This window comes from Sphingomonas sp. CFBP8993 (genome assembly GCF_034044895.1).
Lineage (GTDB): Bacteria > Pseudomonadota > Alphaproteobacteria > Sphingomonadales > Sphingomonadaceae > Sphingomonas.
The window spans coordinates 398,525-446,843 of sequence record NZ_JAXCWU010000005.1 but is presented as its reverse complement, the minus strand read 5'-3'; the positions used below and the strand labels follow the sequence as shown (position 1 = coordinate 446,843).

Here is a 48,319-nt window from a genome sequence, read left to right as displayed (position 1 = left end):
GATGCAGGCAGCAGATAGTCCTGCCGACGGTCTTCCCCCTGAACGAAACGGCCCATGCCCAAGCCTCCCGAAACGTCGGAAAACCATAGCAGATTCCGAAGTTTTTACACAGCCTCGGGCGATTCCAGACCAACCCTGTTACCGCCCCACACCCTCATCCACCGGCCGCATCGCAAAGGTCCGCGACAGGCCGTGGTACAGCTTCTCGCGGCATACCAGCTGGCTCACCCCGTCGGCGATGAAGGCGGCGGCGAACATCGGCAGCATCAGGCCGCGGCTGGCGGTCGTCTCGGACAGGATGATCACGGCGGTCAGCGGCGCGCGGACCACGCCCGCGAAATAGCCGACCATGCCCAGGATCACGATCGCCGAGGCGGGCGATCCCGGAAAGACCGAGCGGAGCAGGTTGCCCAATCCCGCTCCCACCGACAACGACGGCGCGAAGATACCACCGGGCAACCCCGCGACCGCGGTGGCCAGCGTCGCCAGGAACTTGGCCGGGCCGAACCACAAGGGGGCATCGACCCCGACGATCATCGCGCGCGCCGATCCATAGCCGGTGCCCCAAGTCAGCCCGGTGCCGACGCCCAGCCCCGCGACGACGACGCCGCACAGCGCCGCGAACAGGATCGGGTGCGCCTTGCTCCACCGCGTCACCCGGTTGCCCCCGGTCGCCATCATCAGCATCAGCCGGGCAAAGCCGCCGCCCGCCAACCCGCCGACAAGACCCGCGACCGGCGCGGCGATCAGCGCGGTGACGATCGGCATGTGCGCGCCGATCAACCCGAAATAGACATAATCGCCCTGCACCGACTGCGCGACCATGCCCGCGATCGCGATGGCCGCGATGACCAGCAGCGTGACCTTCTGCTCATAGGCCGAGGCGAGTTCCTCGATCGCGAAGAGCAGCCCCGCCAGCGGCGTGTTGAACGCCGCCGCAACGCCCGCCGCACCGCCCGCGATCAGCACCGCGCCGCGCAGCGGCACGCCCAATATGCGGTGGGTCAGCCCCATGATCGCGGCGGCGATCTGGACCGTCGGCCCCTCGCGCCCGACCGAGGCACCGCCCAGCACCGCCGCCAGCGTCAGCCCCGCCTTGGCCACCACGGTACGGATCGACACCAGCCCGCCGGTCGCGCGTTCGGGATCGGCCTGCGCCGCCATCACCTGCGGAATGCCCGATCCGCGCGCGAGCGGTGCGAACCGCCGCGTGATCCAGACCAGAACGGCAAACAGCACCGGCGTCAGGACCAGCGGGGCATAGCGGTAATGCGCGGCGAACCCGCCGAACGCCTCGCCCGCCAGATCGGCGGCCTTGGCAAAGACCGTCGCCGCCAGCCCGATCGCCACCGCACCGATCAGGATCGCCACCCGCGTCCGAAACTTCACCAATCCCGGCCCGGCGGTGCGCAGCAACGCGCGGTAGCGAGCGGGCGTCCATTTGCGGATCATCGGGCGGGACGAATGGCGGGCTGACATGCCCCCTGCCCTACACCCGGACGGCGATGGAAAACCACCCGAGTTCGACGCCAATGGGCCAAGCCGGGGTCGCAACGCGTGTCCCGATCCCCTAGCAGGGCCGCTGGGATCAACGACAGACGGGCCAGACCATGGTGGAACGAACCACGCGCGAACGCAGCACGATACGCCGATGGTGGTCGATGCGGGTGGTCGGCGGGGTCGATTACGAAGCGGTGCTGGCGCAGATCGCGCAGGATTCGGGCTGGTCGGGGCGTTACGCGTTCCTGATCGTCATTTCGGCGGCGATCTCTTTGCTGGGCCTGTTGATGCCCTCGGTGGCGGTGCTGATCGGGGCGATGCTGCTGTCCCCGCTGATGATGCCGATCATCGGCCTCGGCTTCGGCATCGCGACCTTCGACACGCGCGAGATCCGGCGGGCGGCGACCGCGCTGCTGGCGGGGGCGGCGATCGCGGTCCTCTTGTCCAGCGTGTTCGTCACCCTGTCGCCGGTGCAGACGATCACCAGCGAGATTGCGGGGCGCACCCGGCCGACCCTGCTCGACCTGCTCGTTGCACTGCTGTCGGCGGTGGCGGGGGCCTATGCGCTGATCCGGGGGCGCGGCAATACGGTCGTCGGTGTCGCCATCGCCATCGCGCTGATGCCGCCGCTCGCCGTCGTCGGCTTCGGCATCGCGACCGCCAACTGGACCGTCTTCAGTGGTGCGCTGCTGCTGTTCCTGACCAACGCGGTCACGATCGCGCTGACCGCCGCGATCGTCGCGCGCGTCTATGGGTTCGGGCGGCATCTGTCGCACCAGCACACGGGGTGGCAGCTGATCCTGTTCTGCGGGGCACTGGGCGCGCTGTCGGTGCCGCTGGGCGCAGCGTTGCGCCAGATCGCCTTTGAATCGGTCGCCCAGCGCCAGGCGCGCGAGACGATCCGGGCACGCTTTCCGGATACGTCGCGGCTGGGCCAGCTCGACATCGACTATGCCGCCCGGCCGATCCGCATTCGCGCGGTCGTCTTCACCCCGCATCTGGAGCCGCAGGCCGACCGGCTGCTGGCCGCCGACCTGCGCCAGCGGCTGGGCCGCCCGATCGACCTGCATGTCGACCAGCTTCGCGTCTCGCTGGAGGACAATGGGGCGGAAACGGCGCAGATCGCGCGCGCCAGCCAGTCGAGTGGCCCCAGCGACCTCGACCGCCAGCAGCGCGCCGTCGCCGACCTGGCCCTGATCGCCGGAATCGCGCCCGGCGCGGTGGCCGTGGATGCGGGCCAGCGTCGCCTGTCGGCAACGGCGGCGGTGCTCCCCGGCCTGGGGCTGGCGGGTTATCATGCGCTGGAAATGCGCGCCGCCGGGGCCCTGCCGCAATGGAGCGTCCTCCTGGCGCCGCCTGCCGGGGTGCCGCTTCCCGCCATCCGTTTCGTGCAGGGGGTGCTCAACGGCGACGGGCTGGATGCCGCCGCCTGGGGCAGCGACCGGATGCAACGCGCCGTGCGGGTGGCGGGCGGCACTGCCGCACAGCGTCGCGCGGTGGCCGACGCCATCGTCAGCCGGGGCGGTCGGGCGGAAGTCGGAACGGGCGGCGGCGCGATCCGCCTGGAATGGACGCCCTCGCTGCCACCGGCCACCGCGAACTGAGCCCATGACAGGCCCCACGATCGCTTCGACAGCCCTCGCTCCTCGGAACGGGGATGGGTTGCGCAGACCTTGAGCGCGATGACATCCGCTTGATCCACCCCTCCCCTTCAGGGGAGGGGCATTCTTCCTCGGGCCCCGATCATATCATCGCGTTCGACCCCGCACCCAGCCCATCGGCCATCATCACCGTTGGGGCGCCCCCTTCTTCGCGGACACCACGACCCGGCCGATCATGCGTGCGCCCTTTTCATCGCGCTTCAGCTCGATATCGACGCTTTCGACCGTTTCGTTCGCGCGTCCGAAATTGCGGAACAGGTGCGCGGTCAGGATGGTCGCGCCATTGGGGTCGATCCGGTCGGGCGCGAACACATTGGCCTGCACGGTATAGGTGCCGGGCGGCGCGACATGGACCATATATTCCTCCGGCCCATACCCACGCGTCATGTCGTTCGACAGCCGCCCGCCAATCGCGGTGCGGTTGTTGTTGTAGATCGCCCGTTCGCGTGACGGCTCGTCGACCCACAGGTCCATATCCGACGCGTCGCTTGTCCAGTCGATGACGACGCGCACATCGACGTCGAGCAACCCGACGAGGCGCGGGTCCATGTCGACGGTGCCGCCCAGCTTGCGCAGGCGCGGCAGCATGGCATTGGCCTCGTTGAGCGAGATCAGCGCGATACCCTCCCACAGTCCCGACTGCGGCGTGATCGCGACATCGTATAGCAGCGTGATCGCGCGGGTCAGGTCGGCGCGTGCCGTGGCGGGTTGCGCCCTGGCGCGGCGGGCGAGCGTCAGCGCCAGCAGGCGGCGCGGCTGCGGCCGGTCCGGATCCAAAGCCGCCTGCCGCTCGCGCAGTTCGACCGCGCGGTCCCAGGCACCGTACCGCTCGAGCCGGTCGGCGACCATGCCCAGCGTCGTGTCGTCGGCGGTAGGCAGTTCGATCGCGGACAGCACCATCTCCTGCGCCTCCGCCATCTGCCCGCGCTTCGCCAGCCAGGCGGCGGTGTCGAGATAGAAGATGGGCAGCGCGCCATGCCGCGCCTCGGCCTCGCGGAAACGTTCGGCGAAGTCGGCGGGCTTGCCGTCATACAGCTCCAGATAGGGACGGTCGGGTTGCCAGGCATCGATCTGGACCGACGGCGCGGCGGGGCCGGACTCGGCGCCCGCCCTGCTGGCGCTCACCACGATGTTGCCCGCCATAGGGCTGACCCGAGGAGCCGGGGGAGCAGGCGGCGCGGGCGGCGCAGCGGGGGCAGAAACGACCGGCGGCGGCGTCACCGCTGCCAAAGGCACCGGTGGCGGTGGCGGTGGTGGCGGTGGCGGTGGTGGTGGTGGTGGTGGTGGTGGTGGTGGTGGTGGTGGTGGTGGTGGTGGTGGTGGTGGTGGTGGTGGTGGTGGTGGTGGTGCCTCACCCGGTGCCGTCCGGTCGAAGCTGCGCGAGGTGGCGATCCGCTTGGGCACCGCTGCGGGGTCGAATTTCGTCTTCCACCAGGCGACCTGTTTCCGCCATTCGTTCACCAGATTCTCGCGGTGACGCTGCGCGCGTGCGGCGTCGTTGCTGTCCGCCGCCTTGCGGGCCCGCGCATAATCGTCGCGCCATTCGGCGGGCAGCGTGGCGGGCGGATCGATCTTGGCCGCCAGATAGTCGTTCACGCTTTCCAGGACGAGGAAGGACAGGCTGGGGCTGGCGATGCCGTAACGGCGGCTGAGCGCGACAAAGGCGTCACGCTGATCGGTGCCACCCAGTTCGGCCAGCTGATCCTGCGCCAGCAGCGCACCGGGCCCGTCAAAGGCGACCCCTTCCCCCTCGACCGCGCGGCCGATCGACTGCCCGCCGTCCAGCCGCACCGTGACCGGCCCGAAACCGGGTGCACGCGTCAGGATCGACCAGCGCCCGGCGGGGGCGGGCAACGGCACGAAGGGGATGGGGCGTCCATCGCGGTCGACCACCGCCGTCACGCCTGTACCGGGCGCACGCAACTGCGCCAGCGCCGCCGCCGGGTCGCCGTCCAGCAGGATCAGGCGTCCGCCATGCGCGCGCGCCAGATGCCCCGCCCACGCCCGGTCGTCGTCGCCCGCGCTGCTCACCACGTCGATCGGGCAGGCCGCCCCGATCGTGGCCCCACGGTCGATCGTCGCGCGGCCGTCGGTGAACATCAGGCAGCGATCGACCGGGCCGTCGCGGCCGATCGGCGCAAAGCTCGTCGCCCCGCGATAGGACAACGCGGCCAGCCATGCGGCGGCCACGTCGGCGGTGGCGACCGTCTGGCGAAGCGCACCGCTGCTGTTGAAGGCGACCAGTTCGACCGTGCCCGGCCGCCAGTCGGTGATCGCCGCCCTGACCAGCGCGATCTCGCGCGCGGTGTCGGCCTTCAGCCGCGAGCGTGACCGATCCCAATAGATGCGCAGCCGTGCCGGTGCCGCCGCACCGGCGGCTGTCGCCGGAAGGTCGCCGCTGAGCTGGACATCATGCTCGCCATTGCGATGGGTGCTCGCGACCAGATCGGCAACACGCGTGGGTGCGATCGCCAGGGCACCGGGCGGCAACGCGCCCTTGGCCGCGCGTTCGGCCTGAAAGCCATCCCCTTGCGCCGTCATGGCCAGCGGGGCGTCGCCCAGCGTCACGACCGGCGCGCCCGCCAAGCCGGTCGCATGGACACGCACCGACCAACCCTCGGCCGGTGCGTCGAAGCCCAGCGGCAGGCGCCAGCCCTTGGCCCCAACAGGGGCGACGAAGCTGACCCGGATCGTCCGCCCGGACCCCGGCCAGATCGGAAACACCCGCGTCGAAAAGACGTTGTCCGCGCCAACCTCGGCCAGGCCGGGATCGACACGCTGGCGGACCCGCGCTTCATAGACCGCCTTGGCGCGCGGCCGATCGACCAGCACGCCGTCGACCATCCGGCCGCCGATATCCAGCGCATAGCCGGTGACGACCGCCCCTTCGGGCAGGGTCAGGCGGAAATCGCCCTCCAGTTGCTCACGCTCGGGATTGGCGAAGGCGGCGGTGACCGTCGTTTCGACCACGCCACCGCGCTGCTCGACCGACAGGTCCAGCCGCCGCAATTGCAGGGGCCGGGCATGGGCCTCGTCCCGAATGCCGTTGGCCCGCGCGGTCAGCACGGGATTGGCGACCTGCGCCGCAGCCCCCGGTCCGACGATCAGGGCAAAGCCCAGCACCAAGAGTCCCCAACACCGTGCCAGCATATCCGCCCCCTGTACCGGCCGGAGGCTAACCCGCCCCCGGCCCCGGAACAAGCGACTCCGTCCGGAAATGCCGATCGCCGTCAGGCGGGTGTGACGGGCCCCACCGGGCGCGCCTGCTCGCTCTCGGCAAGCGGGCGGACGCGGAACAACAGGCTGCTGCCGATCAGTGCCAGCGCGCCCAGCACCAGGCAGAAGCCGACCACCCCGGCCCAGCCGCCACGCGTCCAGGCCATGCCGCCCGCCGACCCCAGGACGCTCGACCCCATATAATAGAAGAACAGATACCACGCCGCCGCCTGTCCGCGCGCCGCACCGCCGCGTCGACCGACCCAGGCGCTGGCGATCGAATGCGCGCCGAAAAAGCCGATGGTGACGACGGCGATCCCGGCGATCACCAGCCAGAGCGGTGCCGCCGCCGTCATCGCCACTCCCATGATCAGGATCGCGACCGGCATCCAGAATATCCGGCGACGGCCCGCCTTGCCCGCCAGGCGGCCGAACATGCTCGAACTGATCGACCCCAGGATATAGAGGAGGAACACCGCCCCCACCGTCGCCTGCCCCAGGCCGTAAGGCGGTCCGAGCAGGTGGAAACCGGCATAGTTGTAGATGGTGACGAACACCCCCATCAGCAGGAAGCTCTCGGCATAGAGCAGTCGCAGGCCGGGGTCGCGGAACAGCCGCGCCGCGCCGCGCGGCAGGGCCAGCCAGTCGCCGTCGCTCGCCACGAACCGGCGCGATGGCGGGGCCAGCCGCCGGAACGCCTCCGCCATGACAAGCCCCGCCAGCCCGACGGCGGCCAGGGCCCAGCGCCAGTCGGCGACCGCCGCGACCATGCTGGCCACCAGCCGCCCGCCCATGCCGCCCAGCGCGCTGCCCGCGATATACAGCCCCATCGCCGATCCGATCGAGGCGGCGTCCACCTCCTCGGCGACATAGGCCATCGCGACGGCGGGAACCCCGGCCAGCGCCAGCCCGGCCAGGAAGCGCAGGGCGAGCAGCCCGTACCAGCCCGGCATCACCGCCCCCGCCAGTGTCAGGACCCCGGCGGCCATCATCGCCGCAATCATCAGCGGCCGCCGCCCCCACCGGTCGGACAGCGCGCCCGCCACCAGGATGCCGACCGCCAGCGGCCCGGTCGCCAGCGACACCGCCAGCGAGGACGCCTCGGCGCTCAGCCCGTAATGCGCCGCCAGCAACGGCAGCAGCGGCTGCACCGCATAGAGCGTCGAGAAGGTCGCGAACCCGGCGAACAGCATCGCCCAGGTCAAACGGCGATAGCCCGGCGTACCGGCGATCAGCGGCGACGATGGTTCGATCACGGCAGTTCCTTCATGCGCCAGCCGAACGGCTCAGCATTGTTGCGGCTCCATGCCCCCAATCCCATGGCCCAAGACAAGTCGACATTCATTCCGCGCCGTCTTTCCCTCTCCCTTGGATAGGGAAGAGGGAGGGTAAAACGATCATGCATATGGATCCGCCCCAGGCACACCTGCTTGCCTATCCCCGGCTTTGCCGTGATGACAATGCCCGGCCAGCATGGGATGCGGATATGACGGAACCGGGCGCGCAGCCGCTGATGAAGGATATTCTGGGTCCCGCCGCGCTGGTGGTCATCGCGGATGCCGGGGTGGCGGCATCGCCGGACTTCGATCGCGCGGCGTTTGAGGGTGCCGCCGAGCCGGGCCTGGCGGCGCTGTCGGTGATGGAGCGGGTGCGCCACATCGCCGATGCCCTGCATGTCGCGCTGCCCGGCGATTATGCCCGCGCCGTCGCGATACTGTGCGCCATGGCGCCCCGACTGACCCATGCGTTCCAGGCCTTTGCGCTGGCGGAATATGTCGCGCGCCACGGGCTGCACGATGTCGCGCGGTCGATGGGCGCGCTGGCCGAGCTGACCCGGTACGGCTCGGCGGAGTTCGCGATCCGGCCGTTCCTGGCGCGCGAGCCCGACCGCATCCTGGCGCAGATGCTCGAGTGGACCCGGCATCCCGACCCGCATGTCCGGCGGCTGGCCAGCGAAGGCGCACGGCCGCGCCTGCCCTGGGCGACGCAAATCGCGGCGCTGAAGGCCGATCCGACGCTGGCAGCACCGATCCTGGAGGCATTGAAGGCCGACCCCAGCCTGTATGTGCGCAAGTCGGTCGCCAACCATCTGAACGATATCGGCAAGGATCGCCCCGACTGGCTGGTCGCATGGGTTTCGGACTGGTCGATGGCGGACCCGCACACCGCCTGGATCGTGCGCCACGCGCTACGCTCGCTGGTCAAGAAGGGCGATCCCGCCGCGCTGGCGATCCTGGGCGCGCGGACCGATGCGGCGGTGACGGTCAAGGGCTTCGCGATCACCCCGGCCGGCATCCGGCTGGGCGAGGCGATCGCGATCACCGTAGAGATTGGCTCGGACGCCGATACCACCCAGCGCCTGGTCGTCGACTACCGCGTCCATTATGCCCGACCCCATGGGCGGGCGGCGGCGAAGGTCTTCAAATGGAAGACCTTCGACCTGGAGGCCGGGTCAACACAGCGGCTGGCGACGCGACAGGTGATCCGCGATTTCAGCACGCGGCGGCATCACCCCGGCCGCCATGCCGTCGACCTGCTCGTCAACGGCCGGGTGATGGCGAGCGCGGCCTTCGACCTGCTCGCCCCCTGATCCCGTTACCAGTTCAACCCGGCGCGCACGTACAGGTAGCGGCCGTTGAAGCCGTAGGGCGAGAAATAGGGGAAGCCCAGCACCCCGGTCGAGTTGTTGGCGGTCGGCGTGGCGCGCGGATAGACGTCGAACAAGTTGCTGACGCCCAGACCGATCTGCGCGCCCTTCGGGGCCGAGTAGCGGATTTCCAGATCGGTGATCGCGCGGGTGCCGGTCAGCACGTCGGCGGCGGGCGTCGTCCCCGGCTGGTTGACGTTGCCGTAATAGGTGACGCGGGCCAGTGCGCCCAGCCGGTCCAGCGACCAGTCGATCGTGCCCGTCACCTTCTCGCCCGGCGTGCCTTCCTCCAACGTCAGGATGCGGCTGCGCGCAAAGAGCGTCGGCGCGGGGTTCAGCGTCGCGGTCGAGGTCGGCACGCGCGTCACCTCGATCGTGTTGATGTTGCCCGCCAGCGTGAAGTCGAACGTGCCGGCGCCCTCGGTCCGTGCGCGGTAATGGCCGACCACGTCGATGCCCTTGGCGGTGCTCGCCAGCCCGTTGATGAAGAAGCGCGCCGCCGAGACGCTATAGGGGTTGAGCAAAGCCGCGACCTGCTGGCTGGCGGTCGCCTGGATATTCTCCGACAGGCCGATCTGGTCGCGGATATGGATGCGGTAGGCATCAACGGTCAGGTCGAAGCCGCCGGACCGCAGCACCGCGCCGACCGACAGGTTGGTCGACTTTTCGGGCCGCAGCGCCAGGCCGCCCAGCGCGGTGCCGACCGGGCTGACCGAGGGGAAGGTGCCGGTCAGGATCGGCACGCCGTTGGTCACGACCGAGGCGATCTGGGTGAAATATTGCTGTTGCAGCGACGGCGCACGGAATCCGGTCGAGGCGGTGCCGCGCAGCGCGAACCAGTCGGTCAGGTCGTAGCGGGCGGACACCTTGCCGGTCGCGGTCGAGCCGAAGTCGGAATAATCCTCGCCCCGCCCGGCGATGCCGACCAGCAGCTTGTCGGTGACCTGCGCCTCGACATCCAGATAGATGCTGCCGCTGCGCCGTCCGCGCTTGACCGCATTGGCCGGGCTGAACCCGCCAAAGCCCTGCGCGCCGGGGGCCGCCCCCGCCACCGCACCGGTCGCGGGATAGCCATAGGAGGCCTGCTCGCCCGCCGAGATCTTGTAACCCTCGCGCCGCCCCTCGATGCCGAAGGCGACGTTCAACGACTGGAACACGTCGAACTTGCGCGTCACGTCGAGGCCCGCGACATATTGGTCATAGGTGACCTGGCCGTCATAGAAGTTCTTCGGCGTCGCCGCGCCAAACGCATAATTGGCCGAGTTGAGCGTGCGGAAGTCGACCGTGTTGCGCCCATAGCTGAACGACAGGTCGACATTGTAGCCGCCGAAATCGCCGCGCAGACCGATGGCCGAATTGATGTCCTTGGTCTTGGTATTGATGATCGGCAGGAAACCGTTGGGATAACCTGCCAGCGTCGTCGTGGCGCTGGCGTTGCGCGGGAAGGCCGCGCCGCGCGTGTCGCGGTCCTGATAACCGCCGAACGCATAGAGGCTGACATTGTCGGTGATCGACGTGCCCGCGTTCACGAAGCCGGTATACTGCTCGACCTCCGAATCGCCATAGCGGCCGGTGATGCGGTTGGGGGTCACGCGGCGGTCGATGTCGGCACGGTTGGTCGGCTCGCGCTTGGTATACTCGCCCGACACGGTGACGAAGCCGTCACGCCCGAAGCCGAAACCCTGCCACGCGGAGGCGGTGACGACCGGCTCGCCGGTCACGCTGCGGCTGTTGGCCGCGGTATCGACCTGGGTGTTGTAGAAACCATACGTGACCGAGGCCCCGCCGCCCGACCGTGCCTCGCGCAGGCGCAGGTTGACGACGCCCGCGATCGCGTCCGAGCCATATTGCGCCGATGCGCCGTCGCGCAGCACCTCGATCCGGTCGAGCGCGACCGTGGGGATGGTGTTCAGGTCGACCGCCGCCGAGCCGCGACCCACCGTGCCGTTGGTGTTGAGATTGGCCGAGGTGTGGCCGCGAATGCCGTTGATCAGCACCAAAGTCTGGTCGGGCGACAGGCCGCGCAGCGTCGCCGGGCGGATCGCATCGGTCGCGTCATTGGCCGACGGGCGCGGAAAGTCGATCGAGGGGGCGACGGCCGACAGCGCGGCGGCGAGTTCGGTCGTGCCCTGTCGCTGGAGGCTCGCGCCGCTGAGTACATCGACGGGAGAGACGCTGTCCAGCCGGGTGCGCCCCTCGGCGCGGGTGCCGGTCACGATGATCTCGTTACCCTCGTCGCCCGTCGTCGCGGCACCGGCCGCCGGGGCGGTCTGCCCGGCCTGATCGTCGGTGCGCGATGCGTCGGCGTCCGCCTGGCCGGGGGCACCGGCCTGGCTCGACGGCGGCGAGACCGTCTGCGCGGCGGCGGCCTGCGCGCAGAGCGCCAGCAACGAAACCCCCAAAAGGGCGATGGTGCGACCCTGAGTCATTCCCTGAAATCCTTATTTTCTCACCGCCCGGTCACGCGCCCCAATCACGCGAAAGACCAGTGGAGGCAGCGCCTTAACAGCCGTGCCGATGCTATGGGGCCATAGAATTTCTATGCCGCATCTCACCTCTTTTATTCCGATCGGAAATCTCGGGTATTACGGGTGTTTCGTCGGCTCCGTGACCTGGTTCGCGAACCGCACGACATCGTCCAGCACCGGTGCGCGGCCCCGGAACGGCCGGGCGATGGACAGTAGCAATCCGATATGACCCAACTTCGGATAGGAGCGGACCGTGACCGGCACGCCGCCCCCACGCAGTTTCGCGGCCAGCGCATCGCTGTTGCGCGGCTGGACCACGGTGTCCTCGCCCCCGACCAGCAACAGGCTGGGCGGATCGCCTGCCCCCGCCCAGGTCACCGGCTGCGTCTCGGCGGGGCGCGGCCAGTCGCCGAACGCCGCGCGGGCGACATCGACGTCGAACGGCGCGAAATCATAGGGCCCGGCCAGCCCGACAAAGCCCCGCACGCTGCGGGCATCCTCTCCCAGCCAGCGCCGGTCGACCGCCAGCATCGCGGCGATATAGGCCCCGGCCGAATGCCCCATCAGGACGATACGTCCCGGATCGCCGCCGAAATCGCGGACATGCCGCTCGGTCCAGCGAACGGCGGCGGCACCGTCCTCGACAAAGCCGGGATAGCGTATCTCGGGCACCAGCCGATAGTCGGGGATCACCACCACGAAGCCACGCGCCGCCAGGGCCCGCCCGACAAAGGCATAGCCGGTGCGCGTCCCGCTGTTCCAGCTGCCGCCATAGAAGAACAGGATGACGGGACGGTCCGCGCCAGTGCCAACCCCCGGCTTGCGCGGTGCGTAGACGTCGAGCATCCGGCGCGGCCCTGGGCCATAGGGGATGGCCGACGCGACCCGCGCCGCGCCGCCATCCTTGGGCACCAGCGCGTCGAAGGTCTTGAGCGGCGAACATCCGGTCAGCGCCAGCCCGATCGCCATCACCAAGGACCGGCGCCGTGTCTTATTCCTCGTGATGTTCGACACGCGTCGATTCCCCTTAGCCAGGTCGTGAACGGCCGAGGTGGCACCATCACCATGCGACCAGCCGATCCGAGCCATATGGCTCTATTTTTCCTCCACGCCACCCCGGCCTTTGCCGGGGTGGTGGCGGGTTTAGATTGGTCCGCGCAACCAAGGCGGGTTCATTGTGGATATGCCCCCCGACCGCTCCCGACGCGTTCAAGCGCTTTCGAAAGGCGATCTGATGAAAGACACGACAACCCTCGGCATCCGCCGATCCGCCGAGATGGCGGCGGTGTTCATGATCGGTGACGGCCTGCTCGGCCTGCTCCAGCCGACGCGGCACGTCGATCTGTGGCGATCGGACGTCGCGGCGGTCGACGGACTGGTCCGCCCCTTTGCCGGACATCCGCGGCGGCGGCGGGCCTACGGCCTGGTGCAGCTTGCCGCCGGGCTGGTGCTGGCGACCATGTTGAAGCCGGTGCCCGACCGGGGATAGTGCCGCCCTTTTTCTCTTCCCGATTATGCGCTTGACCGATGCGCTGTGTTGGTCAACCATAACGCCCAGGACCTGGCGACGGGCCGGGCGGGGGAGATAGAAGAGTGCATCGACGCGACTTCATGGCCGCCAGCGGCGCGGGCCTGGGTGCCCTGCTGCTGGGTGCCTTTCCGGGCCGGGCGATCGCCGCCGAGGAACTGCTCAGCACGATGGACGTCGGCCTGAAGAAGCGGCTGGCCGATGTCGCGCTGAACACCGCCAAGAGCGCCGGATGCAGCTATTGCGACGTGCGCGTCGGGCGTTACCTGCGCCAGTTCGTGGTGACCCGCGAAAAGAATGTCGAGAATGTCGTCAACACCGAGTCCACCGGGGCGGGCGTCCGCGTCATCGCCGGTGGTGCCTGGGGCTTTGCCGCGACCAACAACCTGACCCCCGACGGCATCGCCGCCGCCACGCGCCAGGCCGCCGCCATCGCCAAGGCCAATGCCCGCATCCAGTCCGAACCGGTCCAGCTCGCCCCCGTCACCGGCGTGGGCGAGGTGTCGTGGCGCACCCCCATCGTCAAGAACGCGATGGCGGTGCCGATCAAGGACAAGGCCGACCTGCTGCTGGGCGTCAACGCCGCCGCGAGCGGGGCGGGCGCGAATTTCGTCAACTCGATCCTGTTCGTCGTCAACGAGCAGAAATACTTCGCCTCGACCGATGGCTCGTACATCGACCAGGACGTGCACCGTATTTGGGCGCCGATGACCGTCACCGTGGTCGACAAGGCCACCGGCAAGTTCCGCACCCGCGAGGGCCTGTCCTCGCCGCGGGGCATGGGCTTCGAGTACCTCGACGGCAATGCCGCCGACAAGCGTACCCTGCCGGGCGGCGCGGTCGTCTATGGCAACAGCTACGACATGCGCGAGGATGCGATCGCCGCCGCCAGGCAGGCGCGCGCCAAGCTGACCGCGCCGTCGGTGAAGCCGGGCAAATACGATCTGGTGCTCGACCCGTCGAACCTGTGGCTGACCATCCACGAGTCGGTCGGCCACCCGCTCGAGCTCGACCGCGTGCTGGGCTATGAGGCCAATTATGCGGGCACCAGCTTCGCCACCCCCGACAAGCTCGCCGCGCATTTCCAATATGGCAGCCCGCAGGTCACGATCGTCGCCGACAAGACGCAACCCGGCAGCCTGGGCGCCGTCGCCTATGACGATGAGGGCGTGAAGACTAAGCAGTGGGACCTGATCCGCGACGGCAAGCTGGTCGATTACCAGGCGATCCGCGACCAGGCGCACATGATGGGCAAGACGGCATCGGACGGCTGCTGCTATGCCGACAGCTGGTCCTCGGTGCAGTTCCAACGCATGGCCAATGTCTCGCTGCAACCCGGCAAGGCCGCGATGACGCCCGAACAGATGATCGCGGGCGTCGAGAACGGCATCTACATCATCGGCGACGGCTCCTTCTCGATCGACCAGCAACGCTACAATGCGCAGTTCGGGGGCGAGCTGTTCTACGAGATCAAGAACGGCAAGATCACCGGCCAGATCGAGGACGTGGCGTACCAGATCCGCACGCCCGAATTCTGGAATGCGTGCGTCGGCGTGTGCGACCGCAGCGATTACCGGCTGGGCGGTTCGTTCTTCGACGGCAAGGGCCAGCCATCGCAGGTGTCTGCGGTCAGCCATGGCTCGTCCACGGCGCGCTTCAACGGCGTCAATGTCATCAACACCGCGCGCGCGCTCGGCTGAGGAATCCATCCATGACCATGTTCACCGAGGAACAGGCCCGCGCGATCTGCGCCAAGGCCGTGTCGATGTCCAAGGCCGATGACTGCACCGCGCAGCTGACGGGATCGGTCACCGGCAATATCCGCTTCGCGCGCAACGGCGTGTCGACCAGCGGCATCGTCGATACCGCCGACCTGGCGGTTGAGGTCGCGTTCGGCAAGCGGTCGGGCGTCGCCACGATCAACCAGTTCGACGACGCCTCGCTGGAGCGCGTGGTGCGCCGGGCCGAGGAACTGGCCCGCCTCGCCCCCGAAAATCCCGAATACATGCCCGCGATTGGCAAGCAGAGCTACCGCGCCAGCGATACGTTCAGCCCGTCGACCGCCGCGATCACCCCCGATTACCGGGCGCAGGTCGCCGCCGCCTCGATCGAGCCGTGCAAGGCGGGCAGGCTGGTCGCGGCAGGCTATCTGGAAGACGGGCAGAGCTTCACCGCCTTCGCCAACAACAAGGGCAATTCGGGATACCAGCGCTCGACCGGGCTGGATTATACCTGCACCGTGCGCACCCAGGACGGGCGCGGCTCGGGCTGGGTCGGGCATAATGTGCAGGACGCCGCCGCGTTCGATGCGGGCACCGACATCCGCACCGCGATGCGCAAGGCCTCGGCCTCGGTCGACGCCAAGGCGATCGAGCCCGGCAAGTACACCGTCATCCTGGAACCGGCGGCGGCGGCGGGCCTGATCTCGTTCATGATGAACTTCTTCGACGCGCGTTCGGCCGATGAAGGGCGCAGCTTCCTGTCCAAGAAGGGCGGCGGCAACAAGATCGGCGAACAGGTGTTCGGGCCACAGGTCGACATCTCGACCGACCCCTGGGCACCCGGCGCGGCGGTGCTGCCATGGGACGGCGATTACCTGCCGCGCCAGAAGAGGCCGATCATCACCGGCGGCAAGGTCCAGAACCTGGAATATTCGCGTTTCTGGGCGCAGAAGCAGGGCAAGCAGCCGGTGGCCGGTCCCGGCAACCTGTTGATGGCGGGGGGCACCAAGTCGACCGCCGAGCTGGTCCGCACCACCGAACGCGGCATCCTGGTCAGCCGCACCTGGTATATCCGCATGGTCGATCCGCAGACCGTGCTGCTGACCGGCCTGACCCGCGACGGCACCTTCTATATCGAGAATGGCGAGATCAAATATCCGATCAAGAACCTGCGCTTCAACGAAAGCCCGGTCATCATGCTCAACAATATCGACGAGCTGGGCAAGCCGGTGCGCGTGGCGGGCGACGAATCCTCGCTGGTGATGGTGTTACCGCCGATGCGGCTGCGCGACTTCACCTTCACCTCGCTGTCCGACGCGGTGTGATGGCGGCGGGCCCGGCATGACCCACGGCCGAGTGACCCGCGCCGAGTTCCTGATGGGCGCGCTGGCGGCAACCCTGCTGCCGACGCGCCTGTCGGCCGCGCCTACTTACGACTTCTGGTTCACCCGGCTGCGCTACGAAAGCGGGGACTGGGACGTCGACCGGCGGATGCCGTCGAACATGATCACCGCGCTGATCGACTATACGAACCTTCGCGTCGATCCGAAGGAGCATGTGATCGCGCTCGCCGATCCGAAGATGCTGACCGCCCCCTTCTGTTATCTGGCGGGGCACAAGCTGGTCGAGTTCAACCCGGCCGAAAGGCGCAACTTCGCCACCTATGTGCGAAACGGCGGCTTCGTGCTGGTCGACGACTGCAACCACGATATCGACGGTCTGTTCGCCAAGTCGTTCGAGCGACAGATGGCGTCGATCTTCGGCCCGCGTGCGCTGGCCAAGCTGCCCAACACCCACCCCATCTATCGCCGTTTCTTCAAGTTCACCGGGCCGCCGCCGACCGGCCTCGAACTCAATGGCTGGGGCGACGACCTGGTGCACGATTATCTGAAGGGCATCGCGATCGACGGACGGCTGGGTGTCCTCTACTCGAACAAGGATTACGGGTGCGAATGGGACTACGACTGGCGCAACAAGCGTTTCCTGGCGGTCGACAATACCCGCTTCGCCGTCAACATCGCGCTCTATGCGCTGAGCGCGTGATCGCATGACCGAAGCGGAGATTCAGGACAAGCTGGCGCGGCTGACCAGTCTTCGCGACGCGATCGGCCAGGCGATCGTCGGCCAGGCCGAGGTGGTCGAGCAGTTGCTGATCGGCCTGATCGCGGGCGGGCACTGCCTGTTGGAGGGTGTGCCGGGCCTGGGCAAGACGCTGCTGGTGCGCAGCCTGGGCCAGGCGCTCGACCTGCCCTTCCGCCGTGTCCAGTTCACCCCCGACCTGATGCCCAGCGACATCCTGGGCACCGAACTGCTCGAAGAGGATCACGGCACCGGCAAGCGCCATTTCCGTTTCCAGCCGGGGCCGATCTTCACCAGCCTGCTGCTGGCCGACGAGCTCAACCGCACGCCGCCCAAGACGCAGGCCGCGCTGCTGGAGGCGATGCAGGAAAAGACGGTCAGCTATGCGGGCGTCACCCACCGCCTGCCCGAGCCGTTCTTCGTGCTGGCGACGCAGAATCCGCTGGAACAGGCGGGCACCTATCCACTGCCCGAGGCGCAGCTGGACCGGTTCCTGCTGCACGTCCGCGTCGGCTATCCGACCGAGGCGGAGGAAGCCGCGATCCTGGCGCAGACCACCGGCTCGGCGAGTGCCATCGTGCCGCGCGTGATGGACGGGGCGGAAATAGTCGCGGTCCAGCGGCTGGTGCGCGAGGTGCATCTGTCCGCCGACCTGCTGGCGTGGATCAACCGGCTGGTCCGCGCGAGCCGGCCGGGCGAAGGCGCCCCCGAGGTGGTGCGGCAATATGTCCGCTGGGGCGCGGGGCCGCGCGCCGGGCAGTCGCTGGTGCTGGCGGCCAAGGCACGCGCGCTGCTGCACGGACGGCTGGCGGCGACGCGCGAGGATGTGCAGGCGCTGGCCGCGCCTGTCATGCGCCACCGGCTGCTGCTGTCCTTCGCCGCCGAGGCGGAAGGGCGGAGCGCCGACGATGTGGTCGCGGGCGTGCTGGCCGCGATGCCGCTCGACGCCTGAACCGGGGTGAGCGCCGACCCGATCCCGCCCGCCGTCCGGCACCGGCTGTCCGGCTTGCGGCTGGTGTCGCGTCGGCTGGCGGGCGGCGACGGCCTCGGCCTGCATGCCAGCCGCAGCCGGGGTGCGGGGTTGGAGTTCGCGCAGTATCGCCCCTATGAGCCGGGCGACGAACCGCGCCAGATCGACTGGAAGCTGTTCGCCCGCGCCGACCGCTTCTTCGTGCGCGAAGCCGAGCGCGAGAGCCCGTTGCGGCTGTGGATCATGATCGACGCCAGCGCCTCGATGGCGCAGGCCGATACCGATGGCGCGACGCGGATCGGCGCGGCGCGGGGGCTGGCAGCGGCTCTGGCCGAGCTGGCGGTGGCGGGCGGCGACCGGTTCGGCTGGATATGGCTGAGCGATGGCGGGCTTCACGTGGCCACCCCCGCCAACGGCATGCGACAGCGCGACCGGTTGCGCCTGGAACTGGCGACGATCCCGATCGGTGGCGGCTTTCCCGGCCCCACGACCCTGACCCCGCTCTGGGAGCGGATCGCCGCGCGCGACATGGTGGTGCTGCTCAGCGACTTTTTCGACGAGGCAGGCGTCGCACTGGCGACACGGCTGGCGGCGGCGGGGCGCGAGGTGCTGGCGATCCAGCTGCTGACCGTGGGCGAGCGCGACTTCCCCTTTGACGGCGGCCATCTGTTCCGCGATCCCGAAACGGGCGAGGAACTGCTCGGCGACGCACCCGCATTGCGCGCCGACTATCTTCAGCGTTTTGCCGAGGCCCGTGCGCGCCTGGCCGCCGAATTTCAGGCCAGCGGCATCCGCCACGCCACCCATGTCCTCGACGAACCGCTCGATACCCCCCTGCGGCGACTGTTCGGGCGGGGCGAGGGCTGATGCCGACCCTACTCGCCCCCGCCGCGCTTGCGGTCCTGGCCGCACTCGCCGTCCCCTTGCTGATTCACCTCGCGCGGCGGACCGAGCAGCGGCGGACCGACTTCGCCGCACTGCGCTGGCTGCGGGCCAAGCCGCGCCCCCGCCAGCGACCCCGGTTCGAGGAATGGCCGCTGCTGATCGTCCGGCTGCTGTTGCTGGCGATGCTGGCGCTATGGCTTGCACGGCCGGTGACCCCGGCGGCACCGGACCTCCACCCGCGCGTCTATGTCGTACCCGGCCTTGCCGCGACGACGGCGACGCCATGGCTGAGTGAGCGGGCCGAGGGGTATTGGCTGGCACCCGGCTTCCCGGCGCTGGATCGCCCGGCCCCGACCGGCACCGTCCCGGTCGCCAGTCTGGTCCGCCAGCTGGACAGCGAATTGCCGCCCGGCGTCGCGGTCCGCATCCTCGTGCCCGCCGTGATCGAGGGCGCAGACGCGCAAAGACCGCGCCTGTCGCGGGAGGTCGACTGGCGGGTGGTGCCCGGCAGGATGACCGCCCCGCGACCGACGCCAGCCGCGCCGCCGGTGCTGGCCATCAGGGCGGACACGGCGCGCCGCGATGTCCGCTATCTCGCCGCCGTCGCCGCCGCCTGGAATACCCAAGGCGCGACCACCGATATCGCACCGCCGACCGCGCCCCTGCCCGGTATAGCCGCGACACTGGCCTGGCTGAGCGGCGGCACCATGCCCGCCGGGCTGGTCGCATGGGTTCGGCGCGGCGGCACCGCCATCATCCCCGCCGACATGGCCGCGCCCCCCGGCCACGACGCAATCGCCGCGCGCGATGCGCTGGGCCGCGCCTTTCTGCGGGTCATGCCGCTGGGCGAGGGCCGGATATTCCGGTTCACGGTGCCTCTGGCCCCCGCCACCCTGCCCGCGCTGGTCGAACCCGATTTCCCCGACCGGCTGCTGGCGACCATTCGCCCCGTCGCGGCCCCCGCCCGCACCGACGCCGCGCAACTGACCCCCGAGACCGGGGCGGTGCCAACATTCCGCGCCGCCCCGCTTCGGGAGTGGCGTGATGTGTTGGCACTGGTCGTCGCCGCGCTGTTCCTGCTCGAACGCTGGCTTGCCACGCGGCGGCGACGGTGGGTTGGTCCATGACCCCGACAATCTGGCTGCGGCCCGTCCGGCGACGAATGGCGGCGATCGTGGTGCTGGCCGCGACGCCCGCGCTGCTGGTCGTCGCGTCGGCGGCATGGCGTCTGATCGGCCCCTTGGCCGCGTTTCTCGCTGCCCTTTTGGGTGCCGCGATCATGGGATGGATCGCGCATCACCGCGCGGCCCGGCTGACCCCGGACTGGCTGGTGCGGTCGTGGAATACGCAGCGGCCCGACCTGGAGGACAGCAGCGAATTGCTGTTCGCCGATCCCGCCGCACTGGCCGCGCTGCCGCGCCTGCAACGCGAGCGGTTGCGTGGGCGGCTGGATGCCACGCCCCCGCCCGACCTGCGACCGCGCTGGCCGGGCCGCACGCTGACGCTCGCCTGGGCACTGGGCCTCGCTACCGCCGTCGCGCTCGTCCTCTGGCCGCATCGGCAGGCGTCCGACACGCTGGCCCCCAGCCGGGACGAGACGCCCGCCGCCCCCGGTGCACCCCGACTGGTCGGCCAACGGCTTCGAGTCATGCCGCCCGCCTATACCCGCCTGCCACCGCGCGATTTGGACCGGCTGGACGCGAAGGTGCCGCAGGGGTCGCGCCTCATATGGACATTGGCCTTTGCCCCCGAACTCGGCACCGCGTCGCTGGTCGTGCTCGGCGGTGGGTCCGTCCCGCTGGCAAAGGCGGCCGAGCACTGGCGCGGGGCGATGCTGCTCGGCACCTCGATCCTCTACCGCATCGCCCCCATGTCCCAGCACCTCCACCGGATCGAGGCGGTCGCCGACCAGCCACCCGCCGTCACCGCTCGCGCGCCGTCCAAGACCCTGACGATCGCCACGGCGGGACAGCGCAACTGGACGTTGCTGTTCGAGGCGAGCGACGATTACGGTGTCGCGCCGCAAGCGGACCTGACCGTGACGGTCGCCGCCGGAGAGGGCGAGAATATCAGCTTTCGCGAGCATCATCTGCGATTGCAGGGCAGCGGCGATCCCCGGCGGAGGCGCTTTGCCGCCACGCTGGACCTGGCCGCGCTGGGCTTTGCCGGGCCGGGCGATCTGGTCGCGCAACTGACCGTGCGCGACGAGCGGATGCCAGGTCCGCAAATCGCGCGCAGCCCCAGCCTGATCCTGCGCCGCCTGCCCCCCTCCGCCACCCAGGGCATCGGGGTGGACGGCGCGTTGCGCGCCACCCTGCCCGCCTATCTGCGCAGCCAGCGCCAGGTCATCATCGACGCCGAGGCACTGCTGCGCCAACGTCGCGGTATGTCGGCCGAACGCTTTCGCGACCGCGCCATCGCGATCGGCGAGGATCAGGCGGCACTCCGCCTGCGCTACGGCCAGTTTCTGGGCGGCGAGCATGAGGTGCACGGCGCCGAACTGCCGACCAGCGATGCCGCCCCCGCCACGCTGGGCAGGGAGGAGGACGTGCTGGGCGAGTTCGGCCATGCCCATGACGAGGGCGAAGCCGCCACGCTGTTCGATCCCCGGACGCGTGCCCGCCTGACCGAGGCGGTCGACCAGATGTGGCAGTCCGAAGGCGCGCTGCGCGGCGGCGATCCGGCACGCGCGCTGCCCTTCGCCAATCGCGCGCTGGTACTCATCAAGCAGGTGCAACAGGCGACCCGCATCTTCCTGGCCAAGGTAGGCGGCAGCGAACTGCCCCCGATCGACGAGGCGCGGCGGATGACCGGCAAGCGCGACGACATCGCCCCGGCCGAGCCGGGGCTGACCGCACGCCCCTTCGATACGGCGGCGGCGGCGGCCTGGGCGGCGATCGACGGGTCGGCGGGCGAGGCGCGGGATTTGGCGCCGCTGACCCGCTGGTTCCGCGCGAACCGGGCGCGGGTGGCCGATCCGCTGGCGTGGGACGATGCCCTCGACCGGCTGCGTCGCGATCCGGCGTGCGGGGCGTGCCGCGACCGGCTGCGCGGACTGGTCTGGCGCGCGCTGCCGACCCCGCCGGTAGGGGCGGCACGGCGCGACGGCGCGGGGGCGAGCGGGACGCGCTATCTGGATGCGCTGGCGGGCGGGGTGCGCCGATGAACCCGTGGGCCCTGCCGCTGATATTGACGGCCGCCGTCGTGCTGGCATGGCTTAGGCTGGGCTGGCGGCAGTGGCGGGCGCCGGGCGCGGCGCGGTCGCGCGGCTGGCGACTGGCTCTGCTGCTGCTGGCGCAGCCGGTGCTTGCCGCCCTGCTCTATCTGACGCTGTCGCCGCAGCAGACGCGCATGGCCGAGCCGGAGACTCTGACCATCCTGACGCGTGGCGGCTCGGTCGCCGGTGGCCGGACGGTGGCGTTGCCCGAGGCGGCGCGGCGGGGCGGGATCGAGCAGGCCCCCGATCTGGCAACCGCGCTGCGCCGCCATCCCGGTATCCGCGCCCTGCGCATCCGGGGCGAAGGACTGACTGAGCGCGACCGTCCGGCGGCACGGGGACTGGCGATCGCGTTCGACCCTGCGCCTTTGCCGCCGGGGCTGATCGCGATGACCCCGTCGGACCGGACCGCACCCGGCGGCCCATTCCGCGTCTCCGGCCAGGTCGAGGGCGGCGGCAGCGTCGCGCTGCTCGATCCGGCGGGGGTGCAGGTCGCCGCGGCTCCCGTCGATGCCGAAGGGCACTTCACGCTGGACGCCGCCGCGCGGATGCCCGGCACGGCGCTGTTGCGCCTGCGAAGCCGCAGTCCGCGCGGGTTGGTCACCTCCGAGCTGGCCGTGCCCGTCCGGACCACCGCCGAGCCGGGGCTGCGCGTGACGTTGCTCGGCGGCGCACCGGGACCCGAGGTGAAGTTCTGGCGGCGCTGGGCGAGTGATGCGGGGTTGAAGCCCGTGGTCCGCGTCGCACTGGGCGCGGGGCTGGCGCTGGGCGATCCGACGCCGCCGCTGACGGTCGGCGGGCTTTCCCGCGTCGACCTGTTGATCCTCGACGAGCGGAGCTGGGCGGCATTGGGCGGCGGCGAGCGGGCGGCGGTGGCGGCGGCGGTTCGGGGCGGCATGGGCCTGTTGCTGCGGGTGACCGGACCGGTTCCGCCGGGCTATGGCGCCGCGATGGGCCTGCCGCTGGCGGGCGGGGCGGCGAGCGCGCCGGTTCGCCTGCTCGACCGCGACGGCAAGTCCCTGCCCATCCTGACCCGACGCGTCGTGCAGGTCGGGGCTCGCGACGCCCAGACCCTTCTCGCCGATGCGACGGGGGCCGTGCTGGCCGGTTGGCGTCCGCTGGGGCGCGGGCGGATCGGCGCATGGCTCGTCACCGATGCCGCGGGCTTGGTCAGCGCCGGGCATGGCGAAGCATATGGCGCGATATGGGCCCGTCTGGTCGGCACGCTGGCACGGGCAGGCACGTCGAACGCACCCCGGTTCGACCCGCTGGCACATCGGGGCGAGCGCACCGCCTTATGCGACCTGTTGGCGGGGGATACGCTGGTGCTGCCGGACGGAAAGGCCCGGCGGCTGTTGCCCGATCCCGCCACGCCGGGATGTGCCGGCTATTGGCCGCGGGTCGGCGGCTGGCACGGCCTGCGCCGGGGTGACACCATCCGGCCCTTCTACGTCCACGCCGCCCTGCCCGCCGCGATGATCGCCGCCGAGCGACGCGACGCGACGCTGGCGCTCGTCCGGGATCGCCCCGACGCCGCAACGGTACGGGACGTGTCGCTGCGTCCCGGCGCGTCCTGGCCGTGGCTGCTCGGTTTCCTGGCGATCGCCGCGCTGCTCTGGTGGTTCGAGCGCGCCCGGATCGGGCGACCGGCCGATCGCCGCCCGGACTAGCCCGCGATCGCCAGGGGCACCGATGGGGCCGCCATCGGTTCGGGGTAGCCATAGAGATAACCCTGGCCCAGCTGACACCCCAGCTGGCGCAGCCGGGTCGCCTGTACCTCGGTTTCGATGCCCTCGGCGACCACCACCTTGCCCAGCCCGGTGCCCAGGCCGACAATGGCGCTGACGATCGGAAACGTCCCGTCCTCGGTCTGGTCGAGCCCGGCGACGAAGGACTGGTCGATCTTGATCCGGTCGACCGGCAACTGGCGCAGATGGACGAGCGAAGCATAGCCGGTGCCGAAATCGTCGAGCGCGATACCCACGCCCGCCTCGTGCAGTTCGCGCAGGTTGACCATGATGGTGTCGGCCGCCCGATCGAGCATCACGCCCTCGGTCACCTCGATGCACAGCCGCCACGGCGCGATGCCGTGCAGCGCCAGGCGGTCGAGCACGGCGTGCGCGGATCGCGGCCCCGACAGCTGCGCCGACGTGAAGTTGACGCTCAGCACGCCCAGCCGTTCGCCCTCGTCGCGCAGCAGCGCCAGCGCCATGTCGAGGACATGGTCCTGGATCAGCAGCCCGATCCGATCCGCCACCAGCAGGTCGGCGAAGCGGCTCGGCGTCATCAGGCCGTGCCGTGGGTGGTTCCAGCGCAGCAGCGCCTCGTGCCCGCACACCGTGTCGTCGGCCAGCGAGACGATGGGTTGCAGGAACAGCGTGAATTCGCCGCGTGCCAGCGCCCCTTCCGCCTCGCCCGCCACCGCAATCTGCATGTCGCGCAGGCTGCGCTGCAAGGGGTCGTAACGGACATAGCGGCCGCGCCCCAGCCGCTTGGCGGTGTAGAGCGCCAGGTCGGCATTCTGGTAGAGCATGTCCAGCGCCTGCGCATCGTCGGGGAAACGCGCCGCGCCGATGCTCAGCGACAGGCTGTGCGCCGGATCGTCGGGGCACCAGCGATCACCCTGGATCGTGCCGATCGCGGTGGCCAGCGCAGCTTCGCGCGACGGCGGACCGGGGCACAGGACCACGAACTCGTCCCCTCCGATGCGCGCCACCCGCAGGTCGGCGAAGGGACGCGCGCTATGGGTCAGCTTCCCGGCGACATGGCGCAGCAATTCGTCACCGCTCGCATGGCCGAGCCGGTCGTTCACGTCCTTCAGATAGTCGACATCAATCAGGAACAGGCTGAACGGCGTACCCACGGTCATCAGCGCCTGCGCCTGCTGCTGAAAGGCCGCGCGGTTGCCCAGTCCGGTCAGGAAGTCGGTCTGCGCGGCGGAGCGAAGCGTCTTGGCCTCCGCCAGGTCGACCTCGCGCCGCTGCCGCGCCAGGTCCAGTTCCTGGCGGATCAGGCGGAACCGGTCGGCGATCGCCAGCGACAGGACCAGCGCCTCGAAGGCCAGCGCCAGGAAGGTCGCCATGTCCACCGCGTCGTTCTGCGGCGCGAAGCCCAGATTGCGGATCAGCCGCGCGACGAACACCGTGATGACCGGGGTCCAGCCGATCATGTAGAACCAGATGACCCGACTGCCCCGCCGCACCGCGATGACGCACGAGATCGCAAGCGACACGGCGGTGCCCGCGATCGTATAGTTGAGCAGCCGGTCGGTCAGCACCGGCGGCAAATCGTCGATGGTCGCCAGGACGCCCATCACCGCCCCCGCCCCGGCCAGCCCGCGCCCGACCCGGATCAGCGGGCGCGGCAGCACCCCGTCCTCGACCACCGCGAAGAAGAACATATTGCCCGCCGTGACCATCAGCCCGACGAGAACCAGGTCGATCCGCACGGCGGCAGGGCCGATCAGCCACGGCACGACGAGCGCCGCCGTGTTCGTCCAGACCAGGCCATAGCAGAGCGATACCGCCACCCAGAATAGATACCAGCGCTGAAAGGCGTGGCGCCTGCCGGTGTGGATGACGAGATTGTACAGGAACGCCGACAACAGCGTGCCGGTGAACAGGCCGATGAGCACCAGCCAGCCGACCTCCACCCCGGTCAGGGCGGCATCGGTCTGCGCCACCACCTTGCGCATCAGCGACAGGTCGTCGATGTTCCGAAAGCCGAGATACAGCGCGCGCACCTCGCGCCCCGGCGGGGCGATGACGAATTTCATCACGCCGCCCGGTGCCCAGTGCCGATGCAGTTGCGACGGATCGCGAACCAGGCGGCTTTCCCCGCGCGGGGTCACGGTCAGCACCGCGATCCGGTCGAACCGGGTCTGGTCGACCACCATCACCCAGTCGGCGGGTAGCGCCTTCAACCCCGACGGATCGAGCCGCAGCCACAGCCAGGGGCTGCCGCGTGTCGGCGCATCCGGTCCACAGCGATAGGGGGCGCGAGCAATGGCTTCGTCCGTGGCCCCATCGGGCAGCGCGGCGCGACAGGCGGTACGGTACAGATCGACCGGGGCGGCCGACGCCGCACGGGGCATGAGCCCCGCCAGGAGGATCAGCAGCGCCACCCCCCAAACCCTGATCTTCGATGCCACGACGTGCGGCCCCCATGCCGAACCTGTTACCCGAGAGGGTCTACTGGCAGACATCTTAAGATTTTGGCCACCCCCGAAACGACTATCGTATCACGATGTCGGGACTTTGCCCATCGCCGCCCGCCGACATGCCGGGGATACCGATTCGGCGCGGATCGCCCCCGCGACGGCCCGCGACCCGGCGCATCAACCGGATCGTCCGCTGCGCATGCCGGATCGTGGTGGCCATGACCGGGATCGGCGTCGTTGCGGTGGCCCGGTTGCGGGGGACGAGGCGGGTTGAGGGGACCTGCACTGACCCCGACCCGCTCTGGCTAAGCCGCCCCGGCTCCTGCTATCGGTGGTCATGGCCTCCATGAATTTCGAGCTGCTCGACATCCGCGCGTTCGTGGCGATCGCCGAGGGCAAGAGCTTCCTGCGTGCAGCCGAGCATCTGAACCTGTCGCAACCCGCGATCAGCCGCCGGGTCCGGAAGCTGGAGGCGACGGTCGGCACGCCTTTGCTGGAGCGGACGACGCGGACGGTGCGCCTGACCCCGGCGGGCAAGGAAATCCTGCCGCTGCTCCGTCGCCTGATCGAGGAACTCGACGAATCGTTGCTCGGCATGATGGCCCTGGGCGAGCGTCAGGCGGGGCGGTTGACCATCGCCAGCATCCCCAGCGCCACCGTCCGCTTCCTGCCGGACGTGCTCGACATATTGGCGCAGGATTATCGCAACGTGCGCGTCCGCGTGCTCGACCTGTCGGCGACCGAATGTGCCGAGGCGGTGCGGACCGGGCAGGCCGAATTCGCGATCACCCTTCCCGTCTCGTCCGACGGCGACATGGTCTATGAGCCGCTGACCGACGATCCTTATGGCCTGGTCTGTCGCCACGACGATCCGCTGGCGAAGCTGGTCGATCCGGCGTGGAGCGACCTGACCGGGCACCGGCTGGTGACGGTGCATCCGGGCAGCGGCAACCGGACCGCGCTCGACGCCGGGCTGGCGCGCGCCGGGATCGAACTGCGCTGGTTCTACGAGGTGACGCGGCTGACCTCGGCGCTGGCGCTGGTCCATGCCGGGCTGGGTCCATCGGTCTTGCCGCGCCTGGCGTGCGAGGGGCCCGATGCGCGCGACCTGGTCTGGCGGCCCTTGCGCGGGGCGGCGGTCACGCGCACGCTGGGCGTGCTGCGCCGGACGTCGGCAAGCCTATCGCCCGCCGCCTCCCGGCTGATGGGGCTGCTCACCGAGGCCTGGGCCGCCAAGTCCGGCTCCGCCCCAGCGCGCGACGAGTAGTGAGGCCGAGACATTGGCGGTGCCGCTGGTCAGCGCACGGATCTCCGACAGGAACCGGTCGACCGCGATCAGCATGGCGGCCGCCCCGACCGGAATGTCGGGCAGCAGCGACAAGGTGAGCAGCAGCGCCGAAAAGCCGCTGCCCGTCACCCCCGCCGCCGCCTTCGAGGTGACGAGCATCACCCCCAGATACACCGCGATGCGTCCGGGGGTCAGCGCGATGCCCAGCGCCTCGCCCAGGAACAGGGTCGCGACGATCAGATAGACCGCCGTCCCCGCCAGATTGAGCGAATAGCCCAGCGGCACGGTCAGCCCGGCCACGCTGCGCGGCACGCCCAGCCCCTCCAGCTTCAGGATCAGGCGCGGCAGCACCACCTCGGTCGAGGAGGTGCCGAGCACGATCAGGATCTCGTCGCGAAACACGCGCAGCAGCGTGCCGCCGCCAAGCCCCGTCGTCATCCACACCAGCACAACCAGCCCGGCGATCAGCAGCCCGCACGCCAGCGCCAGCGTCGCGAACAGCAGGCCCAGCGAGCCGATGAACCCGATGCCGTACGTGCCGACCGTATAGGCGATCGCCCCGAACGCCCCCACCGGCGCGGCGCGGATCAGAAAGCCGAAGATCGCGAACTGCAGCCGGGTCAGTGCCTCGATCCCGCGCACGATCGGCGCACCCGCCTCGCCGATGCGCAGCAGGCCGAACCCGACCAGACCGGCGACGAACAGCACCGGCAGGACATCCCCTGCGGTAAAGGCCGAGAACAGCGTGTCGGGCACGATCCGCACCAGGAAATCGCCCGGCCCGGTGATGTGCCGCCCGGCCAGCTGTCGCTCCACCTCGGCCACCGCCTCGCCATAAGGCGGCAGCGGCAGGCCGCGCCCCGGCTGCATCAGCGCCGCGACGCCCAGCCCGATGGCGAGCGCGGCGATGGTGATGCCGAGAAAGACGATCAGGCTGCGCAGCACCGTCGCGCCGGTGTCGCGCGCGGCTCCGTGCCGGACGATCCCCTCGACGATGGTGCAGAACAGAACCGGCGGCACCATCATCCGCATCGCCTTGACGAAGGCGATGCCCAGCGGCCCCAGTTCGCGGCCGAAGGCCGGGACCAGCGCGCCGATCGCCGTTCCGGCGACGATACCGATCACCATCTGGACATATAGGTGCCGCAAGGCGCGCAAAGGCCATCCCATCCTGATATATGCATCAAACGCATAGAGCGGCCCGATCATTGCATTTGATCGAAATGCCGCCCGTAAGGCTTAGTGCCGCGTGCGGCACGATGGCTCAAGCCTCTGCCCCCTAACAAGAACCCGCGAACAGACGGGGCGGCCGAGAGAGGTATGACGACTGTGCGAACTTCCCCATTCCAAACCCTGATTCCCCGGCGCCGGGCGCTGGGAATCGCGCTGCTGCTCGGGTTGACCGGCCTTGGCGCGCCCGTCGCCGCACGGGACACCAAGCCTGCCAAGGTCCGCGAGTTACATGTCGTGACCTCGGGCGGCTTCACCGCCGCCTTCCACGCGCTGGCGGAGAAATATGAGCGCGACACCGGCGTCCATATCGTCGCCGAACACGGTCCCTCGATGGGCGACACGCCGCAGGCGATCCCCAACCGGCTCGCCCGGCACGAGGATGCCGACGTCGTCATCCTCGCCCGCAGCGGGCTCGACAAGCTGGAGCAGGCGGGGACCGTCACCTTCGGCACCGTCACCGACCTGGGCCTGTCCAAGATCGCCGTCGCGGTGAAGGCGGGCGCGCCCGCTCCCGACATCGCCACGGCGGATGCGGTGCGCAACACCCTGGTCAACGCCAAGTCGGTCGCCTGGTCGGACAGCGCCTCGGGCGTCTATATCCAGTCGGTGATGCTCGACAAGCTGGGCATCGCCGACCAGGTCCGCCCCAAGGGCCGCATGATCCCCGCCACACCGGTCGGCCAGATCGTCGCGCAAGGCCAAGCCGAGATCGGCTTCCAGCAACTGAGCGAGCTGAAGCCGGTCAAGGGCATCCGCATCGTCGGCCTGCTGCCCGACTCGTTGCAGAAGGTCACGCCCTTCTCGGCGGGCGTCGTCGCCTATTCCCCCCATCAGGCCGAGGCGCGCGCGCTGATCGCGTATCTGTCCTCCCCCAAAGCCTATCCGATCATCCGCGACAGCGGATTGGAACCCGCTTCGCAAAAGGCCAAGCCATGACCCAGGCAACCGCATCCTTCGCCGCCGCCCCCCCGGCGGCGGCCCCCATTTCGGCCGAACGCCGCAAGTCCGCCTTCAAGTCGATCTTCATCGTTGCCAGCGGCAACTTCCTGGAGATGTTCGACTTCATGGTGTTCGGCTATTACGCCACCTACATCTCGAAGGCGTTCTTCCCGACCGGCAGCGATTTCGCCTCGCTGATGCTGACCCTGATGACCTTCGGCGCAGGCTTCCTGATGCGGCCGGTCGGCGCGTTGGTGCTGGGCGCGTACATCGACAAGCATGGGCGGCGGCAGGGCCTGCTGCTGACGCTGGGGCTGATGGCGCTGGGCACGCTCGCCATCGCGGTGACGCCCACCTATGCGCAGATTGGACTTGCGGCCCCCGTCATCATCCTGCTCGGCCGCCTGGTCCAGGGTCTGTCGGCGGGCGTCGAGGTCGGCGGCGTGTCGGTCTATCTCAACGAGATCGCGCCCCCCGACAAAAAGGGCTTCTTCTGCTCGTGGCAGTCGGCCAGCCAGCAGGCAGCGGTCGTCTTCGCCGCGCTGATCGGCCTGATCGTGTCGACCAGCCTGTCGCCCGAGACCATGCAGGCCTGGGGCTGGCGCATTCCGTTCATCATCGGTTGCGTGATGATCCCGTTCCTGTTCGTCATCCGCCGCCACATGGAGGAGACCGAGGTGTTCCTGAAGCGCAAGGAGCATCCGCCGCTGTCGCAGATCATGCGCACGATCGGCAGCAACTGGGGCGTGGTGCTCCAGGGCGCGCTGATGGCGGTGATGACGACCGTCTTCTTCTACATGATCACCGCCTATACCCCGACCTTCGGCAACAAGGTGCTGTCGCTGACGCCGGGTGCCGCGCTGTTCGTCACCGCATGTGTCGGCGTCACCAACTTCGTCCTGCTGCCCGTCATGGGTGCGCTGTCCGACCGGATCGGGCGTCGCCCGCTGCTGATCACCGCGACGCTGCTGGGCGCGGTCCTCGCCTATCCGTTGATGAGCTGGCTGGTCGCCGCGCCCAGCTTCGGGCGGCTGCTGACGGTCGAACTGGCGCTCGCCGCGATCTACGCCACCTATAACGGCGCGTTCATCGTCTACCTGACCGAGTCGATCCCGGCGCATGTCCGCACCGTCGGTTTCAGCCTGGCCTATAGCCTGGCCACCGCGATCTTCGGTGGCTTCACCCCGGCGATCAGCACCGCGCTGATCGGGGCGACGGGCGACAAGGCGATCCCCGGCGCCTGGTGCGCCGCCGCCGCCCTGCTCTCGCTGCTCGCCCTGCTGATCGGGTCGCGCGTGCGCCGCAGCGCCGACTGACCCTTCTCGACCGCCGCATCCCATGACGGGTGCGGCGGTCCCCTTCTTCATAACCGAGGCGGCGGCCACCGAGCCTGTCGCCCGCCCCGAGAGGATGCCGTCATGTATCGTGGAGCCCTGCTCGCGATCGGCCTGTGCGCGCCCCTGCCCGTCGCCGCGCAAACCACCCCCGCACCCGCGCAACGCGCCGACGACGTCGCGCGCCTGACCCGCCTGGTCGAGCAGCAACAGGCGCAGATCGAACGGCTGGAGGCACGGCTGGCGGCGGTCGAGGGGACCAGGCCCCAGGCGATGGCCGCCGCCCCGCTGGGCCAGGCCCTACCCAGCGACGCCCACCCCTCGCCGCCGCCGCAACTCGCAGCACAGGTCCCGCAGACCCCGCGCAAGCCTGCCCCGCTGGGCCAGTCCCTGCCCTCCGAAGCGCATCCCCCCTCGCTCGACGCGCGGCTGGCACGGATCGAGCAAGCGCAGAACGAAGGCGTCCATGTCGACTGGTCGAAGGGCACGCCGGAGTTCACCAGCGCCGACGGCAAATTCTCGTTCCGCCCGCGCGGCCGCATCCTGCTCGACCTGGCGACCACCAGCGGCAGCGCGCTGCCCAACCGCGACATGACCACGACCACCGCCCGCTCGCTGCGACTGGGGTTCGAAGGATCGGTCGGCAAGCACCTGTCCTATGTGCTGGAGGGCGATTTCGCCGACAATGACGTGGCGATCAAATCGGCTTATCTCGCCTGGACGACCGGCTTCCTGGGGCAACAGGCCGAGTTCGCGCTGGGCAACCGCCTGAACGATCGCGGCCTGGACGGATCGAGCGGCACCATCTCGGTCCCCTTCATGGAGCGCAATTTCGTCGGCGCAGGCATCATCCCGGTGCGCGGCTTCTTCGGCCTGGGGGCGGCGGCGCGCGTCTATGGCGATGGCTGGCATGTCGGGGTACAGGTGTCGGGCGACGATATCAGCAATCCCGGCACGGCGGGCGACGGCCTGACCATTGCGGGCCGTGCGCACTGGAACCCGGTGAAGACCGCCGACTGGATCGTCCATCTGGGCGTCTGGGGCTTCCACGAAAACATCGCCACCGATGCGACCCGCCCGACGCGCAGCATCGCGGTCGGCGGTTTCTTCAACGACAATCTGCGCATTCTGCCCGGCACCTTCACCGGCGCGACGTCGGGCGATGGCTATGGCTTCGAGCTGGGCACCTTCCACAAGTCGCTCTGGGCTTACGGCGAATATGGCGCGCGCCGAATCGAGAATCGCGCAGGCGCCGCGACCGAACAGTCCGCCTGGGCGGTCCAGGGCGGCTGGTTCCTGACCGGCGAGACCCCGCCCTATCTGACGCGCGGCGGCGTGTGGAGCCGCCCCAAGGTCCTGCGTCCCTTCACCTCGGGCGGACGCGGCGCGATCGAACTCGCCACCCGGTACGAGGAACTGGATTACAGCGACAATCCCACCGCCGGGCGCGGCAGCGCGCTGACGCTGGGCATCAACTGGTATCTCAACAATTTCGTCAGGCTTCAGCTGAACGCGATCGACTGGACCGTCGCCAATCCCACCCAACTTGGCGGGGCGAGCGATCATGGCCAAACGCTGATCGGCCGGGTTCAGATCGCCTTCTGAGCGTCTCGGCCCATAAACCGCAGCAACCATTTGGGATCATGCGCGTCCGGCTAGGGAATGGCAAAAGGACGACGCATGGCGAACACGGCGGTAGTGACGGGCGGAAGTGCGGGCATCGGCCTGGCCACCGCCGAACGATTGGCCAAGGCGGGCTGGAACGTGGCGATCATCGCGCGGGACGCCGACCGGCTGGAGGATGCGCGCACGCTGCTGCTCCGTCACGGCGGACAGGTGCTGGCGATCAGCGCGGACGTCGCCGACGCGGCGGCGGTGGACGCGGCGGCTGACCGGATCGAGCGTGAGCTGGGGCCGATCGACGCCTGGGTCAACAATGCGATGTCGACCGTGGTCGCCCCCGCCGACCGGATCAGCGCGGAGGAATATGCGCGCGTCACCGCCACCACCTATCTCAGCCAGGTGTACGGCACGCTGGCCGCGCTGCGCCATATGAAGCCGCGGCGGCGCGGGTCGATCGTCCAGGTGTCGTCGGGCCTGGCCATCCGCGCGGTGCCGCTCCAGGCCGCCTATTGCGCCGCCAAGTTCGCGGTGTCGGGCTTTACCGACTCGCTGCGGGCCGAGCTGATCGCCGACAAGGTGCCGGTCGACCTGACCGTCGTGTACCTGCCCGCCGTCAACACGCCGCAGCCCGGCTGGGCGCGCAACCATACCGGCCGCGAGCAGGTCCTGCCCGACCCGCTGTTCGATCCCCGCCTGTGTGCCGAGGCGATCCTGTCGGCGATCGAGAAACCGCAGCGCGAGATATGGGTCGGCCGCTCGACCTTCCAGATGGCGCTGGCACAGGCGCTGGCCCCCGGCTTCGCCGATCGCCAGGCGAGCGGTTTCGCGGAGGATCAGCTGGCCGGGCCGATCGGTGAAAAGCCGGGCAATCTCGACGCGCCGGTGCCGGGTCCTGCCCGTATCGACGGCGACGCGACCGGCCGCGCCATCGACAACCGGCGCGAATTCTTCACCGCGCGCCAGCGCGACCTGTTCAAGGTCGGCGTCGCGGGCGGCATCGCCGGTGTCGGCGCACTCGCCGCCCTGGGCCTGTCGCGCGCCCTCGGCCGACCGACCCGCTGAACGACAGGAGATCATGATGACCGACAGCGCCACCCAGACCCGCCGCCGCGAGATCGCGACCGAACATCTGCTGTTCAAGACGATGGAATATGTCGAGGCGCAGCATCCCGGCCTGCTCGACTTTCTGGAGGGCAGCCTGGATCATCTCGGCGATCCGGCGGACGGTGCGGACAAGGATGACGAAGCCGTGCGCGAAATCGCCCGGCGGATGATCGTGGGCGCACGCCGCGAGAGGCGCTGACGCTTCGTGATGGCGCTGCATTTCGTGGGCTTTCGCGGCGACGAATATGCCCGCGCCGTCCGAGTCTTCGGCCCACCCGACTTCATCCATATCGGGTGGGACCGCTGGGCGCGGATGGACGTGGCGCCTGGCGACATCGCGATATTCGCGAAGGGTACGGCGGAGGACGAGCCCTCCCCCTACAGCTTTCCCGACCTGCACGAAGGGTGACGCCCGTGCCATTGGCTATGCCGCCCGATGGCCTTACGACTCACGCTGATCCCCGGCTGCGCCAGCAGCGCGTCGTGAACTGCGGCGCGGCACCAACCGGTCGAGCGCATCGGCATTGTCGCGCCCCCAGCCATAAAGCATCTCCACCGGCTCGACGAAACGCTGGCCCAGCTCCGTCAGGCGATATTCGACCATCGGTGGGATCGTGCTCTGGACATGGCGGGTCAACAGCCCGCTGACCTCCATGTCGCGGAGCGTTTGCGTCAGCATCTTCTTCGAAATGCCGGGCAGGCTGCGTTGCAGGACGCCCGTACGCGCCGCGCCGCCATGCCGGGCGTGGAGCGTGTGCAGCACCATGCTGGTCCATTTGGTCGCGAACAGTTCCAGCACGCGGCGCGGCGCGCAATCCTCGCGCCATTCCTCGTCGGGTGTTGCCGGTAGCATGGGTCTGTCTCCAGTGGTTACCCGATGGTGCCTGGGGGCCCAAATGGTGCCGTCTGGACGCGGTGTCCAGCCATGCCCAGCTAAGGGGCCGACATAGGAGGCTTTGATGGCGAAGACGGCATTGGTGGTGGGCGCAAGCGGGATCGTGGGCAGCGCGACGGCGGCGCTTCTGGTGGAACAGGGCTGGACGGTGCATGGCCTGGCCCGCCGCCCGACCGGACAGGCGGGCGTACAGCCGGTCGCCGCCGACCTTCAGGACGCGGACGCGACGGCCGCGGCGCTGCGCGGGGTGAACCCGGACGCGGTCTTCGTCACCACCTGGGCACGGCAGGACAGCGAGGCGGAGAATATCCGCGTCAACGCCGCGATGGTGCGCAACCTGCTCGACGGATTGCCTCGACCGACCGGGCCGCGCCACGTCGCGCTGGTCACCGGCCTGAAGCATTATCTGGGGCCGTTCGAGGCCTATGGCAAAGGCACGCTGCCGCAGACGCCGTTCCGCGAGGAGCAGGGGCGGCTAGACGTCGAGAATTTCTATTATGCGCAAGAGGACGAAGTGTTCGCCGCCGCGAAGCGCGACGGCTTCACCTGGAGCGTGCACCGCCCGCATACGGTGATCGGCCTGGCGGTGGGCAATGCGATGAACATGGGCACGACGCTGGCGGTCTATGCCACGCTGTGCCGTGAGACCGAGCGGCCCTTCACCTTTCCCGGCTCGGCCATGCAGTGGTCCGGCCTGACCGACATGACCGATGCGGGCCAGCTCGCCCGCCATCTGCTCTGGGCGGCGGAAACCGAGGCGGCGCATGACGAGGCGTTCAACATCGTCAACGGCGACGTCTTTCGCTGGCAGTGGATGTGGGGCCGGATCGCCGAGTGGTTCGGCGTCGAGGCGGTGCCGTTCGATGGCGTAGTCCGCCCGCTGGAGCAGCAAATGGCAAGCGATGCGCCGCTCTGGCGCGAGATCGCCGCACGCGAGGGGCTGGCCGAGCCCGACCTCGATCGCCTGGCCTCGCCCTGGCACACCGACGCCGATCTGGGCCGCCCGATCGAGGTGGTGACCGACATGTCGAAGAGCCGGAAGCTGGGCTTTACCGGCTATCAACCGACCGACGACGCGTTCTTCGCACTGTTCGAGCGGCTGCGCGCGGATCGCCTGATCCCCTGACGGCCCACATCAGACGCAACCGCCGCCGCGCCGCGCGACCAAGACGTGCCAGCGGGCGCGGCGGCGGACGGTACGCACATGCCACGCCACCCCCGTCAGGCGCAGGAACCGCGCCTGGATGGCGGCGGCATGCTGGACGAAATCGTAATAATCGACCCGGTGATGCGCCAGGATCAGCCGCCCGCCCGGCCGCACGCTGGCGGCGACCTGCGCCGCGACCTGCCGCATCGCGTGCGGCGACAGGTAATACAGCAACTCGGCAATGACGATCGCGTCATAGGTCGGGCGTGGAAAGCCACCCGGCAGGACCAGCGGGATGGCCCGCGCGCGGGGCCAGACGGCGATGGCCTGCGCGGTCAGGCGGGTGCCCTCGATCGTCCCCTCGGTCGCATCCAGCCGCCGCGCGCGCGGGGCGATCGCTCGACTGTTCGACCCGTTGCCGCTGGCCAGCTCCAGCACGCGGCCCAGCGGCCCTGCGCCCAGGCCGTGCAGGATCGCGGCGCGTTTCACCCCCTCGTCATGGCTGGAAAAGGTGCGCCAGGGATCATCATCGCCCGCAAACTTGTCGGCAAAACCGCTCAGGTCGATGGCACGCGTCATCGGCCCTCCACGAAGCGTTCGACCGGATGGGCAAAGACCGCCAGTTCGTGCCGCGCGATCGTGAAGCCCTGCGGGTCGTCTCTGATCGCCCCCAGCTGGGTCCGATGCGTCCCGATCAGCGATCGCTTGGCCGCCGCGCCGCCGGGCAGCGATATGCAGCGGCAGCGATGCCCCGTGGCGCGCTGTGGTGGCCAGACCCGATAGGCGAGCCGCCGCCCCGCGAACCGGAACCGCGCCAGCACTGCGGCGACCGCGCGGTGGTCGGGATGTGCATCGCTCGCCGCCGGACCGACCAGCAGATCGATCCGCCCCAGCCGCCGCAGCCCCCGGTCCAGCCGCTGGTGGCAGCGGTCCTGCTGCGCGGGCAGGGCGCCATCGGGCAGGCGCAGGAACGTCACGTCGCGACGACCGACACGCAGGCGGCGCAGCGCATATCGGCTTTCCCGCTCCCGCGCCGCGATCAGGCGGGGTCGTGGCCAGGCGGCGCTGTCGGGGTGCGAGGCCGCACCGTCGCTGACCACGATCACCGCGACATGGCTCCCCTGTCGGCGCAGCGCGGCGATCAGCGCGGCGGCGCCGATCACCTCGTCATCGGGATGCGGCGCCACGACGACCGCGCGGGTCACTCCCGCAAGGCGCAACCTCATAAGGATGGCACCAGCAGACCCTGCTCGACCGCGCGTCCGACCCGCAAGCGCTGCGCATCGGGGACCGGCTGGCGCAGATAGACCGTCAAGTCGCTCAGCAGGGCCGAGAGCGGATGCGCGGTGAACTGCCCGGCCAGCCCCACCGCCTCTCGGGCGGTCGCCATGGCACGCTCGGCCGCATCGGCAACGCCAAGCCGGGCTGCGGCCACTTGCGCCAGCCGGGCTTCCTCCGGGGCCGTATCCTCGAACCAGAAATGCGCGGCGCGCCGAACGATCGCCGCCGCGCCATCGGCCAGTCCGAACAGTTCGGCCAGCCGTGCCGCCTGGAACGGATCGCCCGCACGGCCCGTCGCGACCAAATGGTCGCGCGTCCGGTCGACGATCCCGGCGATGCCCCCGGCATGGACAGCCACGAAGCGCAGCGCCCCGCCGCTGAAAAAAGGCTCGCGCGCATAAACGCCCGGCGTGCCGATCCGGTCGTCCGCCTCGATCGCGGCGCGCTCCCAGCGCACCTGATGCGTCTCGGATCGCTGCATCCCGGTCACCCGCCACCAGTCGCGGTCGATGGCGGGGACGACGTGATTCAGGTCGAGCAGCAGCAGTTGCACGCCACCGGGGGTGTCCGCGGTGACCAGCGCATGGCTGAGCACCCCCGCCCCCGACGCATAGCTCTTGCCGCCGGTCAGGCTGCCTTCGTCCAGCCGCAAAGGCTCGCCCGGCAGCGCGGCATTCCACACGCCCAGCGTCGCGCCGTGCGCCAGGGCGCGGCCCAGCCGATCGACCTGCGCGGCGGACCCATAGCGCCGGACGATCTGCACCGCATCGACATGCCCCTCCACCAAACGGCCGAGCGGCAGGTCACGACGACCCATCTCGTACAACTGCCGCAGCAACGCGACATAGACCTCGGCCGTCGGCGGATCCCCGACGGGCCGTTCCGCCCAGCCCGCCGCCGCGACGGTATCGCGCAAGGCGTCCGCCATGGCGTTCATGCCGCGATCTCGCACCCTTGGCCCTCCAATTCCGTCAACAATGCCTCGGCCTCCGACAGCGTGACCAACACGCCCGCGCCCGGCGACGAAGGTACGACCCGCATCGCAAACGCCTGGGCATTGGGACAGTCGCGCGCGACGCCCAGGATATGATCCGGGGTCAGGCCCAGCCGATCGCCCAGGGCCGCACGCACATCGACGCGATCAATCGCGGCGAAGCCGGTCCGCGCCGCCGCCTGCCCGCGCCATTGCCACGATGCCTCGCGCGGATCGGCCAGGCGCGGCGGCTCCCCCTGGTCGAGCGCGCGCAACAGCCCGGCCAGCCCGCCCGCAATCCGCCCCTCGCGCCGGGACGAGGTTTCGACCAGCATCGCCCCGTCGCGCCGCACCCGCATCCCGGCACGCCCCGCATCGTCGAGCAACCGGGCATCCTCCCCCGATGACAGCGGCTGGATCCCGCCAAGCGCCCGATAGGCCGAGGCACGGATGGCGATATTGGCGCCGCCGCTGAAGTGATGCGTGTCGCACGCCTCCCAGGGCACGGGATCGACGATCCGGCGATGACGGTGCAGCCGGTCGTAATAGGCCTCGATCCGGCATTGCTGCGGATCGGCGGCGGCATCGCGGCGGACGATCCGCCCGGCCGCGACCTCCGCCCTGGCGAGCGCCGAGATCCCTGCGGCGATCCAGTCGCGCCCCGGCTGGCTGTCGGCATCGGTCGTGAACAATGCCCCTTCGCCGCCTGCGAGCAGATCGAGCCCCATGGCCAGCGCCGCGCGCCGGGCCGCCCCGGCATTGGGCGCGCCCCGATCCCCGCCCCGCGCCACGACCAGCCGAAAGTTCAGGCCCGACGCCAGCCGGTCGAGCAGCGCCACGCTGCCGTCGCGGCAATCGTCGAGATAGAGGCAGAGGCTCAGCCTGTCGCGCTCGACCGAAAGCGCGGCGATTGCCGACAGCAATCCGGGCAGCATCGCCACCTCGTCACGGGCGGGGACGCAGATGACCACGGGTGCCTTGTCGAACAGAACGTCGAACAGAACCGTCCTCCCCGAGCATCATGGTCCGGGCGCGAAAATCCGCCGCAGCCGTCGATCGATACCGATCATCGCACAAAGTGTAGGCGAAGCAGCGCACAAAGACCTTGATCAATATCAACCATTTAGTTGCCGGGCGATTGGCCGATCCGCGCGTTGAAAGGGATAACCCATTCACGACGAAAGACAGCATCATGGCCAATAAGAAAAGCGCGCGCGCGGACGGCAAGATCGAGGGACAGGCCCCCGCCCCCGTCCTTCCCGCCGGGGCCGACCTGCCGACCCATTATGCCGAGGCGCAGGGCCATGGTGGCGAAACCCATCAGACGACGCAGGACGCCGAACGCACGCTGACCACCCAGCAGGGCATCCCCGTCGCCGACAACCAGAACAGCCTGCGCGCCGGCGAGCGCGGACCGACCCTGCTCGAAGACTTCATCCTGCGCGAAAAGATCTTCCACTTCGACCATGAGCGTATTCCCGAGCGCGTGGTCCATGCCCGTGGCTACGGCGCGCACGGCGTCTTCGAGCTGACCGACAGCCTGGCCGATCATACCCGCGCCGATGTGCTGAGCACGGTCGGGCAGCAGACCGAGGTGTTCGTCCGCTTCTCGACGGTGGCGGGCAACAAGGGGTCGATGGACCTGGCGCGCGACGTGCGCGGCTTTGCCGTCAAATTCTATACGAAGGAGGGCAACTGGGACATTGTCGGCAATAACATCCCCGTGTTCTTCATCCAGGACCCGATCAAGTTTCCCGACCTTGTCCATGCCGTGAAGCAGGAACCCGACCGTGCCTTTCCACAGGCGCAGTCGGCGCATGACAATTACTGGGACTTCGCGTCCCTGAGCCCCGAAGCGTGGCATATGGTCATGTGGCAGATGTCCGACCGGACCATCCCACGCTCGTTCCGCACCATGGAGGGCTTCGGCGTCCACAGCTTCCGGCTGGTCAATGCCGAGGGTCGGTCGACCTTCGTCAAATTCCACTGGAAACCGCGCCAGGGCCTGCAATCGGTGCTGTGGAACGAGGCGGTGAAGATCAACGGCGCCGACCCCGATTTCCATCGCCGCGACCTGTGGACGGCGATCGAGGGCGGCGACTTTCCGCAATGGGACCTAGGTGTCCAGCTGTTCGACCAGGAAACCGCCGACCGGCTGCCCTTCGACCATCTCGATTCGACCAAGCTGATCCCCGAGGAAGACGTGCCCGTCCGCATCATCGGCACGCTGACCCTCAACCGCAATGTCGACAATTTCTTCGCCGCCACCGAACAGGTCGCCTTCTGCACCCAGAATATCGTCCCCGGCATCGACTTTTCGGATGATCCGCTGCTCCATGGGCGCAACTTCTCGTATCTCGATACGCAGCTGAAGCGGCTGGGCGGGCCGAACTTCACGCACATCCCGGTCAATGCGCCGCGCTGCCCGGTGATGAATTTCCAGCAGGACGGCCATATGGCGATGCACAACCCCAAGGGGCGCGCCAATTACGAGCCGAACAGCTGGGGCCCGGATGGCGGCCCGCGTGAAAATCCGACGATCGGCTATCGCAGCTTCCCCGCCGAGGTGCAGGGCACCAAGCAGCGTATCCGCGCCGAGACCTTCGCCGACCATTACAGCCAGGCCCGGCAGTTCTTCATCAGCCAGTTGCCCGTGGAGCAGAAGCATATCGGCGACGCGCTGGTGTTCGAACTGTCGAAGGTCGAGCGCGTCGACATCCGTGCCCGCGCCGTGTCGCATTTGCGCCTGATCGACGAGGGACTGGCCGCCACGGTGGCCGACGGGCTGGGCCTGGACTTGCCCGAACCGGCCAAGGCGGCGAAACCCACGCTCGACCTGCGCCCCTCTCCCAAGCTGAGCATCCTGTCCAACGGTCCGCAGGACTTCAAGGGACGCAAGATGGGCCTGCTGCTGACCGATGGCAGCAGCGCGGACCTGTTCGCCGCGCTGACCGCGGCGCTTCAGGCCGAAGGTGCCATCTGGGAAGTCATCGCGCCCAAGATCGGTGGCGTCACCCTGGACGACGGGACAAAGGTGGCCGCCAAGCAGAAGATCGATGGCGGTCCCTCGGTCCTGTACGATGCGGTCGCGGTCCTGCCTTCGGAGGAAGGGGTGGCGCTTCTGGCGCGCGATGCCACCGCCAAGGACTTCGTTGCCGACGCCTTCGCCCATGCCAAGTTCATCGGTCACAGCGCGGCGGCCGCCACGCTGTTCGATGCGGCGGGCGTGACGGCGCGCGACGACGGCTTCGTGCCACTGGCCAAGGGCAAGGATGCCAAGGCGTTCGTTACCCAGTGTCGCGCCTTGCGCTTCTGGGCGCGTGAGCCGGGCGTCGACCTCGACGCCGCCCCGGCCCCCGCCATGGCCTGAGGCGACAGCGCCCCTCCCCGCACCGATCCTGGAGCGACGGTGTGGGGGAGGGGCGCGATTGCACGTCCTGCATTTACGTTTGCGCGTTTTGCCGGGAGGCGAACCGCGCGCCTTTGCGTTCTACAGCTACTCTCGGGGCGCCGGCCCGCAATGGATGGACGTGGATTTCATGAGCAAGACGATCGCCGACCTGCTTCACGATACGCTGTTGGAAGCGGGGGTGGAGCGCATCTGGGGTGTGACCGGCGACAGCCTCAATGCCTTTAACGACAGCCTGCGCCGCTCGGGCAAGATCGACTGGATGCATGTCCGCAACGAGGAAGCGGGCGCTTTCGCCGCCGGTGCCGAGGCCGCCGCGACCGGCGCGCTGGCGGTATGCGCGGGCAGTTGCGGGCCGGGCAACCTGCACCTCATCAACGGGCTGTACGATTGTCACCGCAACCATGTGCCCGTGCTGGCGATCGCCGCGCATATCCCGTCAAGCGAGATCGGGCTCAACTATTTCCAGGAAACCCACCCGACCGAGCTGTTCCGCGAGTGCAGCCATTTCTGCGAGATGGTGCAGGACGCGCGCCAGATGCCCGAGCTGCTCCACCGTGCGATCCGCACCGCGATCGGACAGCGCGGCGTGGCGGTGCTGGTGATCCCCGGCGACGTGGCGCTGCAAAAGGCCCCCGATACGCGCGCCGTTCCCTTCCCCGCGCTCGCCACGCCCCGGCTGGTGCCTGACGAGGCCACGCTACGTCAGGTCGCCGACCTGGTCGACGGGTCGAAGGCGGTGACGCTGCTCTGCGGTTCGGGCACGGCGGGTGCGCATGACGAGGTGGTGGCGCTCGCCGCCGCGCTCAACGCGCCGATCGTCCATGCCTATCGCGGCAAGGAGTGGATCGAGTACGACAACCCCTATGACGTCGGCATGACCGGGCTGATCGGCTTCTCGTCGGGTTATCACGCGATGATGGAGTGCGACACGCTGCTGATGCTGGGCACCGATTTTCCCTATCGCAACTTCTACCCCGAAAAGGCCAAGGTGGTGCAGGTCGACCGCGATCCCGGTGCGCTGGGCCGCCGCGTGCCGCTCGACTTGGGTGTGGTCGCCGATGTGCGCGAATTCGCGCAGCGGCTGACCCCGCTGGTCCGCCCCGGTCGCGACGATCGGTTCCTGCAAAAGGCGCGCGCGCATTACCGCGACGCGCGCAAGGGCCTCGACGATCTGGCCACCCCGCGTGACGGCGAAAAGCCGCTTCACCCGCAATTCGTCGCCGCGACGGTCGACCGGATCGCCGCCGAGGATGCGGTCTTTACCGCCGATGTCGGTACACCCGCAGTCTGGGCGGCGCGCTATCTGAGGATGAACGGCAAGCGGCGGCTGATCGGTTCGTTCAACCATGGCTCGATGGCCAACGCGCTGCCCCAGGCGCTGGGTGTGCAGGGCGCCTTTCCCCGGCGACAGGTCGTGTCGCTGTCGGGCGACGGGGGGCTGACCATGTTGATGGGCGACATGCTGACCGCCGTGCAGATGAACCTGCCGATCAAGGTCGTCGTCTTCAACAATTCGACGCTCGGCTTTGTCGAGATGGAGCAGAAGGCGTCGGGCTATGTCGATGCCAATGTCTCGCTGAAGAATCCCGACTTCGGTGCCATCGCGCGCGAGATGGGCTATTTCGGCACCCGCGTCACCCGCTCCGACGCGCTGGAGGCGGCGTTGCGCGAGGCGTTCGCGCATGACGGCCCGGCGCTGGTCGATGTCGTGACCGAAGGGCTGGAACTCATCATGCCGCCCAAGATCCAGGCCGAGCAGGCCAAGGGCTTCAGCCTCTATGCCGCCCGCGCGGTCCTGAGCGGGCGCGGTGACGAGGTGATCGAGCTGGCCAAGGCCAATCTGTTCCGCTGACGGGCGCGCGCCGGGTTCTCAACCGAGAATCCGGCTCGACGTTGGATTCCCGGTATGATGTGGCAGTTTAACCGGCCGCGAGATGGTGAACACTGGCACATTGTACCGGATTAATGGCGGAGCGGGAGGGATTCGAACCCTCGATACGGTTTTGCCGTATACTCACTTTCCAGGCGAGCGCCTTCGACCACTCGGCCACCGCTCCGCATGAGTCCATGCCTGGAACACGCGCCCCTAATGCGCTTCGCGGCCTCGCGCAAGCGATTGCGTGGGACGCCGGGCTGGGGCAGTCTTGGTCCCCATGACGATCGCGCTTCTGCTGGCCGCGCTTCTTGCGCAGGCCTCGCCCGCCCCCGCTCTGCCTGTACAAGCTGGCGATCCCTTGCCCGGCGACTGGATCGCGGTGCCCGATGACGAGATCCTGGTCTTCACCCTGTCCAACGGACGGACGGTGACGATGCGGCTGGCGGCCGGGCAGGCCCCGGTGCATGTCGCCAACATCCGTGCGCTGGCGCGGGCGCATTGGTGGGATCAGGGGACCAGCGTGTACCGCGTGCAGGAGAATTACGTCGCGCAATGGGGTGATGCGACCGAGAAGAAGCCGCTGCCGACCGGCATCGTCGCCAATCCCCCGGCTGAATATGACCGCCCGGGCAGCAGCGCGGTCGCACGGTTGAGCAAGCCCGACCCTTACGCGACCTGGGCGGGGTATAGCCGCGATGGCTGGCCGCTGGCGGGCAACGGCACGCGCGAGTGGATGCCGCATTGCTATGGCATGGTCGGCGTCGCGCGCGACCTGGCGCCCAGCACCGGCACCGGGGCCGAACTTTACACGATCATCGGCCAGTCCCCGCGCGCGCTGGACCGCAATATCGCGGTAGCCGGGCGGATCGTCGACGGCATGGACGCGCTGTCCACCCTGCCGCGCGGCACCGGCGACCTGGGTTTCTACAAGGACGAAGGGCAGCGGCTGGCCATCGTCTCGGCACGGTTGGCGAGTGAAATCCCGGCCGGGCAGCGTCCGCATTACCAGTATCGGGAGACGGTATCCCCGCGCTTTGCCGCGTGGATCAAGGCGCGGGAGAATCGCAGGAACGACTTCTTCACCGTGCCTGCGGGGGGCGTGGATATCTGTGCAGCCTTGCCGCCGGTCCGCAAGGCGCCTTGAGGGTTTAGCGTGGCCTTCGACTTCGCTCAGGCTGAACGGAGCGAGGGAATAAGGCCCATCATACCAAGCTACGTTCAGCCTGAGCGAAGTCGAAGGCCAAGGGAATAGGGGGCCGCCGGATAACCAGCGGCCCCGTCCCGGTTACGCCGCTTTTTTCCCCGGCTCGATCCGGTTGGCAACCAAGTGGTCGACCACCGCCGGATCGGCCAGCGTCGAGGTATCCCCCAGCGCATCGACCTGATTCTCCGCGATCTTGCGCAGGATGCGGCGCATGATCTTGCCCGAGCGGGTCTTGGGCAGGCCCGGCGCGAACTGCAACGCGTCGGGCGTCGCGATCGGCCCGATCTCGCGACGGACCCACTGGATCAGCTCCGCACGAAGGCCTTCATCCTCCTCGACACCCGCGTTCGTCGTGACGAAGGCATAGATGCCCTGCCCCTTCACGTCATGCGGCATGCCGACCACGGCGGCCTCTGCCACCTTGGCATGGGCGACCAGCGCGGATTCGACCTCGGCGGTGCCCATCCGGTGGCCCGACACGTTGATGACGTCATCGACCCGGCCGGTGATCCAGTAATAGCCGTCCTCGTCGCGGCGGCATCCGTCGCCGGTGAAGTATTTTCCCGGATAGGTGGTGAAATAGGTCTGGAAGAAGCGGTCGTGATCGCCCCAGACGGTACGCATCTGCCCCGGCCAGCTATCGGCGATGACGAGGTTGCCCTCGACCGCGCCGTCCAGCACCTTGCCCTCGGCATCGACGATCTGCGGCAAGACGCCTGGCAGCGGCAACGTCGCCGAGCCGGGCTTCAGCGCCACCGCACCGGGGATCGGGGCGATCATGTGGCCGCCGGTCTCGGTCTGCCACCAAGTGTCGACGATCGGGCAGCGCCCCTCGCCCACCACCTTGTAATACCATTCCCAGGCTTCGGGATTGATCGGCTCACCGACCGAACCCAGCACGCGCAAGCTGGAACGGTCGGTCTTCTTCACCCATTCGTCGCCCTCGCGCATCAGCGCGCGCAGGGCCGTCGGTGCGGCATAGAAGGTCGCGACCTTGTACTTGTCGACGATCTGCCAGAAGCGGCTATGGTCCGGGTAATTCGGCACGCCCTCATACATCAGGGTCGTCGCACCATTGGCCAGCGCGCCGTAGACGACATAGCTGTGCCCCGTGACCCAGCCCACATCCGCGGCGCACCAGAAGATTTCGCCCTCCCGGTAATCGAACACATGCTGATGGGTGTAGGACGCCCAGAGCAGATAACCGCCGCTGGTGTGCAGAACGCCCTTGGGCTTGCCGGTCGATCCGCTGGTATAGAGGATGAACAGCGGGTCCTCCGCCCCCATCGGCTCGGGCGCGCAGTCGGGGTCGGCGGCGTCGACCAGATCGCCATACCATTGGTCGCGGCCGTCCTTCATCGTCACATCGACGCCGCTGTGGCGGACGACGACGACATGGTCGACCGCCACGCCGTCATGCTCTAGCGCGGCGTCGACATTGGCCTTCAGCGGCACCGCCTTGCCGCCGCGACAACCGCCATCGGCGGTGATGACGATACGCGAATCGCAATCGACGATGCGGTTGGCCAGGCTCTCGGGTGAAAAGCCGCCGAACACGATCGAATGGATCGCACCGATCCGCGCGCAGGCCAGCATGGCGAAAGCCGCCTCGGGGATCATCGGCAGATACAGGGTGACGCGGTCGCCCTTCGCGACGCCCAGCCCCTTCATCGCATTGGCCAGGCGACAGACCTGCTCGTGCAGTTCGCGATAGGTGATGCGGCGATCGGTGCCGGGCGCATCGCCCTCCCACAGGATCGCGACCTGGTCGCCGCGCGTTTCCAGATGCCGGTCGATGCAGTTCGCGGCGACGTTCAACTGGCCGTCGGCGAACCAGTTGATGCGGAAATCCGCCTCGTCGAAGCTGGTGTCCTTCACGGTGGTGAAGGGCGTGATCCAGTCGAGCCGCTGCGCCTCCTCGCGCCAGAATCCATCGGGGTCGGCCTTCGCCGCTTCATAGGCGCGTGCATAACCTTGCGCATCCATGGACGCGCTATCGGCCCATTCGGGAACGGGGTGAACATGGGCGCTCATGTCGATCTCTCTCCTGTCTTTTGCCTGATCCTTAGCAGTCCAACATGGCACCTGCCTATCGGCTCCATGACAAAGTGCTTCCCGGGTCGGGCGGGGCGTCAACCTGGCGCGGCAAAATGTCACCGCGTTGACGACCGATATTCACAATGTCGGCGCGGCGGCATCAAGACGACGCGGGGGAGGCCCGACAATCTGATCCACCTGGGGCAAGATATGGATCACCCCCTCTATTCCTCGTGCCCAAGCAACGCTACAGCGGCTTATCGTCAGGTTTCGAAGGGGGGGACGGAACGAGCATGACCGCGACTGCCCACGGCCCGACCGACATACCAGCCGGTTTCGCCGCTGTTCTGGCGCGAAGCGGCGAGATGGGACGGTTGATCGCGGGTTTCGACTGGTCGGCCACCCCGCTCGGGCCGATTTCGGACTGGCCGCAGAGCCGTCTGACCGCGATCGGGATCGTCCTGGCATCCTCGATCCCGATGGCGACGATATGGGGGCCGGAGGGCATCCTGATCTACAATGCCGGTTACGCCGCCTTTTCGGGCGACCGGCACCCGGCGATCCTGGGCTGTCCGCTGGTCGAATGCTGGCCGGAGGTGGCAGCCTTCAACGCCGAGGTGATCGCCGCGGGCCTGGGCGGGCGCACGCTGGCGTTTCGCGACCAGGCGATGCTGTTAGGACAAGGGGGCGCGACCGAACAGCACTGGCTGGACCTGGACTATACGCCGATCGCCGACGAGCACGGCCACCCCTCGGGCATCATGGCGACGGTGATCGACAGCAGCGCGCGGATGCGCGACCGGCAGGATCGCGAAAACGCCCTGTCCGCCGCGCGCGAGAGCGAGGCGCGGTTCCGCAACGTCGCCGACCATGCGCCGATCGTCATGTGGGTGACCGATACCGGGGGGCGCTGCACCTATATCAACCGCACCTGGACGTTGCAGACCGGGCAGCCTGTCGGCGAAGGGCTGCATTTCGGCTGGGCCGCGATGCTGCACGCCGACGACCGCGACATGGCCGAGCGGGCATTTCGCGATGCCATGGCCGACCAGCGCCCGTTCCAGATCGAATATCGGCTGGCCCAGGTCGATGGCGGCTATCATTGGGTGATGGTCACCGCCATTCCGCGCTTCGACGATGACGGCACCTTCCTGGGCATGATCGGATCGGTCGTCGACATCGACGAGCGCCGCCGCGCCGAGGCGGCGTTGCGCGACATCAACGCGGTGCTGGAGCGCCGGGTGATGGAGGCGCTGGCCGAGCGCAAGCTGTTCGCCGACATCATCGATTCGACCGGTACGCTGGTCCAGGTATTGGGGTTCGACCACCGCTATCTGGCGATCAACCGCGCCGCCGCCGAGGATTTCGAACGGCTGTTCGGCATCCGTCCACAGATCGGCCAGCACAAGGTCGAGGCGATGGCCGGGCGGCCCGAGATCCTGTCGGTGATGCGCGATTACTGGACGCGCGCGCTGGCGGGCGAGGAGTTCGCGGTCATCCAGGCGCTCGACGATCCGGCGGGGGAGCGGCACCATTACGAGCTGCGCTTCAGCCCGCTGGTCTCGGCGGAGGGGACGCCGATCGGTGCGTACCAGTTCGCGACCGACGTCTCGGAGCGGCTTGCGCAGCAGGAACGGCTGCACGACATGGAGGCGCAGTTGCGCCAGAGCCAGAAGATGGAGGCGGTGGGCCAGCTGACCGGCGGCATCGCGCACGACTTCAACAATCTCCTCCAGGTGGTGGTCGGCAATCTGGAAATGCTCGACCGGCTGCTGCCCACCGACGAGCATCCGCGCGCCCGGCGGGCCGCGACCAATGCGATGACCGGGGCCAAGCGCGCCGCGACGCTGACCCAGCGGCTGCTCGCCTTTTCGCGGCGCCAGCCACTGGCCCCGCAATCGGTCGATACGCAACGGCTGGTC

37 protein-coding genes and 1 tRNA gene (1 of these 38 only partly in view) are annotated in these 48,319 nt (G+C 69.1%); 23 read left to right on the top strand and 15 right to left on the bottom strand.

Going from position 1 to position 48,319, the window contains the following annotated elements; all coding sequences use genetic code 11:
- Positions 1-138: 138 nt before the first annotated feature.
- Positions 139-1,452, bottom strand: a complete 1,314-nt coding sequence (locus SOM26_RS13165; protein ID WP_320453177.1) for a chloride channel protein — start codon at positions 1,450-1,452, stop codon at positions 139-141.
- Positions 1,453-1,610: 158 nt separating this feature from the next.
- Here SOM26_RS13165 and SOM26_RS13160 point away from each other — a divergent pair, with 158 nt between their 5' ends.
- On the top strand, positions 1,611-3,104 hold the full coding sequence (locus SOM26_RS13160) for a DUF389 domain-containing protein (RefSeq protein WP_320453176.1): 1,494 nt from the start codon (positions 1,611-1,613) through the stop codon (positions 3,102-3,104).
- Positions 3,105-3,287: 183 nt separating this feature from the next.
- Here SOM26_RS13160 and SOM26_RS13155 read toward each other — a convergent pair whose 3' ends face one another.
- Both SOM26_RS13155 and SOM26_RS13150 read right to left on the bottom strand, forming a co-directional pair.
- Positions 3,288-6,284, bottom strand: coding sequence for a DUF2135 domain-containing protein (locus SOM26_RS13155; RefSeq protein ID WP_320453175.1), 2,997 nt, complete (start codon positions 6,282-6,284; stop codon positions 3,288-3,290).
- Between the two features lie 107 nt (positions 6,285-6,391).
- On the bottom strand, positions 6,392-7,633 hold the full coding sequence (locus SOM26_RS13150; RefSeq protein WP_320453174.1) for an MFS transporter: 1,242 nt from the start codon (positions 7,631-7,633) through the stop codon (positions 6,392-6,394).
- Positions 7,634-7,863: 230 nt separating this feature from the next.
- On the opposite strand from SOM26_RS13150, the gene SOM26_RS13145 reads away from it, so the two are divergent.
- Positions 7,864-8,967: a DNA alkylation repair protein gene (locus SOM26_RS13145; RefSeq protein WP_320453173.1), complete on the top strand. Its 1,104-nt coding sequence runs from the start codon at positions 7,864-7,866 to the stop codon at positions 8,965-8,967.
- A 5-nt stretch (positions 8,968-8,972) separates the two neighbouring features.
- Here SOM26_RS13145 and SOM26_RS13140 read toward each other — a convergent pair whose 3' ends face one another.
- Entirely contained in the window at positions 8,973-11,453 is a 2,481-nt protein-coding gene (locus SOM26_RS13140) for a TonB-dependent receptor plug domain-containing protein (RefSeq protein ID WP_320453172.1), read from the bottom strand.
- 156 nt (positions 11,454-11,609) lie between these two features.
- Positions 11,610-12,461: an alpha/beta hydrolase gene (locus tag SOM26_RS13135; protein WP_320453171.1), complete on the bottom strand. Its 852-nt coding sequence runs from the start codon at positions 12,459-12,461 to the stop codon at positions 11,610-11,612.
- 265 nt (positions 12,462-12,726) lie between these two features.
- On the opposite strand from SOM26_RS13135, the gene SOM26_RS13130 reads away from it, so the two are divergent.
- The 9 genes from SOM26_RS13130 to SOM26_RS13090 all read left to right on the top strand — a co-directional run bounded on the left by SOM26_RS13130 (position 12,727) and on the right by SOM26_RS13090 (position 23,562).
- Positions 12,727-12,981 carry a hypothetical protein gene (locus SOM26_RS13130; protein WP_320453170.1) on the top strand — a complete coding sequence of 85 codons (255 nt, stop codon included), beginning with the start codon at positions 12,727-12,729 and terminating at the stop codon, positions 12,979-12,981.
- Positions 12,982-13,085: 104 nt separating this feature from the next.
- On the top strand, positions 13,086-14,720 hold the full coding sequence (locus SOM26_RS13125; protein WP_320453169.1) for a TldD/PmbA family protein: 1,635 nt from the start codon (positions 13,086-13,088) through the stop codon (positions 14,718-14,720).
- A gap of 11 nt (positions 14,721-14,731) precedes the next feature.
- Positions 14,732-16,066 carry a TldD/PmbA family protein gene (locus SOM26_RS13120; RefSeq protein ID WP_320453168.1) on the top strand — a complete coding sequence of 445 codons (1,335 nt, stop codon included), beginning with the start codon at positions 14,732-14,734 and terminating at the stop codon, positions 16,064-16,066.
- Positions 16,067-16,082: 16 nt separating this feature from the next.
- Positions 16,083-16,784 (top strand): DUF4159 domain-containing protein, encoded by a 702-nt coding sequence (locus SOM26_RS13115; protein ID WP_320453167.1) that lies wholly within the window; start codon positions 16,083-16,085, stop codon positions 16,782-16,784.
- A gap of 4 nt (positions 16,785-16,788) precedes the next feature.
- Positions 16,789-17,772, top strand: coding sequence for an AAA family ATPase (locus SOM26_RS13110; RefSeq protein ID WP_320453166.1), 984 nt, complete (start codon positions 16,789-16,791; stop codon positions 17,770-17,772).
- A gap of 6 nt (positions 17,773-17,778) precedes the next feature.
- Positions 17,779-18,657 carry a DUF58 domain-containing protein gene (locus SOM26_RS13105; RefSeq protein ID WP_320453165.1) on the top strand — a complete coding sequence of 293 codons (879 nt, stop codon included), beginning with the start codon at positions 17,779-17,781 and terminating at the stop codon, positions 18,655-18,657.
- A complete protein-coding gene (locus tag SOM26_RS13100) occupies positions 18,657-19,802 on the top strand; it encodes an N-terminal double-transmembrane domain-containing protein (protein ID WP_320453164.1) in 1,146 nt (381 codons plus the stop codon). Before SOM26_RS13105 ends, SOM26_RS13100 begins: the two co-directional genes overlap by 1 nt.
- Entirely contained in the window at positions 19,799-21,841 is a 2,043-nt protein-coding gene (locus SOM26_RS13095; RefSeq protein ID WP_320453163.1) for a DUF4175 family protein, read from the top strand. The genes SOM26_RS13100 and SOM26_RS13095 overlap by 4 nt, the downstream gene beginning before the upstream one ends.
- Positions 21,838-23,562: a carboxypeptidase regulatory-like domain-containing protein gene (locus SOM26_RS13090; RefSeq protein ID WP_320453162.1), complete on the top strand. Its 1,725-nt coding sequence runs from the start codon at positions 21,838-21,840 to the stop codon at positions 23,560-23,562. Before SOM26_RS13095 ends, SOM26_RS13090 begins: the two co-directional genes overlap by 4 nt.
- On the opposite strand, the gene SOM26_RS13085 is transcribed toward SOM26_RS13090, so the two are convergent.
- On the bottom strand, positions 23,559-26,042 hold the full coding sequence (locus tag SOM26_RS13085) for a putative bifunctional diguanylate cyclase/phosphodiesterase (RefSeq protein WP_320453161.1): 2,484 nt from the start codon (positions 26,040-26,042) through the stop codon (positions 23,559-23,561). The two genes, SOM26_RS13090 and SOM26_RS13085, sit on opposite strands and share 4 nt — an antisense overlap.
- Positions 26,043-26,124: 82 nt before the next feature.
- Entirely contained in the window at positions 26,125-26,271 is a 147-nt protein-coding gene (locus tag SOM26_RS13080; protein WP_320453160.1) for a hypothetical protein, read from the bottom strand.
- A gap of 117 nt (positions 26,272-26,388) precedes the next feature.
- Here SOM26_RS13080 and SOM26_RS13075 point away from each other — a divergent pair, with 117 nt between their 5' ends.
- Positions 26,389-27,318, top strand: a complete 930-nt coding sequence (locus SOM26_RS13075; RefSeq protein WP_320453159.1) for a LysR family transcriptional regulator — start codon at positions 26,389-26,391, stop codon at positions 27,316-27,318.
- On the opposite strand, the gene SOM26_RS13070 is transcribed toward SOM26_RS13075, so the two are convergent.
- Positions 27,232-28,467 (bottom strand): cation:dicarboxylate symporter family transporter, encoded by a 1,236-nt coding sequence (locus SOM26_RS13070; RefSeq protein WP_320453158.1) that lies wholly within the window; start codon positions 28,465-28,467, stop codon positions 27,232-27,234. The two genes, SOM26_RS13075 and SOM26_RS13070, sit on opposite strands and share 87 nt — an antisense overlap.
- A 192-nt stretch (positions 28,468-28,659) precedes the next feature.
- Between SOM26_RS13070 and SOM26_RS13065 the strand changes: the two genes are divergently transcribed.
- The 6 genes from SOM26_RS13065 (at position 28,660) to SOM26_RS13040 (ending at position 33,981) form a co-directional block, all read left to right on the top strand.
- A complete protein-coding gene (locus tag SOM26_RS13065) occupies positions 28,660-29,508 on the top strand; it encodes a substrate-binding domain-containing protein (RefSeq protein ID WP_320453157.1) in 849 nt (282 codons plus the stop codon).
- Positions 29,505-30,827, top strand: a complete 1,323-nt coding sequence (locus SOM26_RS13060) for an MFS transporter (RefSeq protein WP_320453156.1) — start codon at positions 29,505-29,507, stop codon at positions 30,825-30,827. The genes SOM26_RS13065 and SOM26_RS13060 overlap by 4 nt, the downstream gene beginning before the upstream one ends.
- A 102-nt stretch (positions 30,828-30,929) precedes the next feature.
- On the top strand, positions 30,930-32,450 hold the full coding sequence (locus tag SOM26_RS13055; RefSeq protein ID WP_320453155.1) for an OprO/OprP family phosphate-selective porin: 1,521 nt from the start codon (positions 30,930-30,932) through the stop codon (positions 32,448-32,450).
- Positions 32,451-32,525: 75 nt separating this feature from the next.
- Positions 32,526-33,530 carry an SDR family oxidoreductase gene (locus SOM26_RS13050; RefSeq protein WP_320453154.1) on the top strand — a complete coding sequence of 335 codons (1,005 nt, stop codon included), beginning with the start codon at positions 32,526-32,528 and terminating at the stop codon, positions 33,528-33,530.
- Positions 33,531-33,543: 13 nt separating this feature from the next.
- A complete protein-coding gene (locus SOM26_RS13045; RefSeq protein WP_320453153.1) occupies positions 33,544-33,771 on the top strand; it encodes a hypothetical protein in 228 nt (75 codons plus the stop codon).
- A gap of 9 nt (positions 33,772-33,780) precedes the next feature.
- The gene (locus SOM26_RS13040) at positions 33,781-33,981 is read left to right on the top strand and encodes a hypothetical protein (RefSeq protein ID WP_320453190.1); all 201 of its coding nucleotides are present in this window, start codon (positions 33,781-33,783) and stop codon (positions 33,979-33,981) included.
- Positions 33,982-34,014: 33 nt separating this feature from the next.
- On the opposite strand, the gene SOM26_RS13035 is transcribed toward SOM26_RS13040, so the two are convergent.
- Positions 34,015-34,425: a winged helix-turn-helix transcriptional regulator gene (locus SOM26_RS13035; RefSeq protein ID WP_320453152.1), complete on the bottom strand. Its 411-nt coding sequence runs from the start codon at positions 34,423-34,425 to the stop codon at positions 34,015-34,017.
- 106 nt (positions 34,426-34,531) lie between these two features.
- Between SOM26_RS13035 and SOM26_RS13030 the strand changes: the two genes are divergently transcribed.
- On the top strand, positions 34,532-35,593 hold the full coding sequence (locus SOM26_RS13030) for an SDR family oxidoreductase (protein WP_320453151.1): 1,062 nt from the start codon (positions 34,532-34,534) through the stop codon (positions 35,591-35,593).
- 9 nt (positions 35,594-35,602) lie between these two features.
- On the opposite strand, the gene SOM26_RS13025 is transcribed toward SOM26_RS13030, so the two are convergent.
- From SOM26_RS13025 to SOM26_RS13010, 4 genes are read right to left on the bottom strand one after another with little or no spacing between them, the layout of a single operon-like run.
- Positions 35,603-36,193, bottom strand: coding sequence for an SAM-dependent methyltransferase (locus SOM26_RS13025; protein WP_320453150.1), 591 nt, complete (start codon positions 36,191-36,193; stop codon positions 35,603-35,605).
- Positions 36,190-36,840, bottom strand: a complete 651-nt coding sequence (locus SOM26_RS13020) for a PIG-L deacetylase family protein (RefSeq protein ID WP_320453149.1) — start codon at positions 36,838-36,840, stop codon at positions 36,190-36,192. The genes SOM26_RS13025 and SOM26_RS13020 overlap by 4 nt, the downstream gene beginning before the upstream one ends.
- Positions 36,837-37,832, bottom strand: a complete 996-nt coding sequence (locus SOM26_RS13015; RefSeq protein WP_320453148.1) for an acyl-CoA dehydrogenase family protein — start codon at positions 37,830-37,832, stop codon at positions 36,837-36,839. Before SOM26_RS13015 ends, SOM26_RS13020 begins: the two co-directional genes overlap by 4 nt.
- Entirely contained in the window at positions 37,829-38,839 is a 1,011-nt protein-coding gene (locus tag SOM26_RS13010; protein ID WP_320453147.1) for a glycosyltransferase family 2 protein, read from the bottom strand. Before SOM26_RS13010 ends, SOM26_RS13015 begins: the two co-directional genes overlap by 4 nt.
- A gap of 221 nt (positions 38,840-39,060) precedes the next feature.
- Here SOM26_RS13010 and SOM26_RS13005 point away from each other — a divergent pair, with 221 nt between their 5' ends.
- On the top strand, positions 39,061-41,238 hold the full coding sequence (locus SOM26_RS13005) for a catalase (protein ID WP_320453146.1): 2,178 nt from the start codon (positions 39,061-39,063) through the stop codon (positions 41,236-41,238).
- A 169-nt stretch (positions 41,239-41,407) separates the two neighbouring features.
- Positions 41,408-43,132, top strand: coding sequence for a ubiquinone-dependent pyruvate dehydrogenase (gene poxB / locus SOM26_RS13000; RefSeq protein ID WP_320453145.1), 1,725 nt, complete (start codon positions 41,408-41,410; stop codon positions 43,130-43,132).
- 114 nt (positions 43,133-43,246) lie between these two features.
- On the opposite strand, the gene SOM26_RS12995 is transcribed toward poxB, so the two are convergent.
- A tRNA-Ser gene (locus SOM26_RS12995) sits at positions 43,247-43,337 on the bottom strand.
- A 96-nt stretch (positions 43,338-43,433) separates the two neighbouring features.
- Here SOM26_RS12995 and SOM26_RS12990 point away from each other — a divergent pair.
- Positions 43,434-44,300 (top strand): peptidylprolyl isomerase, encoded by an 867-nt coding sequence (locus SOM26_RS12990; RefSeq protein WP_320453144.1) that lies wholly within the window; start codon positions 43,434-43,436, stop codon positions 44,298-44,300.
- Between the two features lie 141 nt (positions 44,301-44,441).
- Here the strand turns inward: SOM26_RS12990 and acs are convergent, their stop codons facing one another.
- Positions 44,442-46,394, bottom strand: coding sequence for an acetate--CoA ligase (gene acs, locus SOM26_RS12985; RefSeq protein ID WP_320453143.1), 1,953 nt, complete (start codon positions 46,392-46,394; stop codon positions 44,442-44,444).
- A 296-nt stretch (positions 46,395-46,690) separates the two neighbouring features.
- Between acs and SOM26_RS12980 the strand changes: the two genes are divergently transcribed.
- Positions 46,691-48,319, top strand: partial view of a PAS domain-containing hybrid sensor histidine kinase/response regulator gene (locus SOM26_RS12980; RefSeq protein ID WP_320453142.1) — the 5' portion only. It continues 897 nt past the right edge of the window; the window shows 1,629 of its 2,526 coding nt (coding positions 1-1,629); it begins with the start codon at positions 46,691-46,693; its stop codon lies off the right edge, out of view.

Coding starts and splice junctions, on each gene's coding strand:
- poxB (WP_320453145.1), top strand. CDS start 41,408: ATGAGCAAGACGATCGCCGACCTGCTTCACGATACGCTGTTGGAAGCG.
- SOM26_RS13090 (WP_320453162.1), top strand. CDS start 21,838: ATGAACCCGTGGGCCCTGCCGCTGATATTGACGGCCGCCGTCGTGCTG.
- SOM26_RS13070 (WP_320453158.1), bottom strand. CDS start 28,467: ATGGTGATCGGTATCGTCGCCGGAACGGCGATCGGCGCGCTGGTCCCG.
- SOM26_RS13065 (WP_320453157.1), top strand. CDS start 28,660: ATGACGACTGTGCGAACTTCCCCATTCCAAACCCTGATTCCCCGGCGC.
- SOM26_RS13055 (WP_320453155.1), top strand. CDS start 30,930: ATGTATCGTGGAGCCCTGCTCGCGATCGGCCTGTGCGCGCCCCTGCCC.
- SOM26_RS13165 (WP_320453177.1), bottom strand. CDS start 1,452: ATGATCCGCAAATGGACGCCCGCTCGCTACCGCGCGTTGCTGCGCACC.
- SOM26_RS13015 (WP_320453148.1), bottom strand. CDS start 37,832: ATGAACGCCATGGCGGACGCCTTGCGCGATACCGTCGCGGCGGCGGGC.
- SOM26_RS13135 (WP_320453171.1), bottom strand. CDS start 12,461: ATGGCGATCGGGCTGGCGCTGACCGGATGTTCGCCGCTCAAGACCTTC.
- SOM26_RS13120 (WP_320453168.1), top strand. CDS start 14,732: ATGACCATGTTCACCGAGGAACAGGCCCGCGCGATCTGCGCCAAGGCC.
- SOM26_RS13005 (WP_320453146.1), top strand. CDS start 39,061: ATGGCCAATAAGAAAAGCGCGCGCGCGGACGGCAAGATCGAGGGACAG.
- SOM26_RS13060 (WP_320453156.1), top strand. CDS start 29,505: ATGACCCAGGCAACCGCATCCTTCGCCGCCGCCCCCCCGGCGGCGGCC.
- SOM26_RS13100 (WP_320453164.1), top strand. CDS start 18,657: ATGCCGACCCTACTCGCCCCCGCCGCGCTTGCGGTCCTGGCCGCACTC.
- SOM26_RS13110 (WP_320453166.1), top strand. CDS start 16,789: ATGACCGAAGCGGAGATTCAGGACAAGCTGGCGCGGCTGACCAGTCTT.
- SOM26_RS13035 (WP_320453152.1), bottom strand. CDS start 34,425: ATGCTACCGGCAACACCCGACGAGGAATGGCGCGAGGATTGCGCGCCG.
- SOM26_RS13130 (WP_320453170.1), top strand. CDS start 12,727: ATGAAAGACACGACAACCCTCGGCATCCGCCGATCCGCCGAGATGGCG.
- SOM26_RS13095 (WP_320453163.1), top strand. CDS start 19,799: ATGACCCCGACAATCTGGCTGCGGCCCGTCCGGCGACGAATGGCGGCG.
- SOM26_RS13040 (WP_320453190.1), top strand. CDS start 33,781: ATGGCGCTGCATTTCGTGGGCTTTCGCGGCGACGAATATGCCCGCGCC.
- SOM26_RS13050 (WP_320453154.1), top strand. CDS start 32,526: ATGGCGAACACGGCGGTAGTGACGGGCGGAAGTGCGGGCATCGGCCTG.
- SOM26_RS13025 (WP_320453150.1), bottom strand. CDS start 36,193: ATGACGCGTGCCATCGACCTGAGCGGTTTTGCCGACAAGTTTGCGGGC.
- SOM26_RS13140 (WP_320453172.1), bottom strand. CDS start 11,453: ATGACTCAGGGTCGCACCATCGCCCTTTTGGGGGTTTCGTTGCTGGCG.
- acs (WP_320453143.1), bottom strand. CDS start 46,394: ATGAGCGCCCATGTTCACCCCGTTCCCGAATGGGCCGATAGCGCGTCC.
- SOM26_RS13080 (WP_320453160.1), bottom strand. CDS start 26,271: ATGGCCACCACGATCCGGCATGCGCAGCGGACGATCCGGTTGATGCGC.
- SOM26_RS13030 (WP_320453151.1), top strand. CDS start 34,532: ATGGCGAAGACGGCATTGGTGGTGGGCGCAAGCGGGATCGTGGGCAGC.
- SOM26_RS12990 (WP_320453144.1), top strand. CDS start 43,434: ATGACGATCGCGCTTCTGCTGGCCGCGCTTCTTGCGCAGGCCTCGCCC.
- SOM26_RS13115 (WP_320453167.1), top strand. CDS start 16,083: ATGACCCACGGCCGAGTGACCCGCGCCGAGTTCCTGATGGGCGCGCTG.
- SOM26_RS13020 (WP_320453149.1), bottom strand. CDS start 36,840: ATGAGGTTGCGCCTTGCGGGAGTGACCCGCGCGGTCGTCGTGGCGCCG.
- SOM26_RS13145 (WP_320453173.1), top strand. CDS start 7,864: ATGACGGAACCGGGCGCGCAGCCGCTGATGAAGGATATTCTGGGTCCC.
- SOM26_RS13160 (WP_320453176.1), top strand. CDS start 1,611: ATGGTGGAACGAACCACGCGCGAACGCAGCACGATACGCCGATGGTGG.
- SOM26_RS13075 (WP_320453159.1), top strand. CDS start 26,389: ATGGCCTCCATGAATTTCGAGCTGCTCGACATCCGCGCGTTCGTGGCG.
- SOM26_RS13045 (WP_320453153.1), top strand. CDS start 33,544: ATGATGACCGACAGCGCCACCCAGACCCGCCGCCGCGAGATCGCGACC.